A 46,767-nucleotide genomic window follows, 5' to 3' on the forward strand; every position below is an offset into this window, starting at 1 on the left:
CGCTGCATCAGCAGCAGAGAAACGAGATTATGGAGAGCGAGAGACATGTCGTCAACCCCCTTCGCGCAATATTTTTCAAAAAGTTGAGGAGCACCGAAACAGACCTCACAGCGACACCGCCAATTTAGTTAGCCATCCGATCTAATTGGCCGCTCGCGGAACAATTCTACTTGCGGCATCGAGACAGTGACCCACGACCGCACCTCTACCAAACCCATCTGGCAATGACCCAACCTCGCTATATATAGAGCACTCGCCGCCCGACAGAAAGCAGCGCCAGAAGAAACCAAAGCCGAGTCAGCCGAGAAAACTAAAGTTTCCGCCTTGCCGGCCGTCAACCAAGATATCCCGTCACTCCAATTACCGCCGACCATGGACAATCCAGTCGAGGAACACGTCGACGAACGCTCACCCGCCGCGCAAACGCCAGCCCTCAATCTGGATAATGTCCCGGTGGGCACCGCTCTCGACTGGCCGATCGTCGACGCCGACGGCACGCTCCTTTTCACGAGCGGCACCATCCTCGCGACCACGGACGAACGCACCTTCCTGTTCAACCACTTCCGTCCTCAACGAGGCGACCTGCTGGATGCGGGCACACAAGCGCCACCTCAGCCAGACACTCAGGCAGACCCTGGCGGCCCATTGACGCTAAAGGACATGCACCTGGAAATCGGTGCATTGATCGGTGTGCGTCCGCAACTCGGCAGCGGCGCGCCGATGCATCCATGCCGCATCATCGGCTTCGCACCGAATCACGCGCTCTTCGTCACGCCGCCAATGCACGACGGTCGCATGCTCCCCTTGGGCCTCGGCGAAAACATCGAAATCGTCGCGATTGCCAGTCATGCCGTGTTTCGTTTCGTCTGCACGATCGAGGCAATCTGCCGCTCGCCGTTCGACTACGTCGTGTTGTCGAAACCCGGCGTGATCCGTCGCCTGCGCGAGCGCAAGTCGATCCGCGTCCGCACGCACCTCGCGGTGCGTTTCGGCATCGGTGAAAACGGAGACTCGTATGAGGGGCTTGGACTCGCGAAAGGCATTAGCGCACTGGGCATGCAGTTGATCGCCTCCTGGACGCTGGGTGCTGTCGGCGACCGGTTGCGTCTGGCGTTCCGCCTGAAATCGAAAGATCTCGATACGGAGATCGAAACCACGGCCGTAATCCGCAATGTGCACAAAGGCAACGGGCCGGGCGAGCCTTCGACTCATGGGCTCGAACTCGATCAGCTCGACGCGACCCAGCAAATGGCGATGAAAGTCTTCGTATTCGACCGCCAGGACGACGTGGTGTATTGGTCGAACGGCTTGAAATAAATCAGCGCAGGACGGCGAGCGGCGCAACGCACCCGCTGCTCAGCCCATCAATTCTTCCGGCGTACAACGTCGCGCGCCCCACGCATCGGCGAGCACTTCGCAGCGGCCCAACCGTAACGCCTCACGCTCGAAATCGACGAACACGACTTCGTCCACGTCGAGCGGGCGCACTGGCGTATCGTGCGTGCGCCCGTCGGTGAGGATCCACAGCCAGCGTTGCTGCGCAGGTTTGCGGCGCGCGCTGCGCTCCAGCAGCTGGGTCGCTCGCTGAATGCCGGCAGTGAGCGGTGTGCCGCCGCCGCCGCCCACCGGACTCAACCACCGCTCGTTCCACCAACGCGGCACGGCGGGACCGAATCGCACATCCGCCCCCGCACCGCCGAAACAGACCAGGGCGGCCTCGGCACGCGCGGCGCTCGCGTGGTCGAACAAGGCGACCAACAGTCCCTTGGCGAGCGCGAGGCGCTGCCCGCCCAGCATGGAACCCGAACAATCGAGCACGAAACAATGCAGCACGCCGCCACGCGGCGCCTCGCGCATAAAACGCAGATGCCCGGCTCGCAACGCGCCTTGGCCCTTCGCCGCGAGTGTGTGAGGCCACGCGATGCGCTTGCCCGGCGTCCCATGCAAGCGGCTGTACGCACCCGCACCTTGCCGCCATCGAAAACCGCTGCGCGAGTCAGCGGCGGCGCCCTTCCGATGGCTCAGCGTTTTTTTGCGCTGAGCGGTATGACGCCTTTGACCTGCGTGGTGGCGGCCGGCTCGGGGGCAAGATAGCCCCACTCGCTGTCGCCCGCCGCGTCAGCCGGCGGCGCATTGCCTTCCGCAGACGCAGACGGCCGCCCCGCGCCGCCGCCTTGAGAAGCGTCATTCTCACGCGCGTCCCGATGCGCTTGGGAATCACGAGAATGTCGCCGATGAATCAGCACCGCCTCGGCAACCCGATCGACATGCTCCGCCGTCACCGCAGACGCCTGCTCGAACGCCGCCAACGCCCGCGCCGCGCGCAGCATCACGAGATCGGCGCGCAAACCGTCCACGGCGGCGGCGATGCACAACGTGCTGACACGCGCGTGCACGGCGTCGTCGAACGCGAGTTGCGGCAGCGCGGCGCGCGCCGCTCGAATCTGCTGCACATAAGCCGCCTGCTGCTGCGCATAACCCGCACGAAACCCCTGCGGATCGAGATCGAACGCCAGCCGGGCTTTTACGATAGCCTGCCGCACATGCTGCTCGAAGCAGTTCTGCAACTCGACCATCAAGCCGAAACGGTCGATCAGTTGCGGCCGCAGCTCGCCCTCTTCAGGATTCATCGTGCCGATCAGCACGAAGCTCGCGTCGTGGCTATGCGACACGCCATCGCGCTCGACGGTATTCACGCCGCTTGCCGCCGCATCGAGCAAGGCGTCGACGAGCGCGTCGGGCAGCAGGTTGACTTCATCCACATACAGCACGCCGAGATGCGCTTTCGCGAGCAGACCCGGCGAGAAGCGCACCGAACCGTCGCGCAGCACCGTTTCGATATCGAGCGTGCCGATCAAGCGGTCTTCACTCGCGCCAAGCGGCAAATTCACCAGCTGCCCCTCCGGCAACAACTCGGCGAGCGCCCGCGCTGCCGTCGACTTGGCCGTGCCGCGCGGCCCCGCCACCAGCACGCCGCCCAGCGCCGGATCGATAGCGGCCAGCAAGAGCGCCTGCTGCAAGGGCGCCTGGCCGATCAGCGCGGCAAAAGGAAAAACAGGCCGCCGGGCTGCTGAGTTCATGTTTGCATTCCTTCAATCTGTTGCTCGCTCGCGAGCAGATGCTGTTCCACTTGCGAGCGAAAGTCGCCGGGCGTCTGCCACAAACCGCGCTGCATCGCTTCGAGCAGGCGCTCGCAAATCGAATGCAACGCGTGCGGGTTATGCCGCTGCAAGAACGCGCGGGTGTCAGCGTCGTTCAGATAGGCATCGGTCACGAGCGCGTACTGATGATCCGCGATCACGCGCGCGGTCGCATCGTAGCCGTACAGATAATCGACGGTCGCGGCGATTTCCGCCGCGCCCTTGTAGCCGTGACGCTTCACGCCATCGAGCCATTTCGGATTGACCACCCGCGAGCGGATCACGCGGGCAATCTCCTCATGCAGCGTGCGCACGCGCGGCGCGGCCGGATTGCTATGGTCGGCGTGATACACGCTCGGTTGACCGCCGGCCAGATGCCGTACCGCGGCGACCATGCCACCCTGGAACTGGTAGTAGTCATTCGAATCGAGCAGATCGTGCTCGCGGTTGTCCTGGTTCTGCAGCACCACGTCCAGCGCCGCGAGGCGCGTGCCGAACGCGTGACGCGCTTCTTCGCCCGCGCTCTTTTGCGTGTACGCGTAACCGCCCCACGACTGATAGGCGTTCGCGAGATCGGCGTCGGTCTGCCATTGCCGCGAGTCGATCATGTCCTGCAGACCCGCGCCATACGCGCCGGGCCGTGCGCTGAACACGCGCCAGCCGGCGCGCTTGCGCGCCTCGGCGGCGTCCATGCCGCGCGCGATGAGCGCATCGCGCTCACGCAGCACGCGCGCGCGAACCGGATTCAGGTCTTCGGGTTCGTCGAGTTCCGCGACCGCCTGCACGGCGGCGTCGAACAGATGCATCACGTTGGCAAAGGCATCGCGGAAGAAACCGGACACACGCAACGTGACGTCGATGCGCGGCCGGTCGAACACCTCGATCGGCATGATTTCGAAATCGGTCACGCGGTGGCTGCCGGGCGCCCACTTCGGCCGCACGCCCAGCAACGCGAGCGCCTGGGCAATATCGTCGCCGCCGGTGCGCATGGTCGCGGTGCCCCACACGGAGAGGCCAATGGCGCGCGGATAGTCGCCCTTCTCCTGCAAATGCCGTTCGATCAGTTGCTGAGCGGACTTCAATCCCAGCGACCAGGCCGCTTGCGTGGGAACCGCGCGCGTGTCGACCGAATAAAAGTTGCGGCCGGTGGGCAGCACATCGGGGCGTCCACGCGATGGCGAACCGCTCGGTCCCGGCGGCACGAAGCGCCCTTCGAGACCGCGCTTCAGATGAAGCATTTCCTGCGGGCCGCAGGCGTCGAGCCGCGGCAGCACATCGGCACGCAGTCGCCCGATTACGCGCGCCGCTTGCGGTAAGTCGGCACCAGGCGACGCCGAAGAGGCCGCATCTTGATCGCCGCACACGCCGCGCAACAACTCGGCCGCCAGCAACTCCAGCCGCTCACGCGTGTCGCCGCAGTGCCGCCACGGCGCATCGCTGACATTGCGCAGCACGTCGGGGCGCGGCCCGTCCCACACCGCCGACCAGTCCACCGACAACGGATCGAACAGATGGTCCATCTGCAGATCGCGCGCCAATGCATCGATCAGGCCGGCCTTCGCGCCTTGCCCGTCGCCGACAGGAAAACGCCCAAGCGCCAGCAATGTGTCGCGCCGTTGCACACCGTCCGGCGATTGCCCGAACGTATGCAAGCCGTCGCGAATCTGCGCTTCCTTCAACTCGCACAGCCATGCATCGACGCGCGTGAGGAGCGCGTCCTCATCGTCCTGCCCGGTCGGCGCCGCGAGGCTCAACTCCTCATGCAGCTTATGTTCGACGATGGTCGCCAGAATCGTGCGCCGCAACAGCTTCGAGCGGCGCGGGTCGACCATCAGCGCTTCATAGTATTCGTCCACCTGCCGCTCGAGGTCCTGCAACGGCCCATAGGTTTCGGCGCGCGTGAGCGGCGGCATCAGGTGATCGATGATCACGGCCTGCGCGCGGCGTTTCGCCTGGCTACCCTCGCCCGGATCGTTGACGATGAACGGATACAGATGCGGCATCGGCCCGAGAATCAGATCAGGCCAGCAGGCAGCGCTCAACGCGACGCTCTTGCCAGGCAGCCATTCCAGATTGCCGTGCTTGCCGACATGCACGATCGCGTCGATGCCGAACTGGTGGCGCAGCCAGAAATAGAACGCCAGATAGGCATGCGGCGGCACGAGGTCGGCGTCGTGATAGCTGGCGTAATCGCCCTGTTCGCGCGAACGCGCGGGCTGAATGCCGACGAACACCTGCCCGCAACGCCAGCCCGCGATCATGAAACGGCCGCGCCGCAGCGTCGGATCCTGCTCCGGTGCGCCCCAACGCGCGTTCAACGCCTGCCGCGCCTCGAGGGGCAACGCATTGAAGTGCGCGAGGTAATCAGCGAGCGCGAGGCTTTGCAGTGCGGGACGCAGATCGCGCACCACCGGATCGTTGGTCACGCCCTCGGTGAGCTTCTTCAGCAGCGCGTCGCCGTCGGCGGGCAAGTCGGCGAGACGGTAGCCTTCGTCGCGCAGCATCGACAGAATGCGGACCACCGAGGCCGGCGTATCCAGTCCCACGCCGTTGCCGATGCGCCCTTCGCTCATCGGATAGTTGGCGAGAATCAGCGCGACTGTTTTGTCCGCGTTATCGAGTGAACGCAGACGGCACCAGCGTCGGGCCAGTTCCGCGAGAAACGCCACGCGCTCGGCGTCCGGCTGATACCGCACCACGTCGACCTGAGTGTGCGGACAACGGTATGCCAGCCCCTTGAAGCTGATGGCGCGCGTAATGATGCGGCCGTCCACTTCCGGCAGCGCGATATGCATGGCGATATCGCGCGAATTGAGGCCGTGATTGTCCTTCTGCCAGTCTTCACGATTGCCGCCGCTCAGAATCACCTGGAACACCGGCGCGTCGCCGGCGAGCGCGAGCGGCTCCGGGTCGTCGATCGCGGACGCGGCGAAGGCGGTCGTATTCAGCACCAGCGCGGCATTGTGCTCTGCGCACAGCGATTGCACGACTTCGCGGCTGAACGCGTCTTTGAGCGAGGTAATCGCGATCGGCAACGGATTCAGGCCTTGCGCTTCGAGCGCGTCGATCAGCGTGTCGAACACGGCCGTATTGGCCGCCTGCAGATGCGCCTTGTAGAACAGGATCGCCGCGACCGGCGCGTCCGGTTGCCAGCGCGCCTGCCAGTCGGCGATAGTCGGCGTGTCACGCCCGGGATGATAGAGCGTCGCGGCGGGCAACGCGCGGGGCGGCGCAGGCTCGCGCCCCCAGCCGAAGGTCCGGTGCGCGATACAGCGCAGGAACGCCTCGGCATTCTGCGCACCGCCCTCGCGCAGATAACGCCACAGTTGATGGCACAGCTCGGCGCTTGCAGTACTGCGCGCGAGCAGGTTCGGATCTTCCTGCAAATCGCCGGAGAACATCGCGAGCGTCTGCTGCTTGCGCTCGGCGAGCGCCACCACCTGCTCGATACCGTAAGGCCAATACGCTTCGCCGCCGAGGTGATCGACCACCACCACACGCGCGTGCTGCAAGACGTCTTCGACGTAGAAATCGACCGAGGCCGGTTGCCGCAAATACGTGACGTTCGCGAGCCGCACGCTTGGGAAACCTTCACCCATGCGCGCAATCACGCTCGCGAGCAACGACAGCGTGGTATCGGCGGAGCTGAGCACGACGATGTCGGCGGGCTGCTGATCGATACGGATCACGCCTTGTGTATCGTCGACGAAACCGCCCGGCGTGGTGCGCAGCAGATGCATGAGCGCTTACGCCTGTTGCGTTTCGACGCTCGACGGCACGCCGAGCGCCACGTCGAACGCACGCTGCAACGCGGCCTGATCGAGATCCTCGCCAATCAGCACGAAGCGGCTCGGGCCGCTTTCGCCAGCCTGCCAGCGTCGATCGAAATAGCTGTCGAAGCGGCGGCCCACGCCCTGAATCACGAGGCGCATCGCCGCGCCCGGCAGCGCCGCAAATCCTTTGACGCGGTAGATCGTATTCGTTTCGACGAGCCCTTGCAGCGCGGCGATCACTGCTTCGCGCGAGAGCGCATTCGCCTGCACGACCACCGAATCGAATTCGTCGTGATGGTGGTCGGCGTCTTCGGCGGAACCGTGGTGATCGTGGCGTAGGTGGATCGTGTCTTCCGAAGCGGCTTCGAGCCCCAGTAACGTATGCAGATCGAGCCGGCCCATCTGCGCGCGCACGATCTTCACTTGCGGCGGAATCTCTTCGCGAATCACCAGCTCGACCGCGTTTTGCTGCGCGTCGTCGAGCAAATCGGTCTTGTTCAGAATCACCAGATCGGCGGCGGACAACTGATCTTCGAACAGTTCGTGCAACGGCGATTCGTGGTCGAGATTCGGATCGGCCTTGCGCTGCGCATCCACGGCGACGGGGTTGTCGGCGAACTGACCGCTTGCCGCAGCCGGACCGTCCACCACGGTGACCACGGCATCCACGGTAAAGCTGTTCTTGATCTGCGGCCAGTTGAACGCCTGCACCAGCGGCTTGGGCAACGCGAGACCCGACGTCTCGATCAGCACGTGATCGATCTGATCGCGGCGCTCGACGAGTTTTTCCATCACCGGAAAGAACTCTTCCTGCACTGTGCAGCACAGGCACCCGTTGGCGAGTTCATACAATTGGCCTTCGGTTTCGACGCCGTTTTCATCGCAACCGATTCCGCAACCCTTGAGAATTTCCCCGTCGATACCGAGTTCGCCGAACTCGTTGACGATCACCGCGATGCGCTTGCCGCCCGCATGCTGAAGAATGTGCCGCAGCAGCGTGGTCTTGCCGCTGCCGAGAAAGCCCGTGACGATGGTGACGGGGATCTTGCGCATTTGAGTTTGCATCGTGAGGTCCATCCGTAGGAGTTGCACGTGCACGCCGGCGTGTTTTTGTGTGTCTGTCTGCGCGTCTGCGTGCATCGGCCGGGTAGCCGGGTAAGCGGCGCGTAAGCCCAGCGAGCCAGGACGACAACACAACACGGGGACGAACGACGGGTTGCCGCGACAACAGAAAAACAGGAAGCGGGAATGAGAGCATGAACGCACCGCCGCATCCCCGCGGCGTTCGCCCTTCGTATTCTGGCCGGTATCCGGGCTGGCGAAAGCGCCGCTTCCCCTTCCCGGGCGAGTGATTTCTCGCCCAGTGGTGATATGCCGACGCGGCCTTGCGCGTGGACATCGAAGCCGGCTCCGTGGCGCTAAAGAACTTACCGCAGCACCACATTTCGCTTACCGTTGCGGGGGCAGCACAGGTTGACCCGATCCATGGCAGGCGGGCACCCTGTTTCCCGTTTAACTGCATGCGCACGAGCGCGCACACGAGCACCAAAGTGCGTGCGAGTGTAGGCCCGCGGCCCGGTGCCGTCAAGGAAACGCAAGCCGCAAGCGCTTATCGGGCGGGACGCCATGTGCTATCGTATGCGCGCGTTTGGTGCCCGCACATGCATTCGCGTGTGCAGTTAAACGGGAAACAGGCCGCGCTTTACGCGCTCAACCTGTGCTGTCCCCGCAACGGTAAGCGACCTGCGGCGCGATGTCTTTCATCCCGCGCCGCGCATGCGTTTTTTCGATGCCACTGTCCATGACATTCCAACGAATGCGGACGGGAAGGCAAAGCGCATGAGGCCGCCAGCCCGGATACCGGCCAGACGCGGAGGCGGCGAACCTCAGGGCAACATCACGCCGCCGGCCGCCGGAATCCGCGAGGGACGGATGTGAAGGCGCTGAAGCACGACGTGGCGCATCCGTTCGTCGATCCGTTCCCAAAGGGACCGTGGCGAGCCGCGCGTTTCGCCGTGCCTGAATCCGTAGCACTGCATGCCCCCAAAGTCCGTCATCCGGCGCGCCTGCGCGCTTCGCCCCTTTCCGCCCGTCACGACATGGCGCTCGCCATGCATGTCGCGATGACCCGCGCCTGGCTGATCGGCGCCGGCCCCGGCGACGTCGAACTCATGACCCTCAAGGCGACCCGCGCATTGGCCCAAGCCGATGTGGTGCTGGTCGACGACCTGGTGAATCCCGACGTGCTGCAGTTCGCGCGCGCCGACGCGCAGGTCGTCTACGTCGGCAAACGCGGCGGCCATCCGTCCACGCCGCAGGCCGGCATCGTCGCGCAGTTGCTCGAACACGTGCGGGCCGGGCGCAGCGTCGCGCGCCTGAAAGGCGGCGATCCGTTCGTGTTCGGCCGGGGCGGCGAAGAACAGCAGGCGCTGCATGCGGCGGGCGTCGAGGTGGAAGTCATCAACGGCATTACGGCGGGCATCGCCGCGCCCGCGGCCATCGGCATTCCCGTCACGCACCGCGATCACGCGCAAGGCGTGGTATTCGTCACCGGGCACGGCGCGGGCAGCGGCGAACCCGACTGGGCCGCGCTCGTCGCCACGCGCATGACCCTCGTGATCTATATGGGCATGCGGCGGCTGCACGATATCGTCGACGCGTTGCTCGCGGCCGGCATGAGCGCCGACACGCCATGCGCGGCGATCGAATCGGCCACCCGTCCGGAGCAACGCCATGCGCTCGCGCGGCTCGGCGAGTTCGCCGACACCGTCGCGCGTGCCGGACTCGGCTCGCCCGCGATCGTGGTGATCGGCGGTGTGGCGTCGCTCGCGCTGGCGCGCGCAGCGGCGCGGGCCGATGACGAAGCGCCTTGCGCAGACGGCGCGGCTACACAATGAAGACGCTGAGCGTGGGCATTGGTTGCCGTGCGCACAGTTCGGCCGAACAGATCGACGCGGCGGTGCGTGCCGCGCTCGGCGCGCATGCGTTCGATGAAATCGGCACCGTAGCGTCCATCGATACCAAAGCCCACGAAGCCGGCCTGCTCGAATTCTGCGCGCGTCATGCGCTGCGGCTGACGTTCTTCAGCCGTGAACGGATCGCTGCGATGCCCGTGGGGGAGCCTTCGGCGGCAGCGCGTGAGCACCTCGGCGTGGATGGCGTGTGCGAGCCGTGCGCGCTGCTTGCCGCGACGGACGGACTCGGTGAATCCACCACGTCCGCAGCGCCTCGAGCACGGCTCCTCGTGCGCAAGACCGTCCATGCCGGCGTCACCGTGGCGATCGCCTCGACCACGACCTAAGCCCAACGCGAACATCCAAACAACGACACTCAGGAACAGAACCTGCAATGAAGACCGATCCCGAATCGCATCAACGCATGACCGAGCGCCGACGCGAAGGCCACGAGAAGAAACAGGCCAACGCCACCGTCGAAAAAGGCCTGCTGATCGTCAACACCGGCACCGGCAAGGGCAAAACCACCGCCGCATTCGGCATGGCCGTGCGGGTGTTGGGCCACGGCATGCGCCTTGGCGTCGTGCAGTTCATCAAGGGCGCGCTGCACACGTCGGAGCGCGACTTTCTCGGCGCGATCGCGAACTGCGATTTCGTCACGATGGGCGACGGCTACACCTGGAACACGCAGAACCGCGACGCCGATATCGCGACCGCGCGCAAGGGCTGGGACGAAGCGCGCCGCATGATCGAAAGCGGCGAGTATCAGATGGTGATCCTCGACGAGCTGAACACGGTGCTCAAGTACGAGTACCTGCCGCTCGACGAAGTGCTCGCGGTGCTGAACGCGCGCGCGCCGATGCTGCACGTGGTAGTGACCGGCCGCCACGCGCCGGACGCGTTGATCGAAGCCGCCGACCTCGTCACCGAAATGCGCATCGTCAAGCATCCGTATCGCGAGCAGGGTGTGAAAGCGCAGCGCGGCGTGGAGTTCTGAGCGATGTCCGCGTCCTCCGAGGGCACCTCCGCTGGCGCGTCTTCAAAAGAGACGTGCTCCGGGGCATGCCCCGCTCTCTTCATCAGCGCGCCCGCGTCGGGTCAAGGCAAGACCACGATCACCGCGGGTCTGGCGCGCTACCATCGGCGGCTGGGGCGACGCGTGCGCGTCTTCAAGACCGGACCGGATTTTCTCGATCCGATGATTCTGGCGCGCGCAAGCGGCGCGCCCGTCCTCTCGCTCGATCTGTGGATGGTGGGCGAAGCCGCCTGCCGCAGCCTGCTCGCGCAAGCGGCCGCCGAAGCCGACCTGATCCTGATCGAAGGCGTGATGGGTTTGTTCGACGGCACGCCGAGCAGCGCCGATCTCGCCACCACGTTCGGCGTGCCCGTGCTTGCGGTGATTTCGGCGAAGGCAATGGCGCAGACCTTCGGCGCGGTGGCCTTCGGCCTCGCGCAATTCCGGCCGCAAGTGCCGTTTTACGGCGTGCTCGCCAATCGCGTCGGCTCCGCGCGACACGCGCAGATGCTCGAAGAAGCGTTGCCGCCAGGTCTGCGCTGGTGCGGGCACATTGCCGCCAGCGATGAAATCGCCTTACCCGACCGTCATCTCGGCTTGCACCAGGCGGACGAAATCGACGATCTCAACGCGCGCCTGGATCACGCCGCCGATACGCTCGGCCGCACCGCGCTGTGCGAACTGCCGCCGCCGGTCGAGTTCGGCGCGCCCGTGCCGGACGTGCTGCCGCGTCTGCTGGAGGGCAAGACGATTGCCGTCGCGCGCGACGCCGCATTCTCGTTCATCTATCCGGCCAACGTCGCGCTGCTGGAAGCGCTCGGCGCGCGGATCGACTACTTCTCGCCGCTCGCCGACCAGCCACTGCTCGAACACGCGGACGCGCTGTACCTGCCCGGCGGCTACCCGGAGCTGCACGCGGCAACGCTGGCGGCCAGCACGCGCAGCGCCGCGAGCATTCGCGCGCACGCGGCCGCGGGCAAGCCGCTCGTTGCCGAATGCGGCGGCATGCTCTATCTGCTTGACCGCCTCACCGACACGCAAGGCGTCAGCACGCCGATGCTCGGTCTGCTGCCCGGCCACGCGACGATGCAAACGCGCTTCACCGCGCTCGGCATGCAACGGATCGACAGCCAGCACGGGCCGATGACCGGCCACACGTTTCACTACTCGAAGCTCGACACCTCGCTCACGCCTCTGTGTTCGGCGATCCGGCCGCAAGGCGACGCGCCCGGTGAGGCCGTCTACCGCGCAGGTTCGATCGTGGCGAGCTACATGCACGCTTATTGGCCCTCCAACCCGGCCTTCGCGGCCGCCCTGTTCCATGGCGAAGCCTTTTGACGATTTCGAGCGCGACGCTGTCTACCGCGCCATTTACGAACGCCGCGACATGCGCCATTTCGTGCGCGATCCGGTCGACCCCGCCGTGCTGCAGCGCCTGCTCGACGCGGCACATCACGCGCCGAGCGTCGGCTTCATGCAGCCGTGGCGGATCGCGCGAATCACCGATCCGGCGCTGCGCACGGCCTTGCATGACACGGTGGAAACCGAACGCCTCGCCACCGCCGACGCGCTCGGCCAACGCCGCGAAGCGTTCATGAAGCTGAAAGTGGAAGGCATGCTGGATTGCGGCGAACTACTGGTGATGGCGCTGATGGACGGGCGCGAGCGCCATATCTTCGGCCGCCGCACCTTGCCGGAAATGGACCTCGCGTCGGTGGCGTGTGCGATCCAGAACATGTGGCTCGCGGCCCGCGCGGAAGGTCTGGGAATGGGCTGGGTGTCGCTGTTCGATGTCGACGCGGTTCGCCAGCTACTGCACATGCCGGAGGGCGCGCGGCCCGTGGCGATTCTGTGCTTGGGTCACGTCGACCAGTTTTACAACGAGCCGATGCTGGAAACCGAACGCTGGGCGAGCCGCCTGCCGCTCGCCGACTGTGTCTTCGAAAACCGCTGGCCGCAAGACCGCGACGCGCCGGAGTGATCGTGGCGCACTACGGTTGCAGCGGCTTCACCGACATCACCGTCGGCACGCCGCTCGTCTCGTCAGCACGCAGTTTCACGCGCCAGTCGCGCGGCGCGTCGAAGGGGAACCTGGCCAGCGCGCTTTTGACGAGCGCCGGCATGGCATGCAGCGGATCCGCGTCGCGATCGCTGCTCGACGCGCTGACTTTATAGACCTCCCGCCCGCTCGCGCGCTCGAAAAACCGCAGCGTCAGCGCGTGCCGATAGACAGGGCCGCCGAACAGCGAGAACGGTGCATAGGGCGCTCGTTCGCAGGCGCCCGGCGCGCAGCCTTTTTCACTGACGCCGATCGTCGCCGGCCGCGTGTCGTAAGCAATCGAGAGCAGATAACGCGCGGATCGATCCGCCATTTCAACGAAGCCCTGCTTTGCCAGTTCATCCGCCAGCAAGCGTTCGAAGCGCGGATGATCCGCGCCGGCCTCTTGCGACGGCATGCGCGTGATCGCATAGGTCCGTTCGCCTTGCAACGCGGCGGCGGCGTTCGAGGTGTCGGCGGTATGCACGTCGGCGCTCAGGCCGGTGCAACCGGTCAGACTCGCCGCGGCCAGCGCGGCACAGAACAGGATGGCTTTCACGATCTTCTCGCTTCGATAAGGTGCATAGTCATACGTCACGTGCGCGGCGTGAGGAAAGCGCCGGATTGCGCGTCTTCGAGCACCGGCAGACGGATCGTGAACGCCGTGCCCTGACCGGGTTCGCTCGCCACCTCGACATCGCCGCCGTGGCGCGTGACGACCGTCTTGACGAAGGCCATGCCGAGCCCCGCGCCGCCCACTTCCGGGCGCTCGGCTTCGTGAAAGCGCCGGAAGCGCTCGAACAGGCCCGCCTGCTGTTCCTTCGGAATGCCGTAGCCCTGGTCGCGAATCGTGCACGACACGCGCCTCGCCGCACCCGGCACCGCCTTCGGTGTCGGGCTCGCCACGCTGCATACGATCCGCGTATCCGGCGGACTGTATTTGACCGCGTTGTTCAGAATGTTGACGAGCGCGCGCGTCATCAACGAACGGTCGGCGCAGATCCAGTGGTCGTCGTCATCGGCGCCGGTCCCGTCGGCCGCGGCGGTTTCGGTGAGCAACGTAATACGCTTGGCGTGCGCCTGCGGCCAGACTTCGTCGCTGGCGTCGATCAGCAACTCGTTTAGATTCACCGGTTCCAGCACATAGGTTTGCGATTCGGCGCGCGCCAGTTGCACGAAGTCGTCGGCCAGCGTGAGCGCGCGCTGCGCGTAGCGCTCGATGCGTTCCAGCAAACCGCGCGCGAGCACCGGCTCGCTACGGGCGCGTTCGATCTCCACCAGCGCGAGAATCGACGCCTGCGGCGAGCGCATGTCGTGCGACAGGAGCCGCAGCGCGTCTTCCCGTTGACGCTCGGCCGCATGCAGGGCCGACACGTCGACGAGACCCGCAATCCAGCCGGTGGTCTCGCCCTGCTCGTTAGTACAGTTCGCGTAACGCAGCAAATGGTCGCGCTCGCGCGCGTCGCGCACTTCCACGCCGTGCGCCATCAGCGCGGCGAATTCATGGCGCGCCGGATCGAGCGGCGCCGGCCAGTGCGCGCGCGCGAACAGATTGTTTTCGGCATCCGACGCTGCGTCGCTGTCGATCGTCTTCACGAGCGTCAGGCCGCCCAGCACGGCCTGCATCGGGCGGCCTTCGGGCAGTGGCGCGGCGAGACGCGCGAAATGCGCCTTGGCGGCATGGTTCGCGATCAGCACGACGCCGCGCACGTCGCTGACGAGGATCGGCTCCGGCATGCTGTCGAGGCTGTCCCACACGAAGCGCTTCATGTCCTGCACACGCTGCGCGGCCTGCGCCATCAGCGCCATGTGCTGCTCCAGCACGTCGCCGCCGAACTCGCGGCGGCGCTGCGGCGTTTCCGGCAGCAGATGGGGTTCGTCGGCGAGACGCTGCAGTTCTTCGCGCAGATAGGCCATGGTCATTTCAAGGCGCCGCCAGTTCCAGATCGGATAGACGACCACCACGCCGACGATCGCCGGCACCGGCGACATCCAGAGCCGCGCGCCGTAGAGCAAGGCGGCGCTGCCGGACGCCGCGAGCAGGCACAGGGCGGCGGTCAGCAGCAGCGAACGGCGCGGCGACAACACCAGAAAACCGGCCAGCAGCGCGGCGAGCGGCACGAGCGACACCGCGAATAGCGCCCAACGCGCGGCCGGCTCGATCTCGCGGCCGGTCAGCAGCGTGTCGAGCACGTTGGCATGGATATACACGCCGGGCAGCGGCCCGAGCTCGCCGGACACCGGCGTCGCAAAGCGGTCGTACAAACCGGACGCGGTCACGCCGATCAGCACGATGCGGCCGCGCAACTGCTCCGGCGACACGTCGCCGGCGAGCACGCGGGCAAAACTCAGCTTCGGATAGTTCTGGGCGTTCGGACCGAACGGGATGAGGAAACGGCCGTCGTCGCCGTTGTCGGGTGAGGCCGCGACCGAAACACGAGCGGGCTGTCCGCCATTCAGGTGCAGCACGCCATGCTCGACGGCCTGGGCGACCGGCAGCATCAATTGCGGCCAGCGCGAATCGGCGTCGCCCTCGTATCGCGCGACGCTGCGCACAATGCCGTCGCTGTCGACTTCGAGATTGATATGACCGACCCCCGCCGCCGCATGCGCGAGCGGCGCCACCGGCTCGACCACGGTGCGGCGCCCGGCGCTGTCGGGCGCGCCGAGCAGCACCGGCAAATACGTCGGACTCAGCGCGATAGCGCGGGCCAGTTCGGCGTCTTGCGCATTGGGCTCGGTGAACAGCACGTCGTAGATCACCGCGGCGGGATTCGCTTTCGCGATCTGTTCGAGCAGCTTCGCATGGACACTGCGCGGCCACGGCCAGCGGCCCAGTTGCGCGATGCTCGCGTTGTCGATTTCGAGCACCACGATATCGCGCAGCACAGGCTGTGCGCGCAGGCTCAGAAAGCGGTCATAGACCAGATGATCGACGCTCGCGCTCAGACGGCCGAGCGAACTGAGCAGAATCACCACGACGCCGAGGCAGCCGATGCCCGCCCATTCGATCAGGAAGCGGCGGCCGGCGCGCCGTCCGAGACGGGCGCGCAGATCGAGGCTCAGGCGCGTAGGAGTGGTCGGCAAAGCGTTGTTCGGTTCGAAGCCAGGAAGCGGGCTGATGAATCGCTCAGCCCCGTGAATCTATCAGCGTCAGCGCGCAAGCGTAAACGAGCGCACGGCGCTGCTCTTTTCGTAGAGGCGGCCGTTCTCGAACTGCTCGGCGACGATCGTCCAATAGTAATCGCCAGCCGGCAGATCGCTCACGACCAGTTGGCCGCCGGACAAATCGGTGCGGTCCACGAGCGGATGCCGCAGATCGGCCGTCGTCGCCAGCACGAAACGGAAGCGCGTCTCGACCGTGGCGCGGCTCACGAACCAGCGGAACTCATAGTCGCGGCTGCCGGCGCGCTGGCCGGCCGAGGCGGCCAGCCCGAGCTGACGGCGCTCGAACGCATACACCTGCGGCAGTCCTTCGAGTCCGTTGCCGTCGATCGCGGCGATGCGCACGAAATAGGTGCCGTCGGGCAGGTCGCCGAAATCCGCGTGCGGCCCGCTCGCGCGCAGATCGCGGATCAGGTCGAGCTGGTCGGCGTCGCGTGCGATCTGCACGCGATACGCCACGGCGTGCTCGGCCGGAACGAGGTCGAACACGACCGTCTTGCCGTCCTGCAGTTTGCCCGGCTGCGCGAGCGCGGGCGCGGGCAGCAGTTCGACCGGCCCGCCGATCGTCTCGCCTGCCCGCGTCACGCTGCCGAAGCGCGCCTTCACGAGCTGCGCGGAAGCCTGCAGCGGCACGCCCGGCGGCGGCGGAACGCGCCCGCCGAGCGCGGCAGGGTCGACGCCGACCGCTCCGTCCAGCACTTCCACTGCGGTGATTCGCGCGTCGCCATTGTAGGCGACCTTGAAGCGCGTTCCGCGCACGCCGGCCACGACGGACGGCGAGCGGATCTGGAAGCGGTCGTCTTTTTTCGTCGCATGCGTGACCTGGCTCTCGACTTCGCCGCTGCGCAATTCGAGCACGCGATCGCTGGCGCCGGTCAGCGTGGTGCGCCGTAGCGTGCTGACATCCAGCAGGCCGTTCTGCGCTACCGTGACATGCGACCCGTCGGGCAATTCCAGCGACACAAAACCGTTTTCGCCGGTGCGGATGCGATCGCCCTCGCCCAGCGTCGCGCCTTGCGTGAGCGGCACGTAGGGATTCTTGCCGAACGCATGCTCGACCGGGCCGCTCGTCGCGATCACGCGGGCCGATTCCTGTTCCTGTTTGAGCTTGTCGGCAGGCAGGCGCAACACGACGCCGGCCGGCATGCGGCGCGGCGCGGGCACATGATTCACGCGGCTCAACACAGCCCAATCGTTCGGATCGCGCAGATAGTGGCCCGCGATGTCGTACAGCGTGTCGCCCTCGTGCGTCACATACGACAGGTACACGGGCGCCGCGGCTTTCGCACGCGGCTTCGGCGCACGCATCGACTGCGCAACCGATGATGCCGGCGCGAAGCAGGCCATCGCGAGCACGCCGGCGGCCGCGAGCAACGCGCCACCGCGGCGGCCCGGCGAAACCGCGCTGCCGCGCGGCGCCACACCGGCGGACAACGTCACGCGCCCCCCGCTTCAGGGCGTTGGCCGAGCGCGGCCGAGGACGCGGCGGATTCGATCCGCTCCAGCCGGTAGCCATAGCCGTAAATCGGCGTCAGACGGTAACCGTGCTCCGGGCGCAAACCGAGCTTGCTGCGCAGCATCGATACGTGCGTGTCCATGGTGCGCGACGGAATGTCGGTCGCCTGCTTCCAGATCACGTCGAGAATGTGCGCGCGCGAGAGTGGCCGGCTCAGATGCTGGAACAGCAACAGCGCGAGGTCGAATTCCTTCTGCGTGACGGCAACCGCCGTGCCGCGCACCACCACGTGCTTCGCGCCCAGATCGAATTCGAATTCGCCGAAAACTTCCTTCACCGCGGCCGGCTTGAGGTGATAAGCGCGGCGCAGCAAGGAGCCAACTCGCGCCAGCAAGACCGCGGCGGAAACCGGTTTGACGACGTAGTCGTCCGCACCCGTGTTGAGAATCGACGTGATGTCGGTTTCACGGCCGCGGCTCGTCATGAACAGCACCGGCAGGCGCTCGGAAAGACTTTCCCGCACCCAGCGCAGCACCTCTTCACCCGACATGTCGGGCACGTTCCAGTCGAGCACCAGCAGATCGAACGTCTGGCGCCGCAGCTGCCGCACCAGTTCGCGACCCGCACCGTATGCGTGACAGATATGACCCGCCGCCGACAGCGTTTGGCAAACAAGGTCGGCCTGAGCCGAATCGTCATCCAGGACAGCAATTCTCATAAAACCCCGCAACGCGACATCGTCGTTCGTAACTGGTGGCCGGCTGACCGGCAGATGACCGGGATGACGGCACAAGCACCGACGATCCGGCTTCCAATTTCATCTTCGGCGGCACATTTTTCGACTTGTGGTCCTTTGCCTTGCGCCCTGTTCGATCCCGCCTCCGTCTCAAAATTAGCGCGCAGTGTTCGCTTTATCGCGCCGCGTATCGAGGGGCAGGTCATCATAATCGAAAAAACGGCTGTTCTTTTCCCGGATAAGATCACGCGAATCTCCGGTCAGGCGATGCGGTTGTTCAACCATCCCAGCATTTTCAGCGGCACAGTCGCCCGCTGCGCCGTGTCTGTGTGCATCGACCGCAAGGGTCGTCGTTTTCAGCGGCTGGTCTCGCCCGCACGGTAGTTGGCCCCGTTCGCCGTTGTCTTTCTCAGGCTGCGTCCCCCACTTGGGAAACCGCGATTTGACAATTTGCGAGTCAGTATAGAAACAGTCTCAAAATAAATCGTTTAAAGATTGTTAAGCCGTGGTGTGATCTGGGAAAAAATGCGGCGTCCCTTCTTTCCAAGGCCGACGCCGCTCAAAACACTACACGCTCGCGGGGGTCTAACCGCACGAGTGACCCAAAAATAGCCGCGCCGAAATTGCAGCTCAAGATGAAAAAACTGCCTTTGTAACGTGGCTTCAGGTAGCTATTACGCAAACGATAATGGGTCACGCATAGAAGCGTTGTGTCGTCTCACTCTGAAAATGATATGAATTGAAGCGGCGGCAACAGCGCATTTACAGATGCAGACGATTTGTTACAGAAGTTGTCGATTGCCGGAACGCCGCGGCAACGCAGTACGTCGTACGGCAAGCGAGTGTCAGGCGACAGCGTTGACGGCATCGCCGCGAGCGCAGCGCGTTATCTGCCGCCTTCGATTTCCGGCATCGGCGCGAACAGCGCGTCGAGGTCGTCGTCCGAGAACTTGGCGGCGCCGGCGGCGTCTTCGGAAAGAATGCTGTCGGCCAGTCCCGCCTTCTGCTCCTGCAACTCCACGATCTTTTCTTCGATGCTGCCCGCCGCAATCAGCTTGTACACGAACACGGGCTTGTCCTGCCCCAACCGATGCGCGCGGTCCGTTGCCTGATTCTCGGCAGCCGGGTTCCACCACGGATCGTAGTGGATCACCGTGTCGGCGGCGGTCAGGTTCAGGCCCACGCCGCCGGCCTTCAGGCTGATCAGGAACAACGGCACCTCGCCTTGCTGGAAACGCTCGACAGGCGTCACGCGATCGGCCGTATCGCCGGTGAGCACGACGTACGGAATGGCGGCTTCTTCGAGCGCTTCGGCGATCAGCGACAACATGCCGGTGAACTGCGAGAACAACAGCACGCGGCGCCCTTCCTCGATCAGTTCCGGCAGCATCGACAGGAGCAGGTCGAGCTTGGCGGAACGCATGGCGCGCGCGCCCTTCTCCACCTTATCCACTCTGTCGCGCGAGTCCTGCCCCTCGCCCGCCTCGCCGGTGGTCTTGAGCGTGCGAACAAGACGCGGATCGCAGCACACCTGGCGCAGCTTCAGCAACGCATCGAGCACGATGATGTGGCTGCGCGCGAGACCCTGCGCGCTGACCGCCGCGCGCACTTTCTCCTGCATTGCCGTGCGCACGGTTTCGTAGAGGTCGCGCTGCGCGCCTTCCAGGTCCACGGAGCACACAATCGTGGTCTTGGCCGGCAACTCTTTGGCGACTTCGTCCTTGCGACGGCGCAGCATGAACGGCCGGATGCGCCGCGCGAGCAACGCGCGGCGCACGCCGTCGCCGTTCTTCTCGATCGGATTGCGCCAGCGTTTGGTGAAGTCTTTCAGGCTGCCGAGAAACCCCGGCAACAGAAAATCGAACTGAGACCACAGCTCGCCGAGATGATTCTCGAGCGGCGTGCCCGTCAAACACAGCCGATGCCGCGCGCGCAAACCGCGAATGGCCTGCGCGGCTTTGGTGGTGGCGTTCTTCACGTACTGCGCTTCGTCGAGAATCAGCAGGTGATACTCATGCTCGGCGAGCACCTTCTGATCGCGCCACAGCAACGCATAGGTGGTCAGAATCAGTTCGTGTTCGCCGATCTGCTCGAAACGCTCCTTGCGCTGCGGGCCGTTCAACACCAGCACCTTCAGTTCGGGCGCGAAGCGTCGCGCTTCCTCGCGCCAGTTGTGCACGAGCGTGGTCGGCACGACGATCAGCACGGGTCGGTTCAGACGCCCCGCTTCTTTCTCCGCGAGGATATGGGCAAGCGTCTGCACTGTCTTGCCCAGACCCATGTCGTCGGCGAGTACGCCGGCGAGATCGTGTTCGCGCAGAAACTGCATCCAGTTCAAGCCCTGTTGCTGATAGGCGCGCAGTTCGGCCTTCAGGCCGCGCGGCACCGGCACCTCGTGCAGCCCCGGACCGGCCTGCAGACGCTGCGCCAGTTGCCGGATCGAATCTTCGCCGCGAAATTGCCAGCGGCCGGTGCCGTTCAACGCTTCCAGCCGGCCCGCGTCGACGGACGCCACACGCAGCGGCGCACCCTCGGCGAGCGAGCCGCCGAGCGCGTCGAACAGATCGACGAGCACGCGCACCACCGGCTTCAGACGGTCGGCGCGCAAGCGCAAACGCTTGTTCTCCTCGGTCTTCAACTCGATCGGCTCGTCGTCGGCAATGGCTTCGAGCGCGCCGCTCAGCCAGCGCCGGTCGCGCCGGAACAGGTCGGCAAGCAGCGGTTCGAGCCGCACGTTGCGCTCGCCGATGCGGATACCCATCTCCAGATCGAACCAGCCGTCGCCTGCCTGATGCGCGGTGCCTTCGATCGCATCGATTTCGATGACGTTGTAGCGGAACTCGGGCGCCATCGTCACGCGCCAGCCCTTGCTCACGAGCTCCGGCACGGCGTCGTTGACGAACGCGGTCCACGCCTCGGCATCGGGCAGGCCGAGCATGGTGTCGGGCAGCAGGCGCGACGCGTAGACGCGGCTGGTCGGCACCTTCTGCAAGCCGGTCTTGCGCAGTTCGAGCAGACGCTTTTTCTCGGCCTCGTAGCGGCGGCGGATATGAATCACGTCGCCGCCCGGCATTGGCACGAGCGTCACGCTGCTGTCGACATTGATGCTCACGCCGTCGTAATCAAAACTGACGCCCGCCAGTTCGACCGCAGCGGATTGACGCAAACCCGCCTTGCTCGTCGCCGACGGCAGCGCGTGGCTGTTGAGCGTGAGCACCGGCACGGGATCGACGTCGATCACGCGAATCGCGGACGCGTCGTGCGTGGGCGGCAGCGGCAACTCGGGCGCGATCTCGCGCAGCACCGAGGCTACCAGCGGCGCTTCGGCGAGCGAGATAGGCGGCATGGCGAGGTAATCCGGCAACTGCTGGAACGGCAGCGACGATTGAACGATGCCAGCTTCATTCGCGACACCATCCACATACCAGACCGGTTCGGTGGGCAGCACCATGCTCGCGCGCGGCTCGGTGCGCAGCACGGGCCGCAGGCGCTCGTCGGCGAGCGGCTCCCATTCGATCCGGCCGGGCCGGTCGGCGCCGCGCGTGAGCGGCGCGGGTCCGTCGTGACCGGAGCCGGGCGTGAAATCGAAGAACAGCCGGCCGGTCGCGATCAGCTTCTGCAGCATCTCCGCGCCGCTCGTGCCACGCAGGATGAACTGTCCGAAGTCCTCGCGTGAGCGGCCGAGCCACAGGCCGCGCAGGATCGACAGGTCTTCGTCGGAGACGAACTTCGGCTGTTTGAGGAGCGCCGCTTCCACATTGCCCCAAGGTTCGTCGACCGCGATGATCGCGCCGTGCGCATCGCAGCGCGCGCGGTACAGCACGACCTCGTGGCGCATGTGGAAGCTGGACCAGTTAAGCCGGTAAACCAGGGTCTGCGAGCGCGGCGCACTCGCCTTCTGGGCGTCCGCATCCGCAGCCTCGGCGCGGGCGCGAAAACGTTCGAGCCAACTGACCAGTTCGGGCCGCACGCCTGACGGCGCTCCGACGTTAGCCATCGGTTCGCGCGGCAGGTCGCGCGCGGTGTCGCCCTCGTCCGGCTCGACGTGAGTGATATGGTCCATCTCGTCGTGATAGTTCAGCTCGGCGAGCAGCAACGCGGCAACGTGCTTGCAGTTGCGGCCGACCGGACAACTGCAATCGCCCTGCGCCCAGGGCGAACCGCCATCGGTACGAAAGCGCACGCGCGTTTGATAGGGAAGCCGCTGCGTGCCCTGCACGTCGCCGCTCAGCGTGGCGCCGTGCCATTTCACGTGGGTGACGGGGCCGACCGAGCGCGCCTTGGCGACGGTGTGGTCCCCGAGCCATTCCGCAATGCGTTCCCGATCAAAGAAAACTGACGACATCGGCGTCCATTCCTATTCAAGCCGGCAAAGGCAAGCGCGCGCGGACAGGATCACCCGGGCGGAGCGTGGGCGGCGCCGGCCGGCGAATTTTCGTGCGGCATCGATTGCCTGTGGTAACCGGCCATTTTACGCGTTGGACGCACCTGGCTGTGTGGCCACCTCCACATCCAGCCCGGCCGCGGCGAACACCTGAGCCAGCGCGGGTACCGGCGCTTCATCCGTTACCAGCAGGTCGACCGCATCCGCGCCGAAAGCGTGCACCAGCGCGCTATGGCCGAACTTCGCGTGGTCCGCCGCGACCACCCGCCGCTCGGCCTGAGCGAAGGCCGCCAGCGAAAAGGCCACGTCGGCGGGCAACGCGTCCATGAAACGTCCCTGCATGTCGATTGCCGTGACCGAGGCGATCGCGTAGCGCACGTGGAACTGGCGCAGAAAGGCCAGCATGCTATCTCCGAACGCGGCGCAGTCGTCCGGGCGCAACTCGCCGCCCGCGATGAATACACGGTTGCCATTGCGCGGCGCGAGCACGCGCGCGACTTCAATGGAATTGGTCACGACCGTGAGCCGCGATCGGACGACCAGCGCCAGCGCGATATGCAGACACGTCGTGCCGCCCTCGAGGATCAGCGAATCGCCGTCCCGCACCAGTTCGCCGATGCGCGCGCCGATCGCCCGCTTGCCCTCGAGGCTCGCCGCCATGCGCCGCTGGAACGGCGGTTCATCCAGCCGTTCGGGCAGCATGATGCCGCCGTGAACCTTGATCAGCAGGCCGTCGGCGATCAACGGCTTGATATTGCGACGGATAGTTTCGTCGGACACGTCGAAGCGGCCGGCCAGTTCGGTGATCGTGCAGGTGCGCTGCTCGCGGACGAGTCGCAGGATTTCGGCTTGGCGCTGGTTGGAGAACATGGAAATTGAGCGGTGACTGTCAGGTGGAGTCTAACAAAAGTCACGCTTCTTCGGGGTTGATAGCCACGCGTTTCCAAGCAAACCCACACTGTGGCGCCATCGGGCAGCGGGTGCGCGCCGAGCCGCGGCGCAGGTACGCCTGACCTCGATAAACGAAGAGACGCACGGCTGAGCAGCGTGACGGTCCTATGACACGAGCGGATTTCCAACAATGACAGAGATCGTTGCATTTCGTGTCTTTTTGGGGCAATCTACGACAATTCAATCCACGCACTTCCACACATGTCCACATCCATTCCCAACCACGCTCGCGTCGTTATCGTCGGCGGCGGGATCATCGGCTGTTCGGTCGCCTACCATCTGACCAAACTGGGTTGGACCGATGTGGTGCTGCTCGAACAGGGCCAACTGTCGTGCGGCACGACGTGGCATGCGGCCGGCCTCGTCGGTCAGTTGCGCGCCCAGGAGAGCATGACGAAGCTGATCCGCTATTCGACCGCGCTCTACGCCGAACTCGAAGCCGATACCGGACTCGCCACCGGCTGGAAGCAATGCGGCTCGCTCTCGGTGGCCCGCACCGCCGAGCGGATGACGCAACTCAAACGCACCGCGGCCGTCGCGCGCGCCTACGGCGTGGCTTGCGATGTCATCAGCCCGCAGGAAGCCGGCGACCTGTGGCCGGTCATGCGCACCGACGACCTGCTCGGCGCGGTCTGGCTGCCCGGCGACGGCAAGGCGAATCCCACCGACCTGACCCAGGCCCTCGCCCGCGGCGCCCGCATGCGCGGCGCGCGCATCGTCGAAAACACTCGCGTCACGGCAATCCACACGCGCAGCGCGCAAGACGGCAAGGCAAGCGGCGCGCGCGAGGTCAGCGGACTCGCGTGGCGCAACAAGGACGGCGAAGAAGGCACGATCGGCGCGGACATCGTCGTGAATTGCGCGGGTCAGTGGGCCAAGGCGGTTGGCCGCCTGTGCGGCGTGACCGTGCCGCTGCATTCGGCGGAGCACTACTACATTGTCACGGAGCGCATTGCCGGCGTGCATCCGGATCTGCCGGTCATGCGCGATCCGGACGGCTTTATCTACTTCAAGGAAGAAGTCGGCGGCCTCGTCATGGGCGGCTTCGAACCGGATGCGAAACCGTGGGGCATGAATGGCATTCCCGAGAATTTCGAGTTCCAGTTGCTGCCGGACGATTGGGATCAGTTCGAAATCCTGATGAAAAATGCGTTGCAGCGCGTGCCCGCGCTCGAAACGGCCCAGGTGCGGCAGTTCTATAACGGCCCCGAATCGTTCACGCCGGACAACAACTTCATGCTGGGCGAAGCGCCTGAGTTGCGGCGCTTTTTCGTCGGCGCGGGTTTCAATTCCATGGGAATCGCCTCGGCGGGCGGCGCCGGCATGGCGCTCGCGGAATGGATCGTGGCGGGCGAGCCGACCATGGACTTGTGGCCGGTGGATATTCGCCGCTTCGCGCGCTTCAACGGCAACGACACGTGGCTGCACGATCGCGTGAAGGAAACGCTCGGCCTGCATTACGCGATGCCGTGGCCGAATCGCGAACTCGACAGCGCGCGGCCGTTTCGCCGCTCACCGCTGTATTCGCTGTTGCGTGACGAGGGCGCCTGCTTCGGCAGCAAGATGGGCTGGGAGCGCGCCAACTTTTTTGCGCCCTCGCCTGAAGAAGCGAAAATCGACTACGCCTTCGGCCAGCAGAACTGGCTGCCCTGGAGCGGCGCAGAACACCGCGCGTGCCGTGAAGGCGTCGCGCTGTTCGACATGACGTCGTTCTCCAAATTTCTCGTGAAGGGCCGCGACGCGCAAAGCGTGCTGCAAGGCATCGTCGCCAACGACGTAGACGTGCCGACCGGCACCACGGTATACACCGGCATGCTCAACGAGCGCGGCGGCTACGAATCGGATTTCACGCTCACGCGCGTCGCCGACGATCAATACCTGCTCGTCACCGGCAGCGCGCAAACCACACGCGACTTCGACACCATTGAACGGGCAATTCCGCACGACCAGCACTGCACGCTCGTCGACGTCACCGGACAGTACGCCGTACTCGCCGTGATGGGCCCACGTTCGCGCGAGCTGCTGCAAAGCGTCTCCAAGGCCGACTGGAGCAACGAAGCGTTCGCTTTCGGCCAAAGCCGCGAAGTGGATCTCGGCTACGCGACGGTGCGGGCCACGCGCCTCACCTACGTCGGCGAACTCGGCTGGGAGCTGTATGTACCGGTCGAATTCGCGGTGGGCGTGTACGAAACGCTGCACGCGGCGGGCGAGGCGTTCGGCCTCGTCAACGCCGGCTACTATGCAATCGACTCTTTGCGCATCGAAAAAGGCTATCGCGCGTGGGGCCGTGAACTCACGCCGGACACCAATCCGTTCGAAGCGGGTCTGTCGTTCGCGTGCAAGCTCGACAAGGAGATTGCGTTTCGCGGCCGCGACGCGCTGCTGAGATTGCGCGCCGAGCCGCTGCGCCGCCGCATGGTGGTGCTGACCGCCGACGGCGCCGCGCAGCGCATGCTGTGGGGCGGCGAGGCGATCCTGCGCGACGGCAAGCCGGTCGGCTTCATCAGCTCGGCGGCGTTCGGACACACGCTGGGCTGTCCGGTCGCGATGGGCTACGTGAACAATCCCGACGGTGCAGCGGATACCGCCTACCTGAGCAGCGGGCGCTACGCGATCGATGTTGCCGGCGAACGGCTGCCGGCCACCGTGCACCTGAAGGCGCCTTACGATCCGCGTTCGGAACGCATGAAGCAGTAAAGCGCTAAGCCGCTAACGCTCGCCGCGCGCCATACTCGAAAACACGCCGTCGCGGCGGATCAACCCATGAAACAACGCCGCTGCGAGATGCAGCAGCACCGTGGCGAACAGGGCAAATGCGAGCCACGTATGCAACGCGCGCAGCAACGCGAACAACTCGACGTTATGCGGTGCGATCGGCGGCAGATGCAGCGGACCGTATAGCGTGACCGGATAGCCCGCGGCGGACAGCATCGCCCAGCCGATCAACGGCATTGCCGCCATCAACGCATATAGCACGAGATGCGAGGCCTTCGCCGCGAACCGCTGCGGCGTGGGCATATCGTCCGGTAACGGCGGGCTGCCGCGCGTGAGTCGCACGCCCACGCGCACCACCACAAGCAGCAGCAACGCAATGCCGAGCGGCTTGTGAATCGCAATCAGCGTGTTGTGCGCGCGCGAGACGGTAGCGACCATGCCCACGCCGATGAACAGCATCGCGATGATCAAGGGCGCCATTGTCCAGTGCAGCAGACGCGCGAGCGGACTGAAATGGGTGGGCGTCGGCCTCATGAGTGTGCTCCGTTTGTCTGGGCTTGATGAATCGCGGGATGCAACGCTTCCTCGCGCGTGCGGCGTTTGTACGAGAGCGCGTAAGCGGCCGAGCGCGCGGCGAGCAATGGATCGTCCGAGGGTTCGATGCCGGCCGGCAGGATCGTCGGATCGAAGTTGACGTCGCGGCACGCGCCGTTTTCCTGCGACGTCGTGTGATCGATCACCAGCGTGCCCGCGTCGATATGCTGACGATCGTCGGGCCATTGCAGCGTGGCGTCGTTCGTGGGGTCGCCGGGTTGGGCGACGGTCAGAATCAGATGCCAGCGCAACGGGCCGTTTTCCAGCCGCTGGTCGAGGTCGGCTTCGAGAAAATTTTTCTTGGCTTTTTCGGCGTCGGTGATCGGCGCGTACGGCGTCTCGGGCACCATCGCCCAGCGCACGGCGCGCGTATGGCCGGCGCCGTCGGTGAAACGGAATGCGTTAATGCTGTAATACGCGCCATTCGCCAGACTCGAAGAAGGCGGATGCGCCTTGACCCATGCCTGGAACGGCTGAGTCTCGGGATTGGCGGCGTAAAACGCCTTGAGCTTTGCGGGATCCGCTTTGCCGGTCGCCGGATCGGGCGTTGCGGCGACCAGTTGCTGATAGAACTGCTCGGGCGTGTGCACCGCGAAAACGGGCGTCGAGTTCATTCCTGTACGCCACTGCTCGCCGTTGCGCAGCTGGAATTCCAACGCGAGGCTGCGCACAGGCGAACTGGTGTCGGGCGCGGAGGGGTTGCCGCCGGGCACCGCGAAGCGGCCCGTCACCGGCGTGCGCCCCTGCGCGAATACAGCGGCGTGGGACAGCGCCGCGCCATCGCCGTTACTGTCGAAATAGCCTTCGATACACAGGCCCTTGGCATGGTTGCGCCGGTAGCCTGGATGCGGCTGGCCCGCCACTTTCTCGAAGGTGTTGATGAAACGCGGCGCGCTGAGGCGCGCTGGCGTCAGCCAGCCTGCCGTGTAGGCAAAGCCGCCGGCGAGAGCCAGCACGGCCGCGCCGATCACGGCGAGCCTGCAAGGCACGCAGAGAGGCCCGGGGTTGGGAACGGATGGTTTTGCCACGAAAACTCCTTGATCGGATAGATGCGCTTACCGGGCTAACACTGCATACCGCGATCTATTCCGTGCGATATCCGGCGCGCCCGTTCCATTCGCGCGCCGGGTATCCAGAGCTTCAATTGACGCTGCCGTCCTGCGCGCTTTGGCTCGCACCATGGCTGGCGGCCGCCGCTTGCGTAGCGAGTGCTTCTCTGTGTTGTGCGACCTGCTGGGCGAACACCGGGCTTACATCCGGATACGATGCGTCGGTGACGTAATTCAGGCCGTTCTGCTGCGCTTCGATCAATTCCTGGTACACCTCAGCGCGGGTCTTGCCTTGCGCGAAAGCGCTCGATGATGCGGCCAGAACAGCAACGGACAATGCAACGAAAGCGATCTTCTTCATGATGAACTCCAGCGAGTTTTGTGCGGGTTTGCATCAGGGAGAACCACACGCTCATGGCTTTTATTCCTGCCTCGAAGGCACGGAAAAAACATATCCGGAAGCGGGAATAAAGCGGCGCGAAATCGGGTTAGCTCGCGATCCGGCGGCTTGGTGAAGGCCTTAAGAAAGTGCTTTTTCGGCAAGCGCGTAGCGTTGAAATCGGCGCGTGAACAGATGGAATAAACTCGGTGCTATACGTGTTCGCCCTCGGTAGCCGACCTCCAACGCACGCCGACACCATGACCACCGACGCCCCTTCCGACTCGCCGCTTTCCGAAGCGGACATTCAGGCCTATGCAGACGGCACGCTGACGCCGGAGCGCGCCGCGTTTCTGCGGGACTATCTCGGCAAGGATCCGGCGGAGGCGCGCCGGGTGGCGTTTTACGGCCGACTGAACTCGCAGATCCAACAGGCCTTTCAAACAACTGACGAACCGGTGCCGAGCCGCTCCACAGGATGGCGCCGCGCAGTCGCGCGCATCAATGGATCTAAACGCAGCCGCAAACTGCTCAATACGCTGGCGGCGCTCGCGCTGACGCTCGCGGTGGCGAGCGGCTGGCTCGCCGCGACGCAGGTGTCGGCGCAAGCGCTGAACAATGCCGCGGTGATGGCACTCGCCGAAAGCTCGGCCGGGCAATTCTCCACGGCGTCGCCGACTCGCGCCGATCCGTCCGCGCCGAATCTCTCGGCGATCGGTTTGCGCCTCGTGGACCAAAGAGTGATCGCGCTGAGCCCGCTTCAGCGGGTCAGCGAATTCATCTATCTGAACGGCGACAATCAACCGGTGGTGCTGCTTTCCGCGTTGGCGTTGCTGGCGCCGGCGCAGCCGCAGTGGTCCGCGCGCCGCATCGGCGACATTCGCCTGTTGCTCTGGACCGCGCAGCGGCAGCGTTTCGTGGTTGCCGGCGACGCCCGCACCCACGGCCTGATGCGCGCCGCCGACGCGATGACCATGCGATGACTGCTGAAACGCAATACGTGATCTCACAGAAAGCAGGGGAATAAAGTGCAAGCAACGGTGTTCGCCCCTCAAACGCGTCTCTTCTTGCGACTGAAGGATGCCCCCTTGCCCGCGAAAAGCCCCACGATCGGGATAGAAAATGGATGTCCGTGACGAGCTGATGGAGCATGTGCCGCGATTGCGGCGCTATGCACGAGCGCTGATCAACAATCGCGACCTCGCCGACGATCTGGTGCAGGACACGCTGGAGCGCGCGCTCGGCCGTACCGGCATGTTCCAGCCGGGCACCGACCTGCGCGCGTGGCTGTTTACGATCATGCACAACGTGTTCGCCAATCAGGCGCGCAAGGCTTCGGCGCGCGCCGTCCACGTGGCGGTCGACGACGAAAGCGTGTCCGAAAGCGAATTTGCCGTGCCCTCCGAGCAGACCCGCTCGCTGGAGATGCGCGACCTCGACTACGCATTGCAGCGCCTGCCGATGGAGCAGCGCGAAGTCGTACTGCTGGTGGGCCTCGAGGAAATGAGCTATGCCGACGTGGCGCTCGCGTTGAACATTCCGATCGGCACGGTGATGTCGCGGCTGTCGCGCGGACGCGAGCGGTTACGGGCGTTGATGGCGGGCACGCAGCCCGGTGCGAAATTACAGGTGGTGCGATGAGCGACCAACAAATGCCGATCGGCGAAGAAGACCTGCATGCGTATGTGGACGGCACGCTGTCCGACGAACGCCGTGCCGATGTGGAGCGCGCGCTCGAACAGAATCCCGAACTGGCCGCGCGCATCAGCGATTATTTCTCCTTGAACAGCATGTTCCACGAGCGCTACGACCGCGTGCTGAGCGAGCCCGTGCCGAAGCGCCTGCAGGCACCCGCGCCGCGCCGCTGGCGGATTGCCGCGAACTGGCCGCAATTCGCCGGAATGGCGGCGGCGCTGGTGTTGGGCGTGGGCATCGGCGTGGGCACGCATATGGGCCAGGACGTCATCGCGCCGGTTGCGGGCGGCCACTCGGATACGCGCCCGGTCAGTGCGGACAGCTCCGAAATGTTCGCGCGGCAAGCGGCGGTGGCGCATGTGGTCTACATGCCCGCCGTGGACCGGCCGACTGAGATGAACACCGGCGATCACGAGCAGGATTTCGTGCAGTGGCTCTCCAACCGCCTCGGCACCAACGTGCATCCGCCGATTCTCTCGAAGAACGGCTTCAACCTCTCGGGTGGACGCCTGTTGCCCGGCGCCGATGGACCGACCGCGCAGTTCATGTATCGCGGGCCGAACGGCGAGCGCGTCACGCTGTGCATTTCGCGTCGCCAGCAGAACTCGAACACGACGGCGTTCAAGCTGTATCAGGACGGCCCGGTGAACGTGTTTTACTGGATCGATGGCGACTTCGGCTATGCGGTCTCGGGCGGGATCGACCGCAAGCAGTTGCTGCAACTGTCGCATGACGTCTATGCGCAGCTCACGGGTGCGGCGCCGGGCTGACCGCGGCGCGATGCTGCGCGGCCCTCGAGGCTTTATCGCGATGCTGCGATGCGGCGGGCATTGTGCGGATCGAGCGCGACACTGCTCGCCGCAGTCCCATTCGACTTGATCAGCTCGCGTGGCGTCACGCCCAACAACCGGCCCATCCAATGCGCCATGTGACTCTGATGCGCGAAGCCCGTATCGAGCGCGATCTGACTCGCGTTGAGCTTGCCTTGCAGCAGCAGCGTGCGCGCGCGCTCCACGCGCCGCTGCACCACGTACTGATGCACCGGCATGCCGAGCGTCTCGCGAAACAGCACCTTGAAATGCGGCACGCTCAATTCGGCGAGCGCCGCCAGTTCGCCCAGCGTGAGACGCTGGTCCAGATGCGCTTCGACAAATTCGATCACGCGCGCGGCTGTTTTCGGGGCGAGCGTGCGCCGCTTGTTCTCGAGCGCCGGCGCACCGCCGATCAGGCGCACTACCATCGCCGTACACAGGCTCTCGGCGTACAAAGGATCGGATGCCTCGGCGGCTTCGAGTTCGGCGCGTAATGCCCAGGCGAGATACTGAAAGCGCGGATCGCGTAGTTGGAATTGCGGGCGCAATTGCGCGTCGGCGGAGTTTAACGACAGTTGCTCGACCGTCCGCTGCGCGAACGCTTCGCCGATCCACACGCTGAAAATCGTGCAGGCGGCCTCGTCGCTCCACTGCCCGTCGAGTCCGGCGGGAATCACGTCGGCGTCGCCGTGCGCCTGGATTCGCGAGTAGCGGCGCTCATTGCACAGGCAGCGCGCCCTCACCGGCGCGCCGACGTGCACCCCGACGCGGTGATGCTTGAACGCCGGTATCCGGTGCAGCCCGGCCGACACGTTGACCAGTTCCGCACCAAAACCCTGCCAGCCGAGCAGCCTGCTCGAACGCAACACGACGCGGGAACCACTATGCGGTTGCGGTATCGGTGTCACTGCATTCATTGCGTCCCTCGTGGATGGCGGCCAAGGTTTCCGCATTGTGCGGCGTTTTTGGCGGTTTCGCTCGACTCTACGTGATTCAACGCTTCCGCCAAGGCGCGGCAGTTCAACCCATCATCCGAATCTGCGCAAAGCCATCCCTACTCGCGCGAATGCCGGGCGCCGCGTCCCTAAGATGGCGTCATACCGACCCAACCAGGAGCGCATCGTGTTCGTGATTTTTGGAGCAGCCGGCAACGTCGGCAAAGCAAGCGCCGTGGCATTGCGCCGCGCGGGCCGCCATGTGCGTGCGGTGGTCCGCAACGCAAACCAGGGCGAATTCCTCACGAAGATCGGCTGCGAGATCGCCGTCGCCGATCTGCTCGACGCCGCGAGCGTGGCGCGCGCGATCGAAGGCGCCCACGGCGTGCAACTGCTGTGTCCGGTGCCGCATGCGCACGCCGATCCCGCGCAGGCCATGCGCCGCACGATCGACACGAGTGTCGCGGCATTGCGCGCCGACCCGCCTGCGCGCCTTCTCGCGCTCTCCGACTATGGCGCGGAACACGCGGCCGGCACGGGCATCACCACGCTGTTCCACGAGCTCGAAACGCAACTTCAAACCGTCGACTCGCCGTTGACCTTCCTGCGCGCCGCCGAACACATGCACAACTGGGCTCGCTTGCTGCCGGTCGCGCTCGCGAAAGGCGTGCTGCCGAGTTTGCATCATCCTTTGAGCAAGCGTTTTCCGAGCGTCGCCGCACAGGACGTGGGCGCGCTGGCCGCCGAACTGCTGCTCGACGACCGAGCGCCGCAGGTCTCGCCGCGGGTCGTGAGCATCGAAAGCGATGAGCGCGTGAGCGCATTGGACGTGGCGCGCACGATCGGCGAACTGGCCGGCCGTGCAGTCGTGGCGCGCGAAGCGCCGCGCGGCGAATGGGCCGCGATGCTTGAAGGCGCGGGCCTCGGCGAACCCCACGCGCGTTTGATCACCGACCTGTACGACGCGCACAACGCGGGTCGCATCGACGTGGAAACTGACATCAGCGAGCGGCGTTTCGGCGCGACGACGCTGGCGGAAGTATTGGCGGCGATTCTGCCGCGCGTGGCCCCGGCTACGACAACCGCACGCTGAACGCCAACTGGACGAGGAGAGACGGCATGGATACCTGCCCTTGGCTACGCGCCTCGATCGAGGCAAGCAAGGTTTCGACGCCCTGTCGTGCCACGCCGCCTGCGCACGCGAGCGCTCGTCGCCGGCAGACCAGCCTGGCGAGTGTTGTGGAACGGTTGGGCTGGCGCGCGCTGTGGGACCTACTCAACGCGATTCCCGACAGCAACGACGACTTCGGCATGTTCTGACCCACCGTGCTCCGGCGCGAAGCCGACGCAACGAGGGCATACCGAGGACACAACAAGGACAAAACGAGGACACAACAAGCACACAACAAAGGACCAAAGCAAAGCGGCCGGAATTCCGGCCGCAAGATATTGACGAACCCACCGCTACAGCGCCGGCCTCCGTTCAGCTACGGCAGCCGGCGTGTACGCGTGACTCATTCGTTTTCGTCGAAGTAGTGACCGAACTTGACCTGCTTGGTGCGGATATAACGCTCGTTTTCCTCGCGCATCGGGATGGCCAGCGCAACGCGCTCGCACACCGGAATGCCGTGCTTGGACAGCGTGTCGAACTTCTCCGGATTGTTGCTCATGAGCCGCACCGACGTGACCTTCAGCGTGCGCAGAATGCCCGCGGCGGAATCGTATTCGCGCGAGTCGTCCGGCAAGCCGAGGTCGAGATTGGCCTCGACGGTATCGCGCCCCTGCTCCTGCAGCGCATACGCGCGAATCTTGTTGGACAGGCCGATGCCGCGCCCTTCGTGGCCGCGCAGATACAGCAGCACGCCGCAGCCTTCCGCCGCGATGTAGCGCAGCGCGAGGTCGAGTTGCTCGCCGCAGTCGCAGCGGTACGAGCCGAGCACGTCGCCGGTGAGGCATTCGGAATGCAGGCGCGTCAACACGGACGACTTGTTGGCGACGTCGCCCATCACGAGCGCGAGATGTTCGGCGCCGCTCTCACACACGCGAAACACATAGGAAGTGAACGTGCCGTAGCGCGTGGGAAGCGTGGCGGTGGCGTCGAGAACGACGCATTCGCCGTTGAGTGCGCCGTCTGCTGCGGGCGACGGATCGTGAGACGTGAGCATGGCGTTAGACAGTGGTGCTGACATGAACCCGATCAAACCGGGAATAAGGTACGGACTGGGGAGTTTACCGCTAATCGGCGTCCCGCACCCGTATGCCCTTGCACGCGACACGGAAGCCGCGCGGCGGCGCAACGTTCGTTACCCGAGTTGAACGTCGCGCGCGCCACAGTTATTCCCTGGGTACTCCAGCGCCGTGTCAGGCCTATACTGGAATCGCCTGTCCCTCACGACAGCACGCCGCGCCGGCGTGCTGCACTGCGAAACGGAGCCGCTCCATGACAAGCGTTGCACAGCTTCTTAAAACGAAACCGAACAACACCACTGTGTTCACCATCGGGGCCGACGATTCCGTCTACGACGCGATCAAGCTGATGGCCGAAAAGGGCATTGGCGCGCTGGTCGTCACGGATGGCGACAGCATCGCCGGGATCATCACGGAGCGCGACTATGCGCGCAAGGTCGTGCTGCTGGACCGCTCGTCGAAGGCCACGCCGGTGCGCGACATCATGAGCAAAGCCGTGCGCTTTGTGCGGCCCGACCAGTCCACCGACGACTGCATGGCCCTCATGACGGAGCGCCGCATGCGCCACTTGCCGGTGATCGAGAATGACCGGCTGGTCGGCATGGTATCGATTGGCGACCTGGTGAAGAACATCATCGCCGAACAGCAGTTCACCATTCAGCAGCTCGAGTTCTATATTCACGGCGAGCGGCCCTGACGCAGGGCGCTCGCCCGGCTACCCGCACTAGCAAAAAAAGCCCAATCCGTAAAACGGTTGGGCAAAGCTACCTTGCGGCAGCGGAGGTTCCTTGAATGTGTAGGCCGCGACCTTCGCGGTACAGCGGCGCTACAGTGTCGGCGACGCTGCTGATGCGCGACGCATTCGCATGCGCTCGCTGTTTAAAGCCGTGCGCGCGCCGCCTTCGGCGTGCGCGAATTCGAACTACTACTGCGATTCCCACTTCGTGCGGCTATGGGTGACGGGTGGATGTGAAGAGACGCATTGCCGTCCGATCGTCCTGTCACCCGCCGCAGCAACTTTCGACCAGCGCCCGGTCACACAATCCGGCCGTTCACCCCCTCACGGAGTTGAACGCGCCTGCCCGAGCACCTAGTCAATTGTCGAATCAGTTACCGAAATACACGCCCTTCGGGCCCGACATCGGCTGGATCACGCCGCCAGCTTGCGACGAGCCGTTTGCCACGCCGCCGTAACCACTGGTGTCGGCGACCGGCTCCTGCGTCTGCGCGATGGCCGGGTTCTGAGCCACTACGCGATGCTCAGCCGCCTGAACATCGGCCGGATACGTCGGATCATTGGACGTGGCTGGGTTATAACCAGCCTGCTCCATCTGGATCAGGTCCTGGCGTACATCCGCGCGGGTGACAGGTTGCTGGCTCGCCTGAGCGAAAGAAGCGATCGGAGCGGCGAGAACTGCGGCAATAGCGACTGCCTTGATGAGCGATTTCATGATGACTTACCTCCAGACTTGGTTTTATTTGCGTCGCTTAAACACGGTGTGTGAGAAGCGAGTGGTTTCAGTCTAGTCACCAGATCGTCGAGGGAAAACCCTTGATTTCGAGATAAATAATTGTCGCGATCGCAATAATGCGCCGAACATTACCGCAAATCCCCATCCAACCAGCATCTTTGGCGTAATAATTGTCGGGATCGTAACCCTTTGTGTCTGACATTTCAAAAATACGTCTGATTAGAGTGCGTTTTGCCGGCAGACGCCTCAGCACAGGTCAAATCTACGCCTGTTCGGACGCACCGGACTGGGGCGTCAGCAGAAGCTTTCGCGGCCCGCTGACAAATGCGCTGCCCGGTTCGTAGAACCGCAGCGGTCGATGCATTTCACGCGACAAGCCGATGCGGGTCGTCACGCCCACAGGCAGGTCGCCACGCTCCACGACGCCAATCCACAAATCGCGCCCCGCGCACAGATCCCGACCATCGAACGCCTGGCCGATGCCGAGCGCCATGGTGAGCCGCCCGGGCCCGCGCGCCAGATCGCGCAGCGGCACGCCGGGCCGGCGCGCTTCCATCAGCGGCAAGCCTTCGAGCGGCTCGATCGCGCGAAACAGAATGCCGGCGCCGACATCCTCGGCCTCGGCGGACATGTTGAGCATGTACGAGAGTCCATAGGTCAGCCGCACATACGCGTAACCGCGGGCGAGAAACAGCGAACGGTTATACGGACGGCGGCCGATAAATGCATGGCCCGTCGAGTCCCCCACCGGATACGCCTCCGTTTCGACGATTCGCCCGCTCATGCGCCCTTCCGGCAGATCGTGCACGAGATATTTGCCGATCATGAAGCGCGCGAGTTCAACGGTATCGAGTGGTAAATCGTCACGAAGCAATGGCACGATTGGAAGTTGCTGTTTCCGCATGCGTCAGGCCTTGTATTGAAGCCACGAGAGGCGAGAGATTCGAGTGAGTCACAAGCGTGAGATGCCCCGCCCAATAGTTGACAGTTCGACCGGCCGGTTATTGGCGCCAAAACTCGCCGCAAAATTAATCGCAAATACAGCAATGCGCGCCCGATATCAAGCAATACGACGCCATCGGTCTGTTTTCATCGGCCCAATCGTTGTAGCAAAACCTCACTTGCGTACGGCGTTGCCATCACCATGGCACTAATTGGAGTATCGTGTGTTTCCGGCCTGCAGCACAGCCTTTGCCGGCTCGCGTGTGTTTCGGCCCGCCCGAATCAGCGTAAAGACGTAAAGCATTCGCACGATCCGCAGCACCGTTCCATTCAGATTTGATCCCGATGTACCCGCTGGTGTAGCGCACCGCCCCATTCCGGGGGCGCAGTGCCAATGACAATAGGAGAGAGTTGAATGAAAGCATTTCCGGCAATCAAGATGATCGGCAGCGCGCTGATCGTTCTCGCGTCCCTCAATGCCTATGCGCAAAGCAGCGATGCAGCAGCCCCGGCTGCCACATCGGCATCGCCGTCGGCCAAGCAGACCAAGGCGGCCGACCGCGCCCTGGGACGCAAAGTCCGCAGCGCATTGTCGAAGACCAAGGGTCTGAGCGTGTCGAACATCACCGTGCGCGCGCGCGGTGGCGCAGTGACGCTGGCCGGCTCCGTGCCTGAGCAGCCGCAGGTCGACCTGGCCACTCAGACAGCACAAGGCGTGGCAGGTGTGACGTCGGTCAAGAACGCCCTGACGATTCGTCCGGTCGGCCAGTAATCGGGTGAACCCGTCGTAACGACACGACCGGGCGCCAGTTCCCTCTCACGGAGCGCTGGCGCCCTGGCGCGACTCCCGGCGGCTTCGCCGGGCGCCGCGTAGTGCAGCGCAGGTTGCCCGCACGCCGGGATTTGCCCGGCCGCTCGGGTCCAGCCAACGAAACCACATGTCCCCGCTCGCCGCGCCCTGGCAACGCGTGAGCCCATGCCGGCCGCGCCATTCTGCGTTATCCAGTTCCTCTCACTGACAGTTACCATTTGCGCTCACAGGATGCCGAAGGCGCCTCGTCAATCTCCGCGCCAATGGAGCGCCGCCTAGCCGACCATTATTCTTTATAATTTAAAGCGTTAGAGCATACTGCTTACAAGCCACCTGAACATCCAGGCGCGCTTTGGCCCGGAAGGGCAAGCCGTCCGGGCCCGCAGCACCACCGAATAAAAGCATCGAAAAGGAGGCCCCGAATGACCACGCCCGCGACCGTTCTCCCCCGCTGGACCATTGCCGCTCCATTCGTGGCGTGGATCGTGCTCGGCATCGCCTATGCCATGCCGGGCAGCGGCGTGCTGCTCACGCTGGTCGGCGTGGCGCTGTGTGCGGCCGTCTTCACGGCGGTGCATCATGCGGAAGTGGTCGCGCATCGCGTCGGCGAGCCGTTCGGTACGCTGGTGCTGGCGGTGGCGGTCACCGTGATCGAGGTCGCGCTGATCGTCTCCGTCATGCTCACGTCCGGCCCGGAAAAGGCGGGTCTCGCGCGAGACACGGTGTTTGCCGCCGTGATGATCGTCTGCAACGGGATTGTGGGCATTTGCCTGCTGGTGGGCGGCATCCGGCATCGCGAGCAGGATTTCCAGAGCCGTGGCGCCTCGGCGGCGCTGGCCGTGCTCGCCTCGCTGTCCGTGCTGACGCTCGTCATGCCGAATTACACGACGACCAGCGTGGGTCCGCTTCTGTCGTCTTCCCAATTGGCGTTCGCCGGGGTGTCTTCGCTGGTGCTGTACGGCGTATTCGTGTTCGTGCAGACCGTGCGCCATCGCGATTACTTTCTCGCCGGCACGCCGGATGAAAACGTCCACGCCGCGCCGCCGACCGCCGCTCAGGCGCTGGCAGCCGGCGGCTTGCTGCTGGTGTGTCTCGTCGCGGTGGTGCTGCTCGCCAAGGTCCTCTCGCCGGTGGTCGAAACCGCGGTCAAGAACGCGGGCGCGCCGGCGGCCGTGGTCGGCATTGTGATCGCCGCTCTGGTGCTGCTGCCTGAAGGGCTTGCCGCCGTGCGCGCGGCGCGCGTCGATCGCTTGCAAAACAGCCTGAATCTCGCCCTCGGCTCGGCGCTTGCCAGTATCGGCCTGACCATTCCAACCGTGGCCGGCGTATTTTTGTACACCGGTCAGCCGCTCGTGCTCGGGATCGACGGCAAGGAAACCGTGCTCCTCGTGCTCACGTTGATAGTGGGCACGCTCACGCTCAGCAGCGGCCGCACGACGATCCTGCAAGGCGCGGTGCACCTGTCGCTGTTCGCGGCGTATCTGTTTCTCTCGTTCGCGCCTTGATCGGGCGCTGACGCTGCGGGCTACTCTTCCCAGTGCGCCGCGATCCAGTCGCGAAACAGATTCAGCTTCTGCTGATGCGCGACCGAATCCGGATAGACGAAGTAATAGCGCCACCCGGTCTTGAGCACGGTATCGAACGGCCGCACGAGGCGCTTGGCCGCCACGTCCTCGTCGATCAGCGCGAGGTCGCTGATCGCAACACCGAAGCCCTGTAGCGCGGCGTTGGTCGCCATATCGAGCGTGTCGAAGCTCGGGCCGTGCTCGGCGTCGATGGTGGGCGCGTTCGCCGCATCCACCTCGGTCACCTTGGCGAGCCACATCTTCCAGTCGCGATGATCGCGCGTGGGATGCAGCAGCGTATGGCGCGCGAGGTCGGCCACTTCGGCCAGCGGCTTGTCTTTCAGCAGATCGGGCGCGCACACGGGCGTCAGGCGCTCCTCGAACAACGGCACTGCCTGCACATCCGCACCGGGCGACGAGCCGTAGATGATCGCGGCGTCGAACGGTTCGAGTTGGAAATCGACGTCGTGCTGCCACGTGGTCGTGATCTGCACGTGGAGTTCGGGATACTCGGCCTGGAAGCGCATGATTTTCGGCAGCATCCAGCGCATCACACAGGTCGGCACTTTCAGCGCGAGGTCGGTGCGCTGCCGTGTGAGGCGCAGCGAGATTTCCTCGATGCGCGCAAAGCTCTCCTTCACGGCCGGCAGCAACAATTCCCCTTCGGCGGTAAGCGTCAGGCCTTTCGCATGACGCTTGAAGAGCGGAAACTTGTAGTAGTCCTCGAGCGCGATGATTTGCCGGCTGACCGCGCCTTGCGTCAGGCAGAGATGGTCGGCGGCGCGCGTGAAACTGCGATGCCGCGCCACCGTTTCGAAAATCTGCAGCGCGTTGAGCGGCGGAAGGCGTCGCATCGGCTTATCCGGGATCAGAAAAAGTCATTGGTGGACGTTGCGGTACCGCTTAACGCTTGCCGCTGAAACGTCTGTCGAGCCCATAGGATACGCGATCACGGGTTGCAGCACGAGAAGCGGCCGCCGCGGCAACCATGCGTTTGGCTCATGTCGCAGCCCGATCTCGCGGTCCGCCGGCCTGCCACGCACCAACATAGGGCGAGACGCGCTTTCAGTCGCACCAGAACTGAGCTTTCCTCATACCTCCGTGGGCAAACGAAACATCGGCAAAACATGGACGTTAACCCGCATGCGCCACTGCCTAGGCGCTCCCGCCGTCTGACCGGTGTAGGCCAGCCGGATCGCGTGACGGCCGTCGCATGAGATTACGTCATACCCTCCATGCGCATATTTCGTTTGTTGAGGGATTTTGGCAAACCTAGAGTGCATCCACACGCAGCATCGGCACGCAACGCGAAGAGGCGCTGCATCGGCGGCGGTTACAGCAATATCACCAGGCAACAGGCGTTCAACACAGGAGACCGCCATGCAAGAGATCAAACGGGGTAGAAGGCAGGCCATCAAGACGATCGGCGCGGCACTCGCGGCGTCCACCTTGCCGATGCCGTTCATCAACCTGCGCGCGCAGGAACACAACTTCAGCGGCAAGACGCTGCGTCTGTTGACCTGGTCGGACGACACAGGCGCGGCCGCGTTGCGCAACATCGCCGCCACCTTCACGGCGAAAACCGGCGCCAAAGTGATTGCCGACCGCGCCGACGGCACCTCCGGCATGGTCGCCAAGGTGAAGGCCGCGGGCGATCGCCCCACCTACGACGTCATTACCCTGGCGGGCGTCGGCGCAGCGGGTCTCGGCGACGCCGGCCTGCTGATGAAGCCCGATCTGGACAAACTGCCGAACCTCAAAGACGTCGCGCCGCAATACCGCACGGGCGCGAACGGCTTCGGCGTCGGCTATCTGCTGTGGTCGGACGGGTTGATCTACAACACCTCGACCGTGAAGACCGCGCCGGCATCGTACGAAGCGCTGTGGGATCCCAAGTACGCCGGCCGCCTGTTCCTGCCGCCGCCCGAGTGGGCCGAAGCGGTCGACCTCGCGATCATCGCCGCGAAGATGAACGGCGGCTCGCAGCAGAACATCGAGCCGGGCTTCAAGAAGCTGATGCAACTGAAAGATCGCGTGATGACGCTCGGCGAGAATCCGAACCAGGTGGCCGATCTGTTCCGCACCGGCTCGCTCGATATTGGCGGCATTTATTCGCCGGCGTTTTTCCCCGACCAGATCCGCAAGCCCGAATACAAGATGGGCGTGACCTACGGCATGAAGGAAGGCTTCGCCACGCAGTTGATGTTCACGGTGATCCCCAAGTCGCACCCGGGCGACAGCGATCTGATCCACGCCTTCATCAACCACTCGCTCGACGCGGGCGTGCAAGGCCGCATGGCCGCCGACGTGCTGAACGGCCCGGTCAATTCGAAAGCGGTGATTCCCGCCGAGAGCCGTGCGTTCGTGCCGAGCCCGCAGCAGATCGCCGAGAAGGCCGTGTTGCATGACGACAAGGCGCTCGCCGTCGTGCAGCCGGCATGGATCAAGCGCTACACCGAAATCTTCTCGGCATGACCACGATGCTCGCGCGCTTTTCGCGTCGTGCTTCGGCGGCGTCCGCTGCTTCGTCAAATACGATGCCGGACGCCGGGCCCGATCTCGTGCCCGATGCGCCCGCCGCCAGCGCGATGGAAAAGGCCCGGCCGTGGCTGCTGCTCGCGCCGATCCTGTTGTTTCTCGCCATTCTCGGCGCGGCGGCGCTGGTGGTGCTGCGCATGAGCTTCGGCACGCAAGGCAACGAGTGGCGCGGTTTCACGCTGCAAAACTACGCGGACCTGCTCGACGGCTACTTCATGAAGTCGTTGTGGCTCACGTTGAAGCTCGCATTCCAAAGCATGATCTGCGCGGTGCTGCTGGCGATTCCGGTCGCGCTGGCCATGGCCCGCACGAAGTCGCGGCTCGCCCGGCGCCTCCTGCTGGCCGGCGTGCTGCTGCCGCTGCTCGTCAACCTGCTGCTGCAAGGTTATGGCTGGCTGATCATTCTCGGGCCGGCTGGCCTGCTCAATCACGCGCTGCTCGGCAGCGGCCTCGTGCAACGCCCGTTGATGTGGCTGTACCGCGAAAACGGCGTGCTGCTCGGGCTGATCCAGACAGCGTTTCCGCTCGCCGTGCTGCCCCTTTCGAGCGCGATGCGCGCAGTGTCGACTTCTTACGAGGAAGCCGCCGCCACGCTCGGCGCGACGCGCTGGCAAACGCTGCGTCACGTCCTGCTGCCGCTCGCCATGCCCGGCCTCGTGTCCGGCGCGCTGCTCGTGTTCGCTTACAACGCAAGCGCGTTCGCCGTGCCGCTTTTGCTCGGCGGACGACGCGTGCCGATGCTCGCCGTGCTGGTCCACGATCAGGTCGCGCCGTTGCTGAACTGGCCGGCGGCTTCTGCGTCGGGTGTCGTACTGATGGTCGCCACGCTGACCGTGATGGCGCTGTCGCAGCGCCTCGTGCGCCGTACCCAACGTCTCGCCGAGGAGCCTCACGCATGAGCACGCCTGTTCAAACCGCGCAAGTCGTTCGCCGGCAGCCGCGATCGCCCCGCTCACCGCGCTGGCCTTCCGTCATGCCCGGCCAGCTCGGCAAGGCCACCGCCCTGCTCGCGGCGATCGTTCTGTTCCTCGCCGCGCTGCCGATCCTCACCATGATCACGATGTCGTTCAGCGCGGCCGACACGCTCGAATTCCCGCCGCACGCCTATGGCCTGCACTGGTATCGCGCCGCGTGGCACAGCTTCGTGTCACCGGACGCGAGCGACTCGCTGTCGATGGGCGCCGCCTTGAGCACGAGCCTGATCGTTGCGCTCTCCACCATGGTGATCGCCACGCTCGTCTCGGTGCCCGCCGCCTACGCGCTGAGCCGCTACCGCTTTCGCGGCAAGCCCGCGGTCGAACAGCTAGTCGCGCTGCCGCTCGTCTATCCGCTCGTGATGCTCGGCCTGTCGCTGCTGCTGGTGTTCAACGTGCTGCCGGTCGAACTCGGCGTGTTCCGCCTGATCATCGCGCACGTGATTCTGGCGCTGCCGTTTACCGTGAAGAACTGCGCGGCCTCGGTCGCCGCCATCGGCCCGGAGTTCGAAGAGGCCGCCTGCGTAATGGGCGCGAGTCCCGGCCGCGCGCTCGTCGACGTGATCCTGCCGCTGATGCGCCCCGGCATTCTGGCCGGCATGCTGTTCGCGTTCATTGTCTCGTTCAACGAATTCACGGTGACGTTTTTCCTTTACGGCATCGATACGATGACGCTGCCGGTGTGGCTCTATAGCCGCACGGTGTCGTCGCTCGATCCGACCGTGTTCTGTTTCGCCGTATTCATTGTCGCGATCGATTTCGCGCTGATCTGGCTGCTCGAAAAGCTGATCGGCGACGAAGGCGTGGCACTGTGACTGCCCCCCTCGAACACGCGCTCATGACGACCCCTTGCTGGAGCATCCGATGACCCATTTAACGTTGCAGGCCGTGACCCGGCGCTTCGGCGCGGCGCATGCCGTCGACAGCGTCGATCTGAGCGTGCCCGACGGCAAGCTGGTGTGCTTTCTCGGCCCGTCCGGCTGCGGCAAGACCACGCTGCTGCGGATGATCGCCGGTCTCGAAACGCCCACATCCGGCAGCATTCAATTCGCCGGACGCGACATCACGCGCCTGCCGGCGAACCAGCGCGACTTCGGCATGGTGTTCCAGTCGCTCGCGCTGTTTCCTCACATGACGGTCGCGCAGAACGTCGCGTATCCGCTGAAGCTGCGCAAAACCGCGAAGGACCAGCAGACGCGGCGCGTGGCCGAATTGCTGGACCTGATCCAGTTGCCGCACATGGCGAACCGGCCGGTCACGCAACTCTCCGGCGGCCAGCGCCAGCGCGTGGCGATTGCGCGGGCCGTCGCGTCGCAGCCGAAACTGCTGCTGCTCGACGAGCCGCTCTCCGCGCTCGACGCCAAGCTGCGCGAGGCGATGCAGGTGGAAATCCGCCTGCTGCAACAGCGTCTCGGCATCACCACGATCATGGTGACGCACGACCAGCGCGAAGCCATGACAATGGCCGACGAGATCGTCGTAATGGAGAAAGGCCGCATCGCCCAGGTCGGCAAACCGCTCGACATCTATCGCGATCCGGTCAGCGAATTCGTCGCCGACTTCATCGGCCTCGGCAATATCCTGCCGGTCACGTACGATGGCGCGGGCGGCGTGAGCCTGCCGGGCGGCCGTCGCATCAGCGTGGCGCAGCCGGCGCGCGTGCCGGCGTCCAGCAGCGATATCCGTCTGCTGATCCGCCCGGAAGACGTGTGCGTGAAAGCCGCTTCCGACGCGGCGGGCCCGAACCGGCTGCAAGGCACCGTGACGTTTATCCGCGACGTGGGCGCATCGCTCGAAGCGACCATCGACTGCGCCGGTTTTACGCTCACCGCCGCCACCACGCCGCGCGAAACGCCGGGGCTCGCGCTCGGCATGCCGGTGTTCGCGGAATTGCCGCCGCATGCGTGCAAGCTGATCGCCGCGCGCGCGGCGCACTGACCTCGTGCAAGACTCAGGCACTCGAGCGCACCACTGAATCACTCAAGAATTCGCCCATTCCAATACCGATATTTTCGACAGAGGACAGACCATGAACCAGCGCCCCGTTGCCCAATCCAGCACCCGCCGGGTGTTCGCCACACTCGCCGCGTCGCTCGCCTTCACCGCGCTCGGCGCGCTGAGCGCGTTGCCGTCCACCGCGCATGCGGATGCGCTCGACACCATCGCCAAGTCGGGCACGGTGCGCATCGGCGTATTCGAAGACTATCCGCCGTTCGGCTCGATCGGACCGGACATGAAGCCGATGGGCTACGACATCGACGTCGCCAACCTGATCGGCCGCGCGCTCAACGCCAAGGTCGAGCTCGTACAGGTAACGGGTGACAACCGTATGGCTTACCTCGCCGACCACAAGGCGGACATGCTGCTGTCGGTCGGCCAGACGCCGGAGCGCGAGAAGGTGATCGATTTCTCGCAACCGTACGCGCCCTACTACCTCGCCGTGTTCGGCCCGAAAGCGTTGCCCGTGAAGAACGCCGCCGACCTCGCCGGCAAGTCGATTTCGGTCGCGCGCGGCACGCTGGAAGACCTGAGCGTGACCAAGATCGCGCCGCCCACCGCGAACATCAAACGTTTCGACGATCCTAACGGCGCAATTTCGGCGTTTCTTTCTGGTCAGGTACAGTTGATGGTAGTCGGCAACGACGTCGGCGCCACGATTCTCGCGCGTCATCCGGCCAATGATCCCGAGCAGAAGTTTTCGCTGTTCAGCTCGCCCGATCACGTCGGCTTGAACAAGAACGAGCCGCGTCTGAAGCAGAAGGTCGACGAAACGATTGCCAAGGCCCGCAAGGACGGCACCATGAACGCGATTTCGCAGAAATGGCTGCGCGCGCCGCTGCCGGCCGACCTCTGAACCTTTTTTGCGCGCGCCACGAAGCGTAATCCCGCGAGGAGATTGCCTGCGTGGCGCAGCGCCGGAGTTTGACCTCACGATGAGCGCCACGCCATGACTTATGCGTTCGATTTCAGCGGCTTCGGCCTTTATGCGGGCATGCTCGCGCGCGGCGTCGCCGTGACATTGGGGCTGACAGCAGTCTCCACCGTGCTCGGCGCGATTGTCGGCATTGCCGGCGCGAGTGTGGCGGTGGCCGGGCCGAAATGGGCGCGCTGGGTGGTGGCGAGTTATGTGGAGTTGATCCGCAATACGCCGTTCATCGTGCAGTTGTTCTTCGTGTTCTTTGGCTTGCCGAGCCTCGGCATTCATATCGACGAAGTGCAGGCCGCGATTCTGGCCATGACCGTCAATCTCGGCGCGTACGCGATCGAAATCGTGCGCGCCGGCATCGACTCGATTTCCCGCGGCCAGGTGCAGGCCGCGCAGGCGCTCGGTTTGCACGGAGGGCAGGTGTTTCGCTATGTCGTGCTGCCGCAGGCCATCGCCAACGTGTTTCCTGCGCTGCTGAGCCAGGTGCTGATCGTGATGCTCGGCTCGGCGGTGGTCTCGCAGATTTCCGTGCCCGATCTCACCTACGCGGCCAACTTCATTCAGTCGCGCAACTTCCGCTCGTTCGAAAGCTACCTGATCATCACCGCCACGTATCTATTGCTGTCGATCGTGCTGCGGCAAATCCTCAACCGGCTGGGCCGCGGTCTGTTCGCGGGCCGTGCGGCGCGCGGCAACGACAGCGCGCCGCGTAACTGGCGCAACCGCCTGATGTGGCGCGGCGCCCGCACTCTGCCCACGGAGCGTTGATCATGGTCGAATTCACGCTGTGGGACATTGCCCGCAATCTGTTGCTCGCCGCCCGCTGGACGGTGCTGCTTTCGTTGATCGCGTTCGTGGGTGGCGGCATTGTCGGGCTGATTCTGCTCGCCATGCGCGTGTCGCCGATCGCCTGGCTGCGCCGTATCGTCGTGGTGTACGTGGAAGTGTTTCAAGGCACGCCGCTGCTGATGCAGCTTTTCCTCGCGTTCTTCGGCTTGCCGCTGCTTGGTGTCGACGTATCGCCTTGGGTCGCGGCCACCGTCACGCTCACGCTCTATACCAGCGCGTATCTGGTCGACATCTGGCGCGGCTGCGTCGAAGCCGTGCCGCGTGGTCAGTGGGCCGCGGGCGCAAGCCTCGGCATGACGTTCGGCCAGCAGTTGCGCTATATCGTGTGGCCACAGGCGCTGAAAATCGCCGTGGCGCCGACGGTTGGTTTTCTCGTGCAGGTGGTGAAAAGCACGGCGCTCGCGTCGATCATCGGCTTCACGGAATTGACCAAGACCGGCACCATGATCACCAACGCCGCGTTCCGCCCGTTCCCGATCTACGGCATGGTCGCGATGATTTACTTCGCGATGTGCTTCCCGCTGACGTGGTACGCGCGGGTCCTGGAGAAACGGCAGAAGGTGGGCCAGCATCGCTGAAATGTGCAGCGATGGGCGAATAAAAAGCGTTCAACCGCTCGGCACGGTTGAACGCTTTTTTGTATGCCGCCTGACAGAACTAGCGCGCCGCGTGCGTCGACTTACGCAACTTTGCCACGTCTTCCGCCGTCACC

At 64.9% G+C, this 46,767-nt stretch carries 42 protein-coding genes and 2 riboswitches; of the genes, 24 read left to right on the forward strand and 18 right to left on the reverse strand.

Annotated elements, in window-relative coordinates; genetic code table 11:
• The first annotated feature begins 372 nt into the window (after positions 1-372).
• Entirely contained in the window at positions 373-1,317 is a 945-nt protein-coding gene (locus P0D70_RS26740) for a flagellar brake protein (RefSeq protein WP_091801640.1), read from the forward strand.
• A gap of 39 nt (positions 1,318-1,356) precedes the next feature.
• Here P0D70_RS26740 and P0D70_RS26745 read toward each other — a convergent pair whose 3' ends face one another.
• From P0D70_RS26745 to cobW, 4 genes are all read right to left on the reverse strand, one after another.
• A complete protein-coding gene (locus tag P0D70_RS26745; protein ID WP_408186679.1) occupies positions 1,357-1,947 on the reverse strand; it encodes a vWA domain-containing protein in 591 nt (196 codons plus the stop codon).
• Between the two features lie 74 nt (positions 1,948-2,021).
• Positions 2,022-3,080, reverse strand: a complete 1,059-nt coding sequence (locus tag P0D70_RS26750; RefSeq protein WP_408186680.1) for a magnesium chelatase ATPase subunit I — start codon at positions 3,078-3,080, stop codon at positions 2,022-2,024.
• Positions 3,077-6,880, reverse strand: coding sequence for a cobaltochelatase subunit CobN (gene cobN, locus P0D70_RS26755; protein WP_408186681.1), 3,804 nt, complete (start codon positions 6,878-6,880; stop codon positions 3,077-3,079). The genes P0D70_RS26750 and cobN overlap by 4 nt, the downstream gene beginning before the upstream one ends.
• Positions 6,881-6,886: 6 nt before the next feature.
• A complete protein-coding gene (gene cobW / locus P0D70_RS26760) occupies positions 6,887-7,978 on the reverse strand; it encodes a cobalamin biosynthesis protein CobW (RefSeq protein WP_408186682.1) in 1,092 nt (363 codons plus the stop codon).
• A gap of 219 nt (positions 7,979-8,197) precedes the next feature.
• A riboswitch (cobalamin riboswitch) is annotated at positions 8,198-8,478 on the reverse strand.
• A 67-nt stretch (positions 8,479-8,545) separates the two neighbouring features.
• Positions 8,546-8,796, forward strand: a riboswitch (cobalamin riboswitch).
• 240 nt (positions 8,797-9,036) lie between these two features.
• On the opposite strand from cobW, the gene cobA reads away from it, so the two are divergent.
• The 5 genes from cobA to bluB are packed head-to-tail and all read left to right on the forward strand — an operon-like array spanning position 9,037 to position 12,863.
• Positions 9,037-9,810 (forward strand): uroporphyrinogen-III C-methyltransferase, encoded by a 774-nt coding sequence (gene cobA / locus P0D70_RS26765; RefSeq protein ID WP_177205179.1) that lies wholly within the window; start codon positions 9,037-9,039, stop codon positions 9,808-9,810.
• Complete coding sequence (locus P0D70_RS26770; protein WP_408186683.1) at positions 9,807-10,214, forward strand: cobalamin biosynthesis protein; 408 nt, start codon at positions 9,807-9,809, stop codon at positions 10,212-10,214. The genes cobA and P0D70_RS26770 overlap by 4 nt, the downstream gene beginning before the upstream one ends.
• A 47-nt stretch (positions 10,215-10,261) precedes the next feature.
• Positions 10,262-10,864 carry a cob(I)yrinic acid a,c-diamide adenosyltransferase gene (gene cobO, locus P0D70_RS26775; RefSeq protein ID WP_091801661.1) on the forward strand — a complete coding sequence of 201 codons (603 nt, stop codon included), beginning with the start codon at positions 10,262-10,264 and terminating at the stop codon, positions 10,862-10,864.
• 3 nt (positions 10,865-10,867) lie between these two features.
• Positions 10,868-12,220, forward strand: a complete 1,353-nt coding sequence (locus P0D70_RS26780) for a cobyrinic acid a,c-diamide synthase CobB (protein ID WP_408186684.1) — start codon at positions 10,868-10,870, stop codon at positions 12,218-12,220.
• Positions 12,204-12,863 carry a 5,6-dimethylbenzimidazole synthase gene (bluB, locus tag P0D70_RS26785; protein ID WP_408186685.1) on the forward strand — a complete coding sequence of 220 codons (660 nt, stop codon included), beginning with the start codon at positions 12,204-12,206 and terminating at the stop codon, positions 12,861-12,863. Before P0D70_RS26780 ends, bluB begins: the two co-directional genes overlap by 17 nt.
• A gap of 10 nt (positions 12,864-12,873) precedes the next feature.
• Here bluB and P0D70_RS26790 read toward each other — a convergent pair whose 3' ends face one another.
• The 4 genes from P0D70_RS26790 to P0D70_RS26805 form a co-directional block, all read right to left on the reverse strand.
• Entirely contained in the window at positions 12,874-13,518 is a 645-nt protein-coding gene (locus P0D70_RS26790; RefSeq protein WP_408186686.1) for a DUF4136 domain-containing protein, read from the reverse strand.
• A complete protein-coding gene (locus P0D70_RS26795; protein ID WP_408186687.1) occupies positions 13,515-16,007 on the reverse strand; it encodes a CHASE2 domain-containing protein in 2,493 nt (830 codons plus the stop codon). The genes P0D70_RS26790 and P0D70_RS26795 overlap by 4 nt, the downstream gene beginning before the upstream one ends.
• Positions 16,008-16,073: 66 nt before the next feature.
• Positions 16,074-17,525 carry a FecR family protein gene (locus P0D70_RS26800; RefSeq protein WP_408186688.1) on the reverse strand — a complete coding sequence of 484 codons (1,452 nt, stop codon included), beginning with the start codon at positions 17,523-17,525 and terminating at the stop codon, positions 16,074-16,076.
• The gene (locus tag P0D70_RS26805; RefSeq protein WP_408186689.1) at positions 17,522-18,259 is read right to left on the reverse strand and encodes a response regulator transcription factor; all 738 of its coding nucleotides are present in this window, start codon (positions 18,257-18,259) and stop codon (positions 17,522-17,524) included. Before P0D70_RS26805 ends, P0D70_RS26800 begins: the two co-directional genes overlap by 4 nt.
• Here P0D70_RS26805 and P0D70_RS26810 point away from each other — a divergent pair.
• A complete protein-coding gene (locus tag P0D70_RS26810; RefSeq protein ID WP_408186705.1) occupies positions 18,176-18,661 on the forward strand; it encodes a hypothetical protein in 486 nt (161 codons plus the stop codon). The genes P0D70_RS26805 and P0D70_RS26810 overlap by 84 nt on opposite strands.
• Positions 18,662-19,163: 502 nt before the next feature.
• On the opposite strand, the gene P0D70_RS26815 is transcribed toward P0D70_RS26810, so the two are convergent.
• Both P0D70_RS26815 and P0D70_RS26820 read right to left on the reverse strand, forming a co-directional pair.
• Positions 19,164-22,622: a DEAD/DEAH box helicase gene (locus tag P0D70_RS26815; RefSeq protein ID WP_408186690.1), complete on the reverse strand. Its 3,459-nt coding sequence runs from the start codon at positions 22,620-22,622 to the stop codon at positions 19,164-19,166.
• Positions 22,623-22,748: 126 nt separating this feature from the next.
• Positions 22,749-23,531, reverse strand: coding sequence for a DeoR/GlpR family DNA-binding transcription regulator (locus tag P0D70_RS26820; RefSeq protein WP_408186691.1), 783 nt, complete (start codon positions 23,529-23,531; stop codon positions 22,749-22,751).
• 282 nt (positions 23,532-23,813) lie between these two features.
• Between P0D70_RS26820 and P0D70_RS26825 the strand changes: the two genes are divergently transcribed.
• The gene (locus P0D70_RS26825; RefSeq protein ID WP_408186692.1) at positions 23,814-26,309 is read left to right on the forward strand and encodes a GcvT family protein; all 2,496 of its coding nucleotides are present in this window, start codon (positions 23,814-23,816) and stop codon (positions 26,307-26,309) included.
• A gap of 12 nt (positions 26,310-26,321) precedes the next feature.
• On the opposite strand, the gene P0D70_RS26830 is transcribed toward P0D70_RS26825, so the two are convergent.
• The 3 genes from P0D70_RS26830 to P0D70_RS26840 form a co-directional block, all read right to left on the reverse strand.
• Complete coding sequence (locus tag P0D70_RS26830; RefSeq protein WP_091801691.1) at positions 26,322-26,861, reverse strand: cytochrome b; 540 nt, start codon at positions 26,859-26,861, stop codon at positions 26,322-26,324.
• A complete protein-coding gene (locus tag P0D70_RS26835; protein ID WP_408186693.1) occupies positions 26,858-27,949 on the reverse strand; it encodes a catalase family peroxidase in 1,092 nt (363 codons plus the stop codon). Before P0D70_RS26835 ends, P0D70_RS26830 begins: the two co-directional genes overlap by 4 nt.
• A gap of 112 nt (positions 27,950-28,061) precedes the next feature.
• Positions 28,062-28,331: a DUF4148 domain-containing protein gene (locus P0D70_RS26840; RefSeq protein ID WP_091801696.1), complete on the reverse strand. Its 270-nt coding sequence runs from the start codon at positions 28,329-28,331 to the stop codon at positions 28,062-28,064.
• Here P0D70_RS26840 and P0D70_RS26845 point away from each other — a divergent pair.
• The 4 genes from P0D70_RS26845 to P0D70_RS26860 all read left to right on the forward strand — a co-directional run bounded on the left by P0D70_RS26845 (position 28,330) and on the right by P0D70_RS26860 (position 30,814).
• The gene (locus P0D70_RS26845) at positions 28,330-28,485 is read left to right on the forward strand and encodes a hypothetical protein (protein ID WP_408186694.1); all 156 of its coding nucleotides are present in this window, start codon (positions 28,330-28,332) and stop codon (positions 28,483-28,485) included. The genes P0D70_RS26840 and P0D70_RS26845 overlap by 2 nt on opposite strands.
• A gap of 124 nt (positions 28,486-28,609) precedes the next feature.
• Positions 28,610-29,332, forward strand: coding sequence for an anti-sigma factor family protein (locus P0D70_RS26850; RefSeq protein ID WP_408186695.1), 723 nt, complete (start codon positions 28,610-28,612; stop codon positions 29,330-29,332).
• A 139-nt stretch (positions 29,333-29,471) separates the two neighbouring features.
• On the forward strand, positions 29,472-29,990 hold the full coding sequence (locus P0D70_RS26855; protein WP_091801701.1) for a sigma-70 family RNA polymerase sigma factor: 519 nt from the start codon (positions 29,472-29,474) through the stop codon (positions 29,988-29,990).
• Positions 29,987-30,814, forward strand: a complete 828-nt coding sequence (locus P0D70_RS26860) for an anti-sigma factor family protein (RefSeq protein WP_091801703.1) — start codon at positions 29,987-29,989, stop codon at positions 30,812-30,814. The genes P0D70_RS26855 and P0D70_RS26860 overlap by 4 nt, the downstream gene beginning before the upstream one ends.
• 32 nt (positions 30,815-30,846) lie before the next feature.
• Here the strand turns inward: P0D70_RS26860 and P0D70_RS26865 are convergent, their stop codons facing one another.
• Positions 30,847-31,773 (reverse strand): AraC family transcriptional regulator, encoded by a 927-nt coding sequence (locus P0D70_RS26865; protein ID WP_408186696.1) that lies wholly within the window; start codon positions 31,771-31,773, stop codon positions 30,847-30,849.
• Positions 31,774-31,978: 205 nt separating this feature from the next.
• Between P0D70_RS26865 and P0D70_RS26870 the strand changes: the two genes are divergently transcribed.
• Both P0D70_RS26870 and P0D70_RS26875 read left to right on the forward strand, forming a co-directional pair.
• Positions 31,979-32,884: an NmrA family NAD(P)-binding protein gene (locus tag P0D70_RS26870; RefSeq protein ID WP_408186697.1), complete on the forward strand. Its 906-nt coding sequence runs from the start codon at positions 31,979-31,981 to the stop codon at positions 32,882-32,884.
• A 26-nt stretch (positions 32,885-32,910) separates the two neighbouring features.
• On the forward strand, positions 32,911-33,111 hold the full coding sequence (locus P0D70_RS26875) for a hypothetical protein (protein WP_408186698.1): 201 nt from the start codon (positions 32,911-32,913) through the stop codon (positions 33,109-33,111).
• 194 nt (positions 33,112-33,305) lie between these two features.
• On the opposite strand, the gene ribA is transcribed toward P0D70_RS26875, so the two are convergent.
• Positions 33,306-33,956 (reverse strand): GTP cyclohydrolase II, encoded by a 651-nt coding sequence (gene ribA, locus P0D70_RS26880; protein WP_035516591.1) that lies wholly within the window; start codon positions 33,954-33,956, stop codon positions 33,306-33,308.
• Positions 33,957-34,231: 275 nt separating this feature from the next.
• Here ribA and P0D70_RS26885 point away from each other — a divergent pair, with 275 nt between their 5' ends.
• A complete protein-coding gene (locus P0D70_RS26885) occupies positions 34,232-34,675 on the forward strand; it encodes a CBS domain-containing protein (protein WP_091801712.1) in 444 nt (147 codons plus the stop codon).
• Between the two features lie 409 nt (positions 34,676-35,084).
• Here P0D70_RS26885 and P0D70_RS26890 read toward each other — a convergent pair whose 3' ends face one another.
• Together P0D70_RS26890 and P0D70_RS26895 are read right to left on the reverse strand one after the other, a co-directional pair.
• Positions 35,085-35,429 (reverse strand): DUF4148 domain-containing protein, encoded by a 345-nt coding sequence (locus P0D70_RS26890; RefSeq protein WP_091801715.1) that lies wholly within the window; start codon positions 35,427-35,429, stop codon positions 35,085-35,087.
• A gap of 283 nt (positions 35,430-35,712) precedes the next feature.
• Positions 35,713-36,354: a DNA-3-methyladenine glycosylase gene (locus tag P0D70_RS26895; RefSeq protein ID WP_408186699.1), complete on the reverse strand. Its 642-nt coding sequence runs from the start codon at positions 36,352-36,354 to the stop codon at positions 35,713-35,715.
• Between the two features lie 453 nt (positions 36,355-36,807).
• On the opposite strand from P0D70_RS26895, the gene P0D70_RS26900 reads away from it, so the two are divergent.
• Both P0D70_RS26900 and P0D70_RS26905 read left to right on the forward strand, forming a co-directional pair.
• Complete coding sequence (locus P0D70_RS26900; protein WP_091801721.1) at positions 36,808-37,164, forward strand: BON domain-containing protein; 357 nt, start codon at positions 36,808-36,810, stop codon at positions 37,162-37,164.
• Between the two features lie 461 nt (positions 37,165-37,625).
• Positions 37,626-38,708, forward strand: a complete 1,083-nt coding sequence (locus tag P0D70_RS26905; RefSeq protein ID WP_091801724.1) for a calcium:cation antiporter — start codon at positions 37,626-37,628, stop codon at positions 38,706-38,708.
• A gap of 20 nt (positions 38,709-38,728) precedes the next feature.
• Here P0D70_RS26905 and P0D70_RS26910 read toward each other — a convergent pair whose 3' ends face one another.
• On the reverse strand, positions 38,729-39,622 hold the full coding sequence (locus P0D70_RS26910) for a LysR substrate-binding domain-containing protein (RefSeq protein ID WP_408186700.1): 894 nt from the start codon (positions 39,620-39,622) through the stop codon (positions 38,729-38,731).
• A 526-nt stretch (positions 39,623-40,148) separates the two neighbouring features.
• On the opposite strand from P0D70_RS26910, the gene P0D70_RS26915 reads away from it, so the two are divergent.
• The 7 genes from P0D70_RS26915 (at position 40,149) to P0D70_RS26945 (ending at position 46,633) form a co-directional block, all read left to right on the forward strand.
• Positions 40,149-41,243 (forward strand): ABC transporter substrate-binding protein, encoded by a 1,095-nt coding sequence (locus tag P0D70_RS26915; protein WP_091801731.1) that lies wholly within the window; start codon positions 40,149-40,151, stop codon positions 41,241-41,243.
• Complete coding sequence (locus tag P0D70_RS26920) at positions 41,240-42,205, forward strand: ABC transporter permease (protein ID WP_408186701.1); 966 nt, start codon at positions 41,240-41,242, stop codon at positions 42,203-42,205. The genes P0D70_RS26915 and P0D70_RS26920 overlap by 4 nt, the downstream gene beginning before the upstream one ends.
• Complete coding sequence (locus P0D70_RS26925; RefSeq protein WP_408186702.1) at positions 42,202-43,095, forward strand: ABC transporter permease; 894 nt, start codon at positions 42,202-42,204, stop codon at positions 43,093-43,095. The genes P0D70_RS26920 and P0D70_RS26925 overlap by 4 nt, the downstream gene beginning before the upstream one ends.
• 49 nt (positions 43,096-43,144) lie before the next feature.
• Entirely contained in the window at positions 43,145-44,218 is a 1,074-nt protein-coding gene (locus P0D70_RS26930; protein ID WP_408186703.1) for an ABC transporter ATP-binding protein, read from the forward strand.
• A 91-nt stretch (positions 44,219-44,309) separates the two neighbouring features.
• Positions 44,310-45,134 (forward strand): transporter substrate-binding domain-containing protein, encoded by an 825-nt coding sequence (locus P0D70_RS26935; protein ID WP_408186704.1) that lies wholly within the window; start codon positions 44,310-44,312, stop codon positions 45,132-45,134.
• A gap of 93 nt (positions 45,135-45,227) precedes the next feature.
• Complete coding sequence (locus P0D70_RS26940; protein ID WP_091801747.1) at positions 45,228-45,974, forward strand: amino acid ABC transporter permease; 747 nt, start codon at positions 45,228-45,230, stop codon at positions 45,972-45,974.
• Between the two features lie 2 nt (positions 45,975-45,976).
• The gene (locus tag P0D70_RS26945) at positions 45,977-46,633 is read left to right on the forward strand and encodes an amino acid ABC transporter permease (RefSeq protein ID WP_007177020.1); all 657 of its coding nucleotides are present in this window, start codon (positions 45,977-45,979) and stop codon (positions 46,631-46,633) included.
• Positions 46,634-46,767 lie beyond the last annotated feature (134 nt).

The sequence above is a fragment of the Paraburkholderia sp. RL17-381-BIF-C genome, assembly GCF_046026435.1.
Lineage (GTDB): Bacteria > Pseudomonadota > Gammaproteobacteria > Burkholderiales > Burkholderiaceae > Paraburkholderia.

What these genes read in the sequence shown, in the direction of transcription:
- P0D70_RS26740 (WP_091801640.1), top strand. Translation starts at nt 373, where the DNA reads ATGGACAATCCAGTCGAGGAACACGTCGACGAACGCTCACCCGCCGCG.
- P0D70_RS26750 (WP_408186680.1), bottom strand. Translation starts at nt 3,080, where the DNA reads ATGAACTCAGCAGCCCGGCGGCCTGTTTTTCCTTTTGCCGCGCTGATC.
- cobN (WP_408186681.1), bottom strand. Translation starts at nt 6,880, where the DNA reads ATGCATCTGCTGCGCACCACGCCGGGCGGTTTCGTCGACGATACACAA.
- cobW (WP_408186682.1), bottom strand. Translation starts at nt 7,978, where the DNA reads ATGCAAACTCAAATGCGCAAGATCCCCGTCACCATCGTCACGGGCTTT.
- cobA (WP_177205179.1), top strand. Translation starts at nt 9,037, where the DNA reads ATGACCCGCGCCTGGCTGATCGGCGCCGGCCCCGGCGACGTCGAACTC.
- P0D70_RS26770 (WP_408186683.1), top strand. Translation starts at nt 9,807, where the DNA reads ATGAAGACGCTGAGCGTGGGCATTGGTTGCCGTGCGCACAGTTCGGCC.
- cobO (WP_091801661.1), top strand. Translation starts at nt 10,262, where the DNA reads ATGAAGACCGATCCCGAATCGCATCAACGCATGACCGAGCGCCGACGC.
- P0D70_RS26780 (WP_408186684.1), top strand. Translation starts at nt 10,868, where the DNA reads ATGTCCGCGTCCTCCGAGGGCACCTCCGCTGGCGCGTCTTCAAAAGAG.
- bluB (WP_408186685.1), top strand. Translation starts at nt 12,204, where the DNA reads ATGGCGAAGCCTTTTGACGATTTCGAGCGCGACGCTGTCTACCGCGCC.
- P0D70_RS26805 (WP_408186689.1), bottom strand. Translation starts at nt 18,259, where the DNA reads ATGAGAATTGCTGTCCTGGATGACGATTCGGCTCAGGCCGACCTTGTT.
- P0D70_RS26815 (WP_408186690.1), bottom strand. Translation starts at nt 22,622, where the DNA reads ATGTCGTCAGTTTTCTTTGATCGGGAACGCATTGCGGAATGGCTCGGG.
- P0D70_RS26820 (WP_408186691.1), bottom strand. Translation starts at nt 23,531, where the DNA reads ATGTTCTCCAACCAGCGCCAAGCCGAAATCCTGCGACTCGTCCGCGAG.
- P0D70_RS26825 (WP_408186692.1), top strand. Translation starts at nt 23,814, where the DNA reads ATGTCCACATCCATTCCCAACCACGCTCGCGTCGTTATCGTCGGCGGC.
- P0D70_RS26830 (WP_091801691.1), bottom strand. Translation starts at nt 26,861, where the DNA reads ATGAGGCCGACGCCCACCCATTTCAGTCCGCTCGCGCGTCTGCTGCAC.
- P0D70_RS26845 (WP_408186694.1), top strand. Translation starts at nt 28,330, where the DNA reads ATGATGAACTCCAGCGAGTTTTGTGCGGGTTTGCATCAGGGAGAACCA.
- P0D70_RS26840 (WP_091801696.1), bottom strand. Translation starts at nt 28,331, where the DNA reads ATGAAGAAGATCGCTTTCGTTGCATTGTCCGTTGCTGTTCTGGCCGCA.
- P0D70_RS26850 (WP_408186695.1), top strand. Translation starts at nt 28,610, where the DNA reads ATGACCACCGACGCCCCTTCCGACTCGCCGCTTTCCGAAGCGGACATT.
- P0D70_RS26855 (WP_091801701.1), top strand. Translation starts at nt 29,472, where the DNA reads ATGGATGTCCGTGACGAGCTGATGGAGCATGTGCCGCGATTGCGGCGC.
- P0D70_RS26860 (WP_091801703.1), top strand. Translation starts at nt 29,987, where the DNA reads ATGAGCGACCAACAAATGCCGATCGGCGAAGAAGACCTGCATGCGTAT.
- P0D70_RS26865 (WP_408186696.1), bottom strand. Translation starts at nt 31,773, where the DNA reads ATGAATGCAGTGACACCGATACCGCAACCGCATAGTGGTTCCCGCGTC.
- P0D70_RS26875 (WP_408186698.1), top strand. Translation starts at nt 32,911, where the DNA reads ATGGATACCTGCCCTTGGCTACGCGCCTCGATCGAGGCAAGCAAGGTT.
- ribA (WP_035516591.1), bottom strand. Translation starts at nt 33,956, where the DNA reads ATGCTCACGTCTCACGATCCGTCGCCCGCAGCAGACGGCGCACTCAAC.
- P0D70_RS26885 (WP_091801712.1), top strand. Translation starts at nt 34,232, where the DNA reads ATGACAAGCGTTGCACAGCTTCTTAAAACGAAACCGAACAACACCACT.
- P0D70_RS26890 (WP_091801715.1), bottom strand. Translation starts at nt 35,429, where the DNA reads ATGAAATCGCTCATCAAGGCAGTCGCTATTGCCGCAGTTCTCGCCGCT.
- P0D70_RS26895 (WP_408186699.1), bottom strand. Translation starts at nt 36,354, where the DNA reads ATGCGGAAACAGCAACTTCCAATCGTGCCATTGCTTCGTGACGATTTA.
- P0D70_RS26900 (WP_091801721.1), top strand. Translation starts at nt 36,808, where the DNA reads ATGAAAGCATTTCCGGCAATCAAGATGATCGGCAGCGCGCTGATCGTT.
- P0D70_RS26905 (WP_091801724.1), top strand. Translation starts at nt 37,626, where the DNA reads ATGACCACGCCCGCGACCGTTCTCCCCCGCTGGACCATTGCCGCTCCA.
- P0D70_RS26910 (WP_408186700.1), bottom strand. Translation starts at nt 39,622, where the DNA reads ATGCGACGCCTTCCGCCGCTCAACGCGCTGCAGATTTTCGAAACGGTG.
- P0D70_RS26915 (WP_091801731.1), top strand. Translation starts at nt 40,149, where the DNA reads ATGCAAGAGATCAAACGGGGTAGAAGGCAGGCCATCAAGACGATCGGC.
- P0D70_RS26920 (WP_408186701.1), top strand. Translation starts at nt 41,240, where the DNA reads ATGACCACGATGCTCGCGCGCTTTTCGCGTCGTGCTTCGGCGGCGTCC.
- P0D70_RS26925 (WP_408186702.1), top strand. Translation starts at nt 42,202, where the DNA reads ATGAGCACGCCTGTTCAAACCGCGCAAGTCGTTCGCCGGCAGCCGCGA.
- P0D70_RS26930 (WP_408186703.1), top strand. Translation starts at nt 43,145, where the DNA reads ATGACCCATTTAACGTTGCAGGCCGTGACCCGGCGCTTCGGCGCGGCG.
- P0D70_RS26935 (WP_408186704.1), top strand. Translation starts at nt 44,310, where the DNA reads ATGAACCAGCGCCCCGTTGCCCAATCCAGCACCCGCCGGGTGTTCGCC.
- P0D70_RS26940 (WP_091801747.1), top strand. Translation starts at nt 45,228, where the DNA reads ATGACTTATGCGTTCGATTTCAGCGGCTTCGGCCTTTATGCGGGCATG.
- P0D70_RS26945 (WP_007177020.1), top strand. Translation starts at nt 45,977, where the DNA reads ATGGTCGAATTCACGCTGTGGGACATTGCCCGCAATCTGTTGCTCGCC.